This window comes from Lysinibacillus sp. fkY74-1, assembly GCF_053165895.1.
This window is the reverse complement of sequence record NZ_CP170173.1, coordinates 2,016,471-2,074,141: the sequence shown is the minus strand read 5'-3', so window position 1 is coordinate 2,074,141 and position 57,671 is coordinate 2,016,471. Positions and strand designations below refer to the sequence as shown.

At 34.0% G+C, this 57,671-nt stretch carries 45 protein-coding genes and 2 pseudogenes (1 of these 47 only partly in view); 7 read left to right on the top strand and 40 right to left on the bottom strand.

Annotation, left to right across the window (positions count from 1 at the left end; translation table 11 throughout):
* Window positions 1-146: 146 nt before the first annotated feature.
* The 5 genes from ACE1MS_RS10040 to ACE1MS_RS10020 all read right to left on the bottom strand — a co-directional run bounded on the left by ACE1MS_RS10040 (window position 147) and on the right by ACE1MS_RS10020 (window position 8,451).
* Window positions 147-485, bottom strand: coding sequence for a transposase (locus tag ACE1MS_RS10040; protein WP_447402930.1), 339 nt, complete (start codon window positions 483-485; stop codon window positions 147-149).
* Window positions 486-1,058: 573 nt separating this feature from the next.
* Window positions 1,059-1,172, bottom strand: a complete 114-nt coding sequence (locus tag ACE1MS_RS10035; protein WP_447402966.1) for a helix-turn-helix domain-containing protein — start codon at window positions 1,170-1,172, stop codon at window positions 1,059-1,061.
* Between the two features lie 539 nt (window positions 1,173-1,711).
* Window positions 1,712-2,752 (bottom strand): Fic family protein, encoded by a 1,041-nt coding sequence (locus ACE1MS_RS10030; protein WP_447402929.1) that lies wholly within the window; start codon window positions 2,750-2,752, stop codon window positions 1,712-1,714.
* Window positions 2,753-4,552: 1,800 nt separating this feature from the next.
* Window positions 4,553-5,578, bottom strand: a complete 1,026-nt coding sequence (locus tag ACE1MS_RS10025) for an ETX/MTX2 family pore-forming toxin (RefSeq protein ID WP_447402928.1) — start codon at window positions 5,576-5,578, stop codon at window positions 4,553-4,555.
* A gap of 1,163 nt (window positions 5,579-6,741) precedes the next feature.
* Window positions 6,742-8,451 (bottom strand): methyl-accepting chemotaxis protein, encoded by a 1,710-nt coding sequence (locus tag ACE1MS_RS10020; protein WP_447402927.1) that lies wholly within the window; start codon window positions 8,449-8,451, stop codon window positions 6,742-6,744.
* A 1,506-nt stretch (window positions 8,452-9,957) separates the two neighbouring features.
* On the opposite strand from ACE1MS_RS10020, the gene ACE1MS_RS10015 reads away from it, so the two are divergent.
* Both ACE1MS_RS10015 and ACE1MS_RS10010 read left to right on the top strand, forming a co-directional pair.
* Window positions 9,958-10,611: a potassium channel family protein gene (locus ACE1MS_RS10015; protein ID WP_447402926.1), complete on the top strand. Its 654-nt coding sequence runs from the start codon at window positions 9,958-9,960 to the stop codon at window positions 10,609-10,611.
* Between the two features lie 4 nt (window positions 10,612-10,615).
* A complete protein-coding gene (locus tag ACE1MS_RS10010; RefSeq protein ID WP_447402925.1) occupies window positions 10,616-11,938 on the top strand; it encodes a TrkH family potassium uptake protein in 1,323 nt (440 codons plus the stop codon).
* Window positions 11,939-12,219: 281 nt separating this feature from the next.
* On the opposite strand, the gene ACE1MS_RS10005 is transcribed toward ACE1MS_RS10010, so the two are convergent.
* The 8 genes from ACE1MS_RS10005 to ACE1MS_RS09970 form a co-directional block, all read right to left on the bottom strand.
* Window positions 12,220-13,392: a Ger(x)C family spore germination protein gene (locus tag ACE1MS_RS10005; protein ID WP_447402924.1), complete on the bottom strand. Its 1,173-nt coding sequence runs from the start codon at window positions 13,390-13,392 to the stop codon at window positions 12,220-12,222.
* Between the two features lie 945 nt (window positions 13,393-14,337).
* Window positions 14,338-15,651: a sensor histidine kinase gene (locus tag ACE1MS_RS10000; protein ID WP_447402923.1), complete on the bottom strand. Its 1,314-nt coding sequence runs from the start codon at window positions 15,649-15,651 to the stop codon at window positions 14,338-14,340.
* Between the two features lie 15 nt (window positions 15,652-15,666).
* The gene (locus tag ACE1MS_RS09995) at window positions 15,667-16,362 is read right to left on the bottom strand and encodes a response regulator transcription factor (protein ID WP_447402922.1); all 696 of its coding nucleotides are present in this window, start codon (window positions 16,360-16,362) and stop codon (window positions 15,667-15,669) included.
* Between the two features lie 196 nt (window positions 16,363-16,558).
* Window positions 16,559-17,293, bottom strand: coding sequence for a WD40/YVTN/BNR-like repeat-containing protein (locus tag ACE1MS_RS09990; RefSeq protein ID WP_447402921.1), 735 nt, complete (start codon window positions 17,291-17,293; stop codon window positions 16,559-16,561).
* A gap of 380 nt (window positions 17,294-17,673) precedes the next feature.
* Window positions 17,674-18,243 (bottom strand): HD-GYP domain-containing protein, encoded by a 570-nt coding sequence (locus tag ACE1MS_RS09985; protein ID WP_203582554.1) that lies wholly within the window; start codon window positions 18,241-18,243, stop codon window positions 17,674-17,676.
* A gap of 481 nt (window positions 18,244-18,724) precedes the next feature.
* Window positions 18,725-20,764: a TRAP transporter permease gene (locus ACE1MS_RS09980; RefSeq protein ID WP_447402920.1), complete on the bottom strand. Its 2,040-nt coding sequence runs from the start codon at window positions 20,762-20,764 to the stop codon at window positions 18,725-18,727.
* Window positions 20,761-21,276: a DUF1850 domain-containing protein gene (locus tag ACE1MS_RS09975; RefSeq protein WP_031418142.1), complete on the bottom strand. Its 516-nt coding sequence runs from the start codon at window positions 21,274-21,276 to the stop codon at window positions 20,761-20,763. Before ACE1MS_RS09975 ends, ACE1MS_RS09980 begins: the two co-directional genes overlap by 4 nt.
* A gap of 391 nt (window positions 21,277-21,667) precedes the next feature.
* Complete coding sequence (locus ACE1MS_RS09970; RefSeq protein WP_031418141.1) at window positions 21,668-22,660, bottom strand: TAXI family TRAP transporter solute-binding subunit; 993 nt, start codon at window positions 22,658-22,660, stop codon at window positions 21,668-21,670.
* Between the two features lie 228 nt (window positions 22,661-22,888).
* Between ACE1MS_RS09970 and ACE1MS_RS09965 the strand changes: the two are divergent.
* Window positions 22,889-23,127: pseudogene (locus ACE1MS_RS09965) on the top strand (phosphatidylinositol-specific phospholipase C); the annotation flags it as partial.
* Window positions 23,128-23,342: 215 nt separating this feature from the next.
* Here the strand turns inward: ACE1MS_RS09965 and ACE1MS_RS09960 are convergent.
* Window positions 23,343-24,239 carry an ETX/MTX2 family pore-forming toxin gene (locus tag ACE1MS_RS09960; RefSeq protein WP_447402919.1) on the bottom strand — a complete coding sequence of 299 codons (897 nt, stop codon included), beginning with the start codon at window positions 24,237-24,239 and terminating at the stop codon, window positions 23,343-23,345.
* Between the two features lie 2,943 nt (window positions 24,240-27,182).
* Between ACE1MS_RS09960 and ACE1MS_RS09955 the strand changes: the two genes are divergently transcribed.
* Complete coding sequence (locus ACE1MS_RS09955) at window positions 27,183-28,451, top strand: exosporium protein (RefSeq protein WP_447402918.1); 1,269 nt, start codon at window positions 27,183-27,185, stop codon at window positions 28,449-28,451.
* Window positions 28,452-28,781: 330 nt separating this feature from the next.
* Here ACE1MS_RS09955 and ACE1MS_RS09950 read toward each other — a convergent pair.
* Window positions 28,782-29,045, bottom strand: a pseudogene (locus ACE1MS_RS09950) (PadR family transcriptional regulator).
* Window positions 29,046-29,291: 246 nt separating this feature from the next.
* Between ACE1MS_RS09950 and ACE1MS_RS09945 the strand changes: the two are divergent.
* Genes ACE1MS_RS09945 through ACE1MS_RS09935 form a run of 3 tightly spaced genes read left to right on the top strand, consistent with a single transcriptional unit; the run spans window position 29,292 to window position 32,911 of the window.
* Window positions 29,292-30,368, top strand: a complete 1,077-nt coding sequence (locus ACE1MS_RS09945) for a GerAB/ArcD/ProY family transporter (RefSeq protein WP_447402917.1) — start codon at window positions 29,292-29,294, stop codon at window positions 30,366-30,368.
* Entirely contained in the window at window positions 30,355-31,755 is a 1,401-nt protein-coding gene (locus ACE1MS_RS09940; RefSeq protein WP_447402916.1) for a spore germination protein, read from the top strand. Before ACE1MS_RS09945 ends, ACE1MS_RS09940 begins: the two co-directional genes overlap by 14 nt.
* A 28-nt stretch (window positions 31,756-31,783) precedes the next feature.
* Window positions 31,784-32,911, top strand: coding sequence for a Ger(x)C family spore germination protein (locus ACE1MS_RS09935; protein WP_447402915.1), 1,128 nt, complete (start codon window positions 31,784-31,786; stop codon window positions 32,909-32,911).
* Window positions 32,912-33,675: 764 nt separating this feature from the next.
* On the opposite strand, the gene ACE1MS_RS09930 is transcribed toward ACE1MS_RS09935, so the two are convergent.
* From ACE1MS_RS09930 to ACE1MS_RS09810, 25 genes are all read right to left on the bottom strand, one after another.
* Window positions 33,676-35,310: a PcfJ domain-containing protein gene (locus tag ACE1MS_RS09930; protein WP_447402914.1), complete on the bottom strand. Its 1,635-nt coding sequence runs from the start codon at window positions 35,308-35,310 to the stop codon at window positions 33,676-33,678.
* A 2-nt stretch (window positions 35,311-35,312) separates the two neighbouring features.
* On the bottom strand, window positions 35,313-35,729 hold the full coding sequence (locus ACE1MS_RS09925) for a hypothetical protein (RefSeq protein ID WP_447402913.1): 417 nt from the start codon (window positions 35,727-35,729) through the stop codon (window positions 35,313-35,315).
* A gap of 89 nt (window positions 35,730-35,818) precedes the next feature.
* Window positions 35,819-37,951 carry a DNA topoisomerase III gene (topB, locus tag ACE1MS_RS09920; RefSeq protein WP_447402912.1) on the bottom strand — a complete coding sequence of 711 codons (2,133 nt, stop codon included), beginning with the start codon at window positions 37,949-37,951 and terminating at the stop codon, window positions 35,819-35,821.
* Window position 37,952: 1 nt separating this feature from the next.
* The gene (locus ACE1MS_RS09915) at window positions 37,953-38,375 is read right to left on the bottom strand and encodes a hypothetical protein (RefSeq protein WP_447402911.1); all 423 of its coding nucleotides are present in this window, start codon (window positions 38,373-38,375) and stop codon (window positions 37,953-37,955) included.
* Between the two features lie 110 nt (window positions 38,376-38,485).
* Window positions 38,486-38,722 (bottom strand): hypothetical protein, encoded by a 237-nt coding sequence (locus tag ACE1MS_RS09910; protein WP_031417617.1) that lies wholly within the window; start codon window positions 38,720-38,722, stop codon window positions 38,486-38,488.
* A 104-nt stretch (window positions 38,723-38,826) separates the two neighbouring features.
* Window positions 38,827-39,600: a DNA-methyltransferase gene (locus ACE1MS_RS09905; RefSeq protein WP_447402910.1), complete on the bottom strand. Its 774-nt coding sequence runs from the start codon at window positions 39,598-39,600 to the stop codon at window positions 38,827-38,829.
* A 138-nt stretch (window positions 39,601-39,738) separates the two neighbouring features.
* The gene (locus ACE1MS_RS09900; protein WP_447402909.1) at window positions 39,739-41,358 is read right to left on the bottom strand and encodes an LPD25 domain-containing protein; all 1,620 of its coding nucleotides are present in this window, start codon (window positions 41,356-41,358) and stop codon (window positions 39,739-39,741) included.
* Window positions 41,359-41,371: 13 nt separating this feature from the next.
* A complete protein-coding gene (locus ACE1MS_RS09895) occupies window positions 41,372-41,632 on the bottom strand; it encodes a hypothetical protein (RefSeq protein ID WP_447402908.1) in 261 nt (86 codons plus the stop codon).
* Window positions 41,633-41,768: 136 nt separating this feature from the next.
* Window positions 41,769-43,001 carry a MobP2 family relaxase gene (gene mobP2 / locus ACE1MS_RS09890; RefSeq protein ID WP_447402907.1) on the bottom strand — a complete coding sequence of 411 codons (1,233 nt, stop codon included), beginning with the start codon at window positions 42,999-43,001 and terminating at the stop codon, window positions 41,769-41,771.
* Between the two features lie 19 nt (window positions 43,002-43,020).
* Window positions 43,021-43,482: a hypothetical protein gene (locus ACE1MS_RS09885; RefSeq protein WP_447402906.1), complete on the bottom strand. Its 462-nt coding sequence runs from the start codon at window positions 43,480-43,482 to the stop codon at window positions 43,021-43,023.
* Window position 43,483: 1 nt separating this feature from the next.
* Window positions 43,484-43,810 carry a hypothetical protein gene (locus ACE1MS_RS09880; RefSeq protein ID WP_447402905.1) on the bottom strand — a complete coding sequence of 109 codons (327 nt, stop codon included), beginning with the start codon at window positions 43,808-43,810 and terminating at the stop codon, window positions 43,484-43,486.
* Entirely contained in the window at window positions 43,810-44,103 is a 294-nt protein-coding gene (locus ACE1MS_RS09875) for a hypothetical protein (protein ID WP_447402904.1), read from the bottom strand. Before ACE1MS_RS09875 ends, ACE1MS_RS09880 begins: the two co-directional genes overlap by 1 nt.
* A 312-nt stretch (window positions 44,104-44,415) precedes the next feature.
* The gene (locus ACE1MS_RS09870; protein WP_447402903.1) at window positions 44,416-45,339 is read right to left on the bottom strand and encodes a hypothetical protein; all 924 of its coding nucleotides are present in this window, start codon (window positions 45,337-45,339) and stop codon (window positions 44,416-44,418) included.
* A 16-nt stretch (window positions 45,340-45,355) separates the two neighbouring features.
* Complete coding sequence (locus tag ACE1MS_RS09865) at window positions 45,356-46,399, bottom strand: C40 family peptidase (RefSeq protein ID WP_447402902.1); 1,044 nt, start codon at window positions 46,397-46,399, stop codon at window positions 45,356-45,358.
* Window positions 46,396-47,001, bottom strand: coding sequence for a hypothetical protein (locus tag ACE1MS_RS09860; protein WP_447402901.1), 606 nt, complete (start codon window positions 46,999-47,001; stop codon window positions 46,396-46,398). The genes ACE1MS_RS09865 and ACE1MS_RS09860 overlap by 4 nt, the downstream gene beginning before the upstream one ends.
* A 1-nt stretch (window position 47,002) precedes the next feature.
* Window positions 47,003-48,946: a VirB4 family type IV secretion system protein gene (locus tag ACE1MS_RS09855; protein WP_031417600.1), complete on the bottom strand. Its 1,944-nt coding sequence runs from the start codon at window positions 48,944-48,946 to the stop codon at window positions 47,003-47,005.
* Between the two features lie 23 nt (window positions 48,947-48,969).
* Window positions 48,970-49,611 carry a hypothetical protein gene (locus ACE1MS_RS09850; protein WP_447402900.1) on the bottom strand — a complete coding sequence of 214 codons (642 nt, stop codon included), beginning with the start codon at window positions 49,609-49,611 and terminating at the stop codon, window positions 48,970-48,972.
* A complete protein-coding gene (locus ACE1MS_RS09845) occupies window positions 49,604-49,927 on the bottom strand; it encodes a DUF5592 family protein (protein WP_447402899.1) in 324 nt (107 codons plus the stop codon). Before ACE1MS_RS09845 ends, ACE1MS_RS09850 begins: the two co-directional genes overlap by 8 nt.
* Window positions 49,927-52,353, bottom strand: a complete 2,427-nt coding sequence (locus ACE1MS_RS09840) for a pLS20_p028 family conjugation system transmembrane protein (protein WP_447402898.1) — start codon at window positions 52,351-52,353, stop codon at window positions 49,927-49,929. Before ACE1MS_RS09840 ends, ACE1MS_RS09845 begins: the two co-directional genes overlap by 1 nt.
* A gap of 80 nt (window positions 52,354-52,433) precedes the next feature.
* Window positions 52,434-54,488, bottom strand: coding sequence for a hypothetical protein (locus ACE1MS_RS09835; RefSeq protein WP_447402897.1), 2,055 nt, complete (start codon window positions 54,486-54,488; stop codon window positions 52,434-52,436).
* A gap of 71 nt (window positions 54,489-54,559) precedes the next feature.
* Complete coding sequence (locus ACE1MS_RS09830) at window positions 54,560-55,708, bottom strand: S-layer homology domain-containing protein (protein WP_447402896.1); 1,149 nt, start codon at window positions 55,706-55,708, stop codon at window positions 54,560-54,562.
* 162 nt (window positions 55,709-55,870) lie between these two features.
* Complete coding sequence (locus ACE1MS_RS09825; RefSeq protein ID WP_197148966.1) at window positions 55,871-56,551, bottom strand: Fic/DOC family protein; 681 nt, start codon at window positions 56,549-56,551, stop codon at window positions 55,871-55,873.
* The gene (locus ACE1MS_RS09820) at window positions 56,529-56,714 is read right to left on the bottom strand and encodes a hypothetical protein (protein WP_031417592.1); all 186 of its coding nucleotides are present in this window, start codon (window positions 56,712-56,714) and stop codon (window positions 56,529-56,531) included. Before ACE1MS_RS09820 ends, ACE1MS_RS09825 begins: the two co-directional genes overlap by 23 nt.
* Before the next feature lie 78 nt (window positions 56,715-56,792).
* Window positions 56,793-56,999, bottom strand: a complete 207-nt coding sequence (locus tag ACE1MS_RS09815; protein ID WP_031417591.1) for a hypothetical protein — start codon at window positions 56,997-56,999, stop codon at window positions 56,793-56,795.
* Window positions 57,000-57,155: 156 nt separating this feature from the next.
* On the bottom strand, window positions 57,156-57,671 hold the 3' portion of the coding sequence (locus tag ACE1MS_RS09810; RefSeq protein ID WP_447402895.1) for a hypothetical protein. It continues 225 nt past the right edge of the window; 516 of the gene's 741 nt are visible here — the last part of the coding sequence; its start codon lies off the right edge, out of view; the stop codon is at window positions 57,156-57,158.

Here is a 57,671-nt window from a genome sequence, read left to right as displayed (position 1 = left end):
TCGGATAAAGAAGCATTTTGCATAAATTGGTCCTTAATAGGCATTGTGGAATTTTAAGTATTTGTTGAATGATAAAATGTATTGGCTGCTTACTGAATCTGAACTGCACCCTTTTCAAGTACACAGTGGAAATAATAAAAAATGTATTAAGCGGCTTGAGTCCTGAATTCTAACGGACTCAAGCCGCTTAATCGTTTCTGATAACGATAGTAATTATAAAAATGAATAATATCATCAATCGCTAGTTTTAACTCTTCATATAAATTGTACTTATGTAAATAATACTTCTCACACCTCAGTGTGCCCCAAAATGATTCAATTGGTCCGTTATCAATACATCGACCAACACGGGAAATACTTTGTGTCATATTGGCTTTTTCTACAAATCGCTTAAATTCTTTCGATGTATATTGAAAACCTCGGTCACTATGTATTAATGGCTTATTGTAATGATTAAATAGCTGATTTGGTTGTTTTGAAAACAAGGGAATTATTATTCGAATGACCGAACACATATCTCACAATTGAACCATCATATAAATCAATAATTGCTCTTAAATAAGCTTTTTTCCCGTGTCCATACATAAGTTTTGTGACGTCTGCACACCATTTTTCATTGGGTTTTCCTATGTAAATGCTCGATTCAATGCGTTATCCGCCTCATGACGTGCTGGGGATTTTCGATAAAGCTTGCGCTTTCTACGAATAACAGACTACAATCCACTAAATTGCATTAAACGATATATACTTTTCGTTAACCTTTGCTTGATTATTTTCTTTTCGCCGACGATTGATGGTCAACGTTGTAAGACGATAGCCCTAAATACCATCTTCTTGTTGGTAAAAGAGATGAATGTCCTTTTTCAAACATAGTAAAAGAGTCAAAAGTTTTTCCTCTCGATGTAATTCTTGAATCGCTGAATAGCGTTTTTAAAATAAATTTTCTGCACGTAAACGTTTATTTTCACTTTCAGTATGTTGAAACTCTATTACAATTTCCCCTCAACGGTTAATTCGACTTCATCTCTTGTGCGACTACGGCGATCCCATAATCCCTCTTAACCGTTAGTTTCAAATTTCTTCGTCCATTGATACACCTGTTGATACGAAACACCGTAGGTGTGCGCTGACAACTGATAATTTTTCTGGTTCTTCAAACAGTACTTAACAATCTAAATACGATCACGTTCAATTGCCTCATATTTCATTTTCCAGCTAGGTAAAGCTTGGGTATAAATCGAAATAATTCCCGGATAATAAAGTGACCTTCTTGGAACAATTGAAGGATATGTAATTTTAACTAGATTGGATGTTTACTTCGCCCCCAAAAAAGCTCCCCTTAGATAAACAGATTTTTTAATCTGTCTACCTAATTGGGAGCATATCAATTTAGTTAGCAGCTTTTTGTTGTTTATATAAAAAAACAGACAACTGTAATATACAATCCTTAAAGGCTGCTATAATTTCTTCTAGGGATATCCTGCTTCAAGTAATTTGAGTTGTTTGTTCTAATTTATTCATTTGTTTTCCCTCATTTATATTTTGTATCATTTTTATGCTTGGATTACCTTGGGTATAACTGCTAGAAACCTCACAATTTACACATTAGTCAAACAAAGGCATAGATAAATGCCTTGGTATGTTTAATCTCTATATCCCTTTAGCATGACAGTTATTTTTATAGTAATATGCATTCCTCCTACTTTTAAGCTTAGACTTTCATCCAGCGCGCATTTTTCCCTTTTGAAACAAGTTTGATTTCACCCAATAATTGTAAATCATTTAAAGCTTTACTAATTGTACTTTCGCCTATATCAGGATACATACTTCGAATGTATTCTTTTGTGAAAGGTTGTTCGTGATTAAGAACAAAATTCTGAATTCTCTCTATCTTAGTATGTCTACTTATAGTATCCTTTACTCTATTATGTAGATTTTTATAAGCGTCTAAAATAATTGTTAAGAATATTTTTAACCAAAAGCTACTATTATGCTCATTACAGTACCAATTTGCCGATGATTTATAGATTGCTTCATAGTATTCTGCCTCTCTTTGCTTTATATGTTCATCTAAACAAACATATTTTACAAATGTATGGCCGCTTTTTATTAGTAATAATTGCATTAACATTATAGTTACCCTTCCATTACCTTGACTAAATGGAATTATGCAATAAAGATTGAATATAAAATGAGCTATCAGTAGAATAGTGGGCAATTCTTTTTTACAGTTTAATAAATTATATTGGTTGCATAAATGTTCAACAGCCATTTGTATTTTTTCAGGTGGAAGAGGACGATAAACTTTCGTGTACATCCCATTCTCCAGTATTCCGGGGATAGAGAATGGTTTTTGGCGCCATTTTGCACCATCAGAGGTAATAAAATGTATTAATTGAAAATGTAATTCTTGTATAGTATCTGGGCTAATATCAAAAACATTAGATTTTTTATGCACAAGCGTTAGAGTTTCATAATAACATAATATCGCATCTTCTGAGATCGATTGGGGTATTATATCTTCTAAAATAAGTTCTTTTAATCGTTTATTGGAAACTTTTATATCCTCATAAATTGAAACATAGTTTTTTATGTATTGTTTTGGCATAGCATTTTCTAGGTTAGTAAACATATCAGATCTTTGCTCTTGATAAGCAGTTAACTTTCCTTTATATTCACTAATTTCACTTACTAAGTTTATTATTTGATTCTCACCATTATATTTATACTGATCTTCAAAAAAATTTCTCACTTTTCCCCCCTACTTTCCTTTATTACAAACATACATATTATTATTGTCAAATGAAAATCTTCACAAGGTTACTCAAATACAAGTAATACCCTCCCCTATACAGTCTTTTGATTTAAGAATATTTACTTCTCTAGCACAATTATAGCCTAGTAGAATAAGTAAACAAGACATTCACTTATTCGCACTTATATTTTTCAAAAAAGTATTTGTAACGCTACTTCTAAATAAATAGCAAGGTTACAATACCCATTTTTCTTCTTCTTTCAGCGTATGATAACAAAAGAAGGAAATGTTTAGAATCCCCGTAATTACCTAAATTGAATTATTTTTTTGCTTACGGTATAAATAATAAATATTTATTTCTTCCACTTCAATAATCTTAGTTTCTTCAAATATTAAAAAACCATATTATAGCATACAAATTGAGTATAAACTGCACTGTATTATTTGTGCTAAATTTGGAAATCGGGGAAATAAAATTAGAAAATTATGGTAATTAGCTAATTACTGAAGATACAGTTAATCAGAAATCAAACAACCCTCAATCTTCTGAAAGTTTTTGTTGTGGTACTAGAGGGCGTAAACCAAATTTCGGAGGAAAAAATTGAGTTAATTAAATAGCTGCACTTCGGAGGTCTCTCTATATGTTCTATTGCTAGAATAGTTAGTGTGGGATTAGGTACGTACAGAAATACCAAAAATGAACCTTACATTTAGAATAGCAGTATATTTGACCTCTAAAGTAAATATATGAAAAGTTCATTATTAAGTTTTGATAAGGACCCATATATCAGGTAGTGAAAAAAGAAACATTATCCAATCAGTTGTCGTTATTGAAATCGGCGACTGGTTAATAGTGTAGTAAGAACTGTACAGGCTTTAAATACTTTTTCCATATGTACCATAATATTAAAATTTGACTACAAAAATCTGTGCTAATAGAGAGGTTATTCATAAGCGGAAAATCTTATTTGCCTGTTATTTAAATTCCTAATTTTTAATTGTCTCGAAATGGAGATAATTAAAAATTAGGAGGAAAAAAGATACTCTTTACCCTATCAGGTCCATGCTAATTGCTACCGGAAAAGAAATAATAAATACTGTGAAGCTATTTAGTCGTATTTATTTAGATTTACTGACGATGACAGAGCAGGGATGTATTTGATGAGCTCAATACATTTTTAATGTCAACGGACCGTTATAAACGCTTTTGACCAAACTTCACAAAGCGAGTATTTTTATTTCTACTAAATACTGCCTTTTTGGCGAGTTTTAATATTTTTAAAGTCTAGAGATTAAACAAAATACAAATAAGGAAAATAGATAAATAAATTAGAACAAACAACTCAAATTACTTGAAGCAGGATATCACTAGAAGAAATTAAAGCGGCCATTGAAAGTAATTGAGATAACTAATGATGCTAAGACAGATAACTAATCACAGTTGTCTGATTTTTATATAAACACCAAAAGCCTGAAACTAAATTCATCAGCAGCTTCTACACCAAAACACTCAATTAATCAAAAAATGGCCTTAATGAATGTCCAAGTATTTGTCTCTAATATCAATTAATTAGTTTTAGCATCCATTTTCAGACTACGCCTATTAGCCAAATTTATGTAAAAGACTTCTTTGTAGGATTTCGAAATACAACTGTTCTCTCTGTCTTTAACCATGTACATTAGGTTTACCATTTGGGTTTTGCAACATAATTTTATAAACATAAATTTTCTTAATAGGGGTAGTCTAGGCTCTTGAAAATATGATTTATAATTGGTTCAGATGTCAAAAAATAAATTTTAAAAACTTCTTGTTTCCACTAACATGGGGCTTGCTGGATTTGTAACATCTAAAATATCTACTTCTAGTTTACTACCCATTACACCTTCGAATCTACTTGTCCCTTGTGCTTTTACTCTAACTCCACCAGTACTTGGATAGTAAATAAATTCAATTCCATTTAAATCATTTTTCTGAGCATTAGTTAGTTCCTTCCAAAATAGAGCCGTATATTTTCTCCAAGTGTGTTGTTCCCAATATGAACCATTTGGAGCATAATAAACTCCAGTTCCCTTTATTGTAGTCATCGGATTGATTCCTTCACCAGTAAACGAAACATCCCCCCAAAAATTTAATTGTTTAAATGAAACAACTGCTTTATATTTTTTACCCGGTGGCACTTTTATATTTTGTGAAGGTAATGTTATTGTTTTTGCTTCGGACTCTACTTTTGTGCTTGTAGTAGAAGAATTAAATTCTGCATTAATTTTTAAACCTTCTACTAATAGTGGAACTCCAAATAATAAGTCACCAGCCCCCCCTACTTTAAAACCATTTTGTGTCGCTGTCGATATTGTTTCTTGTGTAGACTTACTGTAACTAGGTGTTGTAAGTGTCTGTTCCACAGGGGTTTTTGTATTATCAAGTTCGCCTATTGTTACGTATTCAAGTATGGTAGTATCATAGTTCAAATTATCTACATTACTCCCCGTAATACTAAAGTCAATCTCTGTCTCAACACTATCTGGATTGGGTTTAAAAGTTATTGTAGCCACTCTTGTATAGAGTTGTGTACCTGCAATTTCATTAACATAATAGTATTTCCCAATTTTATCTAATTCAGATTTAACATCTGTAATACCAACTGCGTTTGCTTGTTCAATAATACTAGGGGGCGTATTTTCTGCTAGTACACCTTGTTCTCCAGATGTACTAATTTGATTTGCACTAGCTAAACTTGGGGATGTTAAAGCAAGTGTTGTTCCCATAGATGCAATTGCAGCTATAGTTAAAGTTCTTTGTACTAAATATTTCCTCTTTTTCATACATATCTTCTCCTTTTTGATTTTTTTCTGTCACACTAAAAATGATAGTCTCCTTCACAAAATTAAGCAAAAAATGCATAAAAATAGTTAAATACATACCAAAACGCATATTTAATTAATGCATAAATTAAATAAGAATAAGATAATAAGTACACTATTTAAACTATATTATTCTATTTTATTACATTTAAGAGGTCATAAGAGTTTTTGATTGTCACAAAAAAGTTAATAAAAATATTAAGATTTTAAATAAAAGACTAGGTGCTTATTGAATACCTAGTCACTTGTATCTTGTATTCAATTTAATTCTGTTTAATGCATGATATAATTCATTTAGCCAGTGTTTTCCGACATAAATCACGAAATTATTTTATTTTTTTCTCATAGAAAACAAAAAATATGAATTCTAATAGTAAACGACCTTCATCAGATTGATATGATATTGGGTAAACTAGAAGTAGATATTCATGTTGAAACATCAATTATAGGTACATTGAAATAAAATGCAATACTTTCTCTGTTGGGTATTTTGAATTTAGGGTATTGTATCCTAATATATATTTTTTATAGGAATTAGAGTAAGTTATCCGCAAGAAGTAAAATTAAAGGCAGTTGAAATTAAGTTACAAGGTATTCCTACATATGTTATTAGAAGAGTTAAATATTTGTGATGACACACAAATTTAAAAATATACACGTTTGTATAATAATGGTGAAGCAACCTTCGGGAAAACACTTTACTTTTTTGAATGTTCCAGCTGGTCTTTCAGCTATCGAAGAGCAATGTCGTGTGAAAGTTAAAAAACGTAAACCAACAGGACATCCACATTACGTACTAATAATCTTATGAATCATGAATTTACATCACAAAAACGCTTGGAGAATCTCGTTACAGATATTACCTACTTCCCTTTTGGTGGGAAAACGTAACAGGGAATCGGTATATATTTCGGCTGCGTACTAACAAACAATCAAAGCAAAAGGCATTATCATGAGCATGTCCCGTAAAGGAATGCCCGCTGATAATGCCACAATTGAATCGTTTCATTCGACACACAAAGCAGAAACGTTTATTTCGACTGATTACCTTATTCTCCGCTTATTAATTCTAACTTCTCTCAAAATTTCAGCCAATAGCTAACTTAAAATAATAAATCACCCCCTTATACTTTAAACATATTTATTTTTTCTTGTAAGTCTTCTGCCATTTTAGAAAGTGCCGAAGTAGATGCAGTAATTTCCTGCATAGAGGCTAATTGCTCTTCAGTAGCCGCTGAAATATTTTGTGTCCCTTCTGCAGAGCTTTGGGCAATTTCATTAATTTGTTCCATGGATTTGGTCATTTGATCAGCTCCTGCTACCATCTGTTGTACAGAAAAAGATACTTCTTGAATTTGAACAGAAACCTCGTTAATGGCATGTTGAATTTTTTCAAAAGATTCACCTGCGATATTCACATTGTCAATACCTGTCTTAACTTCATTTGTAGTGAACTCCATGGAATCTACCGCTTTATTTGTTTCCGCTTGAATCCTTGTAATTAAATTAGAGATTTTCTGTGCTGACGCAGATGATTCTTCTGCTAATTTTCGAACTTCTTCCGAAACGACTGCAAAGCCTTTTCCATGTTCGCCTGCTCTTGCTGCTTCAATCGCTGCATTTAACGCAAGCAGGTTGGTTTGTGCAGCAATACTTGTAATGACTTCAACGATTTGTCCAATCTCATTCGAACGCTCACCTAATCCACTAATAACATCACTTAGACCGCCAATAGATGTTTGAATCGAGTTCATTTGTAGAACTGCAGTTTGAATAATATCATTTCCATCTATAGCAAGTTGGTTTGCTTGTGTAGTAGCCTCTGACACGTTAGTAGAACTTTTAGCTATTGTTTGGACATTCTGTACCATATGATTCACAACATTAGAAGTTTCTATAATCGTACTAACCTGGTCATCTGAACCGCTTGCTACCTCTAACGTAACAGAAGCAATATGTTCACTTGCCTCATTCGTTTGTTCCGCACTTGCCGAAAGCTCAACTGAAAATGCAGCCATCTGTTCGGATGATTGTTGCACATGACCAATAAGTTCCCGTAAGTGAGTAATCATATGGCTAAAATTGGACATTAAGACACCTAGTTCATCCTTAGAATCATAGTCTACACTAAAATTTAGTTCCCCAGCTTGTGCTCGTTGAACAGCATATTTTAATTTCTCAATTGGTGAAATTAGATATTTTCGTACACCGATAAAACCGATTACTACAAACAGAATTCCTAATACAATTGATATTATTAGAGAATTTGCGATCCTTTCAGTCGCCTCAGCTTTACTTTCCATTACCAAAGTACTTGCATTTTTTCTATTCAATTCTGTTAGTTCCAAACCTTTTGACATAATTTTTTCAAGAACAGGCTCGGCACTTGATTCAAAGAGATTAATTGCTTCTTCATTCTTATTAGCAAGACTTAGCTGAAAAACTTGCTCCATGCTTTCTTTAAAAATTGGATATAGCTGAACCAATTCACTTATTATTTGTTTCTCATCCGAGTGCATATTGGTTGATTCAAGTAATTTAAGATTCTTTTCATTATCTTTAAACACATAAGTTACTTCATTTTTAATTTGGGTAATAGCTTTTTCATCGTTAAAAAGTAAAGAACGGTAAATATCTGAAACAATCATCTGATTATTAAGTCTATAGTCTGATAAAATAATACTTGGTTCTAGACGATTTTTTAAAATATTCTCTGCATTTTTCTCCAATTTTTTCATAGTAGTATATCCACTTACTTGGATAAGAGCAACCGTTAAAATTGCTATAGACATTAATAAGACTAACTTTTTAAATATGGATAAATTACGAACCACGGGTATTCTCTCCTTTTTGAATCGTTTTTGTGACTTTAATTGAAAGGCTGTAATATCTACCTAATTAGAGGTACGAAAATCTTTAATTGTAATAACAGCCCTTCACAATCTCATGTTACTTTTTATGTACAATTCCCTACCATCTCCTACTTTCTTTATGTAAATTTTTTGATTCATTTACTGTTTATCGGCTTCTCTTTAAAAACTTTAAATGATAAACAGAACTAAAGTTACTTGAAATTAAATAAAAATCTTTTTTATGCAATTTTTTATCCTTCTTTATAAAATTATTAATATAATTATATAATTTTATATTACATCATAAAAACTAGAGGCTAGGCACTTCCCAACTAAAATAATAACCATATAAGGTTGTTTATTGTTTTGTTATTAACAATTTCATGAGAAAAATCGTAGTTGAGAGTAAGTGAAATCCTAGGTATATAGTAATTATTTTCAGCTAAGTAAATAATGAGAAATCATTATATTAAAACAACGTTAAATATTTTGCTTTAAAGATTTGTGCAAAATATATGATTTAAATTTATGAGCAATGGAATCTATTTGAATAATCTCTTAAAGATCGGTTTATGTAGAAATGTAAAATCAATTTAAGGTTATATGACTAATCAACTGATCCCACTAACCTTTCAATTGTATAATTTTTCCTTGTTTAATGTTTATTTTTGTATTTCTGTTGCAAAGGGAAGATTTTTAATCTAACTGTTTTCTAACGGCTTAAAACCATAGCAACTTTATTTCAAACCTACAATTATGCCCATCTTTATCTAGATTAAATAAACTTATGTTTCCCTTTTTATTATGTTGGTAATCAGACCATAATCATATAATATGTCGTTTGTATTATAAAAAGTTACTTTTATTCTCAAAGAATTGTTTTGAAATGAAATAAAAGCATTACCTCCCCTATCTACCACTCGAATAAAAAATTGTTCTTTTATCTCTAATATATAGTTAGTTATCAAAAATTGTAAAAGTATAAGGTAATACTGAAACGTTCAGAAAAATGTAATATTATACGCCTCAAAACCAGACATAACAGTGACTTACAATATACCAATCATTTGCGCACCATTCTTGTGAAATATCAAAATCTAGAATTTCACCACAACTCAGCTTCTTGAACTGCAATATTTCTAACAACTAAAAATAAATCCATGTTATCATGGGTACACATGTTAATATAAAAAAGAACTACTCTTAAAAGGTTTAATTTTCTGAATATTTTTTATTGATGCATTCGATAGATTATTCAGTTAACTAATTTTAACAATTGACCTATTCGACATTTTGCTGTATAAAAATTTCAATGGAGTGAATCCTATATTTGAAAGTAGGATTATTGATCCGAATAAGATACTAACTCGTAAATGTAAAGTTGATACATTCCCTCTTATAACAGAAGGAGGTTTCTCTTTATTTATATTGTAATTTTAGTTTTTTGAACTTTAATAATGACATAACTATTAGAAAAGAAGGTGTAGTATGAAGAAATCATTTGCAGTATTTGGCTTAGGTCGTTTCGGGGGAACAATTGTAAAAGAATTCCACAATATGGGTATTGAGGTAATAGCTATAGATAAGGATGAGGTAAAGGTGAATGAATATTTGAACTATGCAACACAAACTTTTTGTGCAAATGCAATTGATGAAAAAACCCTTATTCAACTTGGAATTCGTAATGTTGACCATGCATTCGTTTCATTTGGTAGAGATATAGAATCAAGTATTTTAATTACGTTGTTATTAAAAGAAATAGGTGTAAAAAAAGTATGGGCAAAGGCCCAAAACGAGTATCATTCAAAGGCTCTTAAAAAAATTGGTGTGGACAAAGTAATCCATCCAGAACGTGATGTAGCAAAAAGAATTGCACGTCATATTGTGTCAGATAAAATGATTGATTTTATTGAACTTTCTAAAGATTATAGCATCGTAGAGATTGTTGTGAAAAAGAAGCTTATTTACAAGAGTTTAGGCGAACTAAATGTACGCGCAAAATTTGGTTGTACCATTGTCGGGATTCAACGTCAAGGTACGTTTATAGTTTCACCAACTGCTGAAGAAGTCATAAATAAAGAAGATGTATTAATAATAATAGGGCACAATAGTGATATTGCAAGATTTGAAGAAGGAGTTTAATATAATGAATTTCAAGTATATTAAATCAAATCCCTTTCAACTACTTGTATTTGTATTTTTATTTTTTATCACTTTGGGAACGATACTTTTAAAAATACCTTATGCAACAACAAATTCTCTAAGTTGGATTGACTCCCTTTTTACTGCAACATCTGCTATGACCGTAACAGGTCTTGTTGTAGTTGATACAGGAACTGCCTTCACTACTTTCGGCCAATACATCATTCTTGTTCTTATACAAGTTGGTGGATTAGGAATTATGTCATTTGCAGTTCTTATTTTTATGATGTTAGGCAAAAAAATCGGGTTTAAAGAGAGATTAATTGTACAAAGTGCTTTAAATCAGAATTCTCTAGGTGGAGTTATAAGACTAACCAAAAGTATATTTATATACGCTTTTACTATTGAAATCATTGCAACACTGATTTTAGCTTTAAAATGGGTTCCAGAGTATGGATGGGGAGAAGGAGTATATTACAGTTTCTTTCATGCAATATCAGCTTTTAATAATGCGGGATTTTCTATTTGGTCAGAAAGTTTAATGGGATATGTAGGTGATCCAATAGTAAATTTTGTTATCACATTTCTTTTCATAGTTGGTGGGATAGGTTTTACAGTTTTATCAGATATATGGTATAAACGCAGCTTTAAAAAGTTAGATTTACATTCAAAGGTAATGATAGTTGGAACTTTAGTTATCAACATATTAGCAATGATTATTATTTTTTCTATAGAATATAGTAATCCAAACACATTAGGACAATTGTCATCGTTAAGTGATAAACTTTGGGGTTCTTATTTTCAAGCAGTGACACCCCGTACAGCAGGATTCAATACACTTGATATAGGAAGTTTAAATGAAGCAACGATTGTTTTTATTTTACTTTTAATGTTTATAGGAGCTGGGAGTACATCGACAGGTGGTGGAATTAAGCTTACAACATTTTTGGTTATTGTCTTATCAATAATAACATTTTTGAGACAAAAAAATCAGATTACTATAGGAAATAGAGCAATTAAAGATAGGGTTATAATTAAATCCCTTGTCATTTTTGCAATAAGTGTATTGTTAATCTTTTTCACGGTATTTATTCTAAATATCACTGAGTCAGAGTCATTTTTAAAAATATTATTTGAAGTAATTTCAGCATTTGGTACAGTAGGTTTGTCAATGGGCATAACTGGTGATTTATCAGATGTCGGTAAGATAATTATTGTTTTTATTATGTTGGTGGGTAAACTAGGGCCATTAACGTGGGCCTTTGCACTTGCAAAACCAAAACAAGAAAAAGTAAGATATCCAAGCGAAGACATACTAACAGGATAAGACTTGACTTCTAATCTTTTGAGGTAAAAGTTATTTTATAAAAAATAATATGATACATTTTCACTGTTTCTCAATTGATTGATGTTCAATCAACATTAAATTTATTATAATTGCAAACTAATTAATAATTGTTTATTTCTCTTGAAAAACGGGTTTGATCAAAACCCGTTTCTTAAATATATAAAATTTTCTTTAACTAATGATGTAGAAAATTGTTTGTAGGAAGCTGAACCCAATTAAATGCTTTGATTAACCGAATTAAATAGTTAAAAACAAAGCATTTATTCTTTAATTGTTTCTTCAAATGTTTTTCTACCAGCATTTATCTTAACGTGAATATTTATTTTATTGATTGATTCTTTTTTTAAAGGTATTTTTCCATCCTTCTCTATCATTCGCCATACCTTTAGGTTGCTGCGATAGAGGTACTCAGATAGACGATATATGTCAGCATCCAATTTTAATCCTTCTTCATAAGTTTCCATCACTTCTTTTTTTATTTGCTCTTTAATTTGTTTTTTTATATCACTGTCCTTAATGGCTCCCTTAAATCCATTTACTGTAGCCTTTACATGGATATCTATATCAAAAACTACTGTTTCTGATTCTTTCTTTTTTATAATCGGTTTAACATCAACGTTTAACTTATCTATATCGACTGTCAAATAATCCCTTTCTCCTCCACTTAATTTAAATGTAATTCTTCCCCGATTAGTTTTATCTTGCATCCATTGACTACCTCTGGATAAGGAATCCTTAATGAATCCTTTAAATTCATCTTTTGAAAGTATACCTATACCTGCAAATGAAGTTTCTTCCGTTTTTCTAGCTTCTGTTTCCCAATTTTTCATAATAGTTACAAAAGGGATGGTGACTTCATGGCTAGGTTCATTTAGACCAATAACTAATTCTCTTAAATTTTTGGGATCAATAAATGATTCCTGTTCAATCGTCTTAAGGGGGCTACTTAACTTTGAAGATGTAATAGAGCTTCTTAGGATGGGAGCTATAAGCATCACATCTTTAATAGAATCTGTAGTGCAGAACACCCAAATTTGATATCTCGTCTCCCTAAACCGAATAAAAGTATCAATGACAGGAATAGCATTTTGTTCAGTTTCCATAGCACGTTCTGAGAAAAGCAGATACCTCAAATGCCCCCAAAATATTTCTTGGTCAGAAGAACGGTATAGTTTATAAATTGCTTCTTCAATTGTTTTCCCCTCGGCATATCCAACTTCTACAGATGTGGCATTACCAGAATTGTTGTCCACATTTGCTAAATCAGCTAAATTAATAATTTGAAGATAAACCTTATATTTATTGTCCTCATAGTCAACGCCAACAGCGTTAACATAATACATACGTTGAGGCTCTGTTGCATCCCAACAACCTGACATACATATAGCGACAATTACAACTAAAATGGAGCATAATATTCGTTTTATAACCATTAATTTCGCCTACTCTAAAAGTTATCAGTTCCAGTATTGTCATTGTTAATTTATTCTAAACAAAAAAGGTTATTTCAGAAAAATACTTCAGAAACATAGTAAATAGTTTCGCTCATTGAATCATATTTTGATTCTTTTGTTCTTACTTCCTCATGGAAGACACAAACAAACTGTAATCGGTTATGACCGCAAATAGAAGGACAAGCATGATTGAAGCTACAGAGCTTCAACAGGAAACCAATTATTTTTTTCAGCCAAACCTTAATATATGAATTATTCTGTCTCCCCTTCAATATTAACTTACGTTATTCCAACAACTCCTTCCGATGATCTATGGCTTGTACATCTTTGCTTCCAATTTCAGAGACTGTTGTGTAACTCTATTTGTTTTTGCACATAAGAAGGCTTCTTAATACTTGGAAAAAGTCCAAAGTTTACTCTCTTCTAACAAGCTCCTCGTCATATGCATGCATTCCTTATTTCAATTTAAATAACAAAGAAGCCTTGAACAGACATTTAGTCTATATCGAATACCCAAGGTTTTCACAATGTATCTCGGTAACTTCCAATTGAAAGGACACTTAACGTAGTTATTCAAAGATATCTTTCATCGGACTCTAATTTAGCTAAATAAATCCATACTGAAAACAATTCTTCAGCTGCAAGTTTTTGTAAAATTTCATACGTATAAATAACAAAAGGAAGAACGAAAAGGGAAGCCCCTATTCGTTACTGCCTTTTCGTTGAATTATAAATGATTGTATGTACAGAATTTTATATACATCCATGATTTGACGTTTACTTTTATTATGGGTATGATGCCCTAAAGTAAGGAGTTATACAAAATAACAAACATTGATTTCAGGTTCTGAAATGAAAAATCGGCTTTGAACTATCCCGCTTCAATTAACATTCTTAATTGGATACAAGCTGTAACAAATCATGTTAAAGCATAAAGATAAAGGTAATGCTGCTTTCGCTCTCGTCACTTTCAGCGTAAATTTTGCCACCTAACCTCTCTATAATCTTTTTTGCTATAGAAAGGCCCAATCCATGACTGCCGTTTTCATACGTACGTGCTGTGTCTTTGCGAAAAAACCTATCGAACAGTTTTGGTAAGTCTTTCTTGGACAAACCTTTACAACTGTTTTTCACAGAAAAGATGATTCGCTTTTTTATCTTTATCAAACTTATTTCAATATGACTATTTTGTTCAGTATATTTGATTGCATTATCCATTAAGATAGTAATTACCTGCTTTATTTTATCCATATCGCTTTTTATCGTCAACTCAGGTTCTATATGTTGAATAAATGTTACACCCTTTTCAAATGCTACAGCTTCCATTGACAAGGTAATATGATTCACAGCTTGGCTTATATCGAATGAAGAATACTGCAGCTCCACTTCTGCCTCATCATTCTTAGCCAAATATAAAAGTTCATTTACAAGCTTAGTCATTCGTGTTGTTTCATTATGAATATATTCCAGCCACTTTTTCTGGCTTTTAATTGTTCTGTCCTTGTTTGTCATCAATGCTTCATAATTAGCTGAAATAATTGCTAAGGGTGTTTTTAATTCATGTGAAGCATCCGCTATAAATTGTTTCTGTTTATCCCAAGAAACAGAAATAGGCTTAATCGCTCTATTTGCAAAATACATACTGATGATGAAAATGACAAAAAGCATAACAATTCCTACTGAAAGAAACGTGATAAGCAGGCTTGTAAGTGTATCGCTTTGATCTGTTATATCCAAAAATACAATTTGATAATTATTAGTTTTATGACCAGTAACACTCACAGTCCATGTTTGACCACCGTCAGTGGAAAATTGCATTTCTCCATTTTCGCCAATTCTCACCATCGTTGTGGGCTGCATTATTTTATACATCCATTTTTTACCGTGAAGATTGATAACTGAGTTATTCTTTTTCTCTTGCCACGCAAGTTCGGCAGCTTTTTCATAGGTTTCATCTGTCATATCGATAAAAGAGTTAACCTTTTGTATTACACCTTGCTCATCAACCTGTATAAAAAATGACATGGAGTAATTCGATGAAACAGCAGCTTCCCCCATTTTCAATAATGAAACATCCACTTTCTGCGGACTAGCAGATAAATCATTCAATTTTTTCACGTTTTCGCTTTGAATGTTGCTATAAGTAATGAAATAAATGACACAAAAAGTCGTTATCATCAATGCTGATATAATTGACATATTCAGTACCAAGAATTTATTTCGTAATTGTTTAAACATAACCATACCACCTGCTTATATATCTATATTTGTGCTTTCCTCGGACTTTAAACAATATCCTACGCCTCGTATGGTTTGTATGGACACACACGATTTTAAACTGGCTAATTTCTTCCTTAAAAAAGATATATATACCTCCACATGGTTGTCCTCGGCGTTGGTATCATATCCCCATATCTTTTCAATAATGCTGTCTTTGGATATAATGCCGTTTCGTCTTCGGATTAACAATTCTAGTAATTGGCATTCCTTTAGGGTTAATTTAAAACTGTTTTTTCTGCAACAAAGGCTAAGCGTATGAGGGTTTAACTCAATATCGCCGTATTTTAAAACGTTATCATATATTATTTCGCTTTTCCTGCGCCCCAAGGCTCTTAATCGTGCCAATAATTCCTCGGTTGGAAAAGGCTTGGGAAGATAATCATCGGCACCACTGTCAAGACCGGCTACTTTGTCTGAAGTATCTCCTTTGGCGGTTAACAGAATAACAGGGGTAGCAAGACCATTCTTACGCAATTCTTTCAGCACGGTTATTCCATTCATTTTAGGCAGCATAATATCGAGAATGATGATATCGTATATGCCGGAGAGTCCACAATCTAAACCGTCTTCACCATTAAAAGCTAAATCAACACTGTAATGATTCTTTTTTAAAACCTGCTCGATTGCTTCCGCCAAATGTATTTCATCTTCCACCATTAAAATTCTCATAAGCATCCTCCCTAACAATATAGTAATAAAATTGTAACAAAAAGAGAACTGGATATAATCTCTAGGGAACAGAGATTAAGGTTGCATGTCCGTAACGATTTTCTACCTAAGAGTTTTTATAATGATTTATATGTCAATAAAGCAACCATAACACTTGTCAAGTGCTATGGTTGCTTTATTGTTAGATAGATGTAATTTAATTTTTATTAGGCGCTTTTTCGCTCCAGGTTTTCCCTTTATCTGTGGAATATAGCGTAACCCCGTTTTCCTGTTTTATCATAATTTGCATCGAGCTTTCAGCATTCTTCAAATCTGCTTCATTAATAGCTTCGAATTGAGCGATGCCATCCTTCATGCTTACGATTTTGACAGCCTGATCCTTAGTAGTCGGTGTATGTTTATCCCAAGTTTTTCCACCATCTGTGGAATAAAGATTAACCCCGTTTTCCTGTTTTATCATAATTTGCATCGTGCTTTCAGCATTCTTCAAATCTGCTTCATTAATAGCTTCGAATTGAGCGATGCCATCCTTCATGCTTACGATTTTGACAGCCTGATCCTTAGTAGTCGGTGTATGTTTATCCCAATTTTTTCCACCATCTGTGGAATAAAGATTAACCCCGTTTTCCTGTTTTATCATAATTTGCATCGAGCTTTCAGCATTCTTCAAATCTGCTTCATTAACAGCTTCGAATTGAGCGATGCCATCCTTCATGCTTACGATTTTGACAGCCTGATCCTTAGTAGTCGGTGTATGTTTATCCCAATTTTTCCCACCATCTGTGGAATAAAGAATAACCCCGTTTTCCTGTTTTACCTGAGCAGTGACTTCTGTTCCACTTTGTGGCAAGTTCGCTGCCAAAGCTGATGGTGTAACTAGCATCAGGGCACCAAGACTTGAAAGAGCCATACCTTTTACAAATTTGTTCATTTTCATGACCTCCTTTTTTTTTGTAAGCCGTTAACTTACAAATTCATTGTAGCCCCGTAACCTTAATTGAACCTTAAACTTGCAAACATGTAGTCATGCCTGAATTATTTCTGGTTTTGGAATCTATTATAGTAAAGAAATGTAACCAAAAGAAAACTGGTTAGTTTATTATAAGTAAGCGCCAATATAACACACCTTCACCGATTTCATTGGACATGATACATATAGATAGAAATTGGTTTTTTTATTTTAATAATTATAAATTTTCAGACATTTGTTATTAACAAAATCGTATAAGAATATAATTAAACTACCATCTGGATAAATATTAAGGCTTCAACCGAAATTAATTAGAAAACTATTTTATAAATTAACTTGCTTTATAAATATATATATATATTCGTGTTTTTGACCCAAGAAGAATATGTTTTTTGAAAGATATCTACTAATTCAGGGTCGAATTGAATTCCCTTCCCTTCGATAATTCGATTATATGCTTCTTTTGGATTCATTGCTTTCCGGTATAATCTCGTAGAAGTCATTGCATCAAATGCATCTGCAATAGAGACAATTCTTGCACTTAAAGGAATCTCGTATCTAATTAAACCATCAGGATACCCATTACCATTCCACATTTCATGGTGTGAACGAATAATAGAAAGGTCGATGTTGATGGAAGGGAATATTTTTAATAAATCTTCGCCTATTTGTGGGTGCGTCTTCATTACATCATATTCTTTTTGAGTTAGAGGAGAGGTTTTTTTATTTAATATTTTATTTGGTATCCCTAATTTACCTATATCATGTAGTAAGCATGAATTAAAAAGTTTATTAAGGGCATCTTGATCATATTGATTTGTTTCTATTGCCAAAATTTTGGCAAATACAGCCACCCTTTTACTATGTCCCTGTGTATATGCATCCTGTAATTTTAAAAGATTATTTATCAATATAATCACCTCTTTTTAGCATCTTATTCAATTTTGTATCACCTCAAAAAACAGTTTGGAAAATATTTTTAATATTTAAAAAACGTGAACCTCTGATGTTTCTCTTTTACAAACTGGACATTAAATGTACAATTAGCAATTGTACATTTAATGTGATTTGATTACTTACTTCTTCAAATTTCAATCTCCACATCTTTTAACCCTGGGATTTTATGTTAAAATCCACTTGCATAATCTACTTTTCTATAACTTGTTTCTCGACAGTTCAAGGATATATAAATCAGTGAATCTGTTACTTTATCTGTTTTTTTCTTATGTGCTGAATTGTGTGAATACACTGCAAAATATTATAGAACCAAAATTTATACGTCCTAATTCAAAGTCCGATAAATTCTACTGTTCTTAAAATTCCCGGACTCCTTTGCTAATTATTGATGATTTTATTATATTTTGTAAGTCCTAGAGCCTTTTTACCTCTTACTTAAACTAAAGAACCTTTTTTACTCTTTTGAGTGTTATCACTGTTGTCTTTATGCTGTGTTACGTATTGGATAACAAACATTGCAATAAAGATGACTAAACCTGCCCAATCCGAAAATTTTTCTGGATAAATAAGAAGTAGACCTGCTGCTATTGAAATAATGCGTTCAAACCATAGCATTTTGCGGTACCAATAACCAATTACTCCAGCACCTATGGCTACCATTCCTGTAATAGCCGTTAATACTACCCATATAATTTCTGGAATAGTTGTATCAATCATTAATAACGCTGGTGAAAATACAATTATATACGGAATTATAAACGCTGCAATCGCAAGCTTCGCTGAGTTTACACCTGTTTTAATCGGATCTCCACCAGAGATTCCAGAAGCCGCAAAAGCAGCAAGTGCAACAGGTGGTGTTATATCTGCTATAATACCAAAGTAGAATACAAAGAAGTGTGCTGATAATAACACTACTACTGGCACTAATTCCTGTGGGGTGTTCGGTGATAATAATGCCACGATTGCAGGTGCAGCAATTGTTGAAGTAATTACATAGTTTGCTGTTGTCGGAGCACCCATCCCGAGAATTAGGGAAGCAATCATAACAAAAATCAACGTTAATATAATGCTACCGCCCGCTAATTCTACCAAACTATTAGCTAAACTTAAGCCTAGACCTGTTTTTACAACTACACCTACAATAATACCTGCACAAGCGGTTGCAGCTACTACACCAAGTGCTGTTCGTGCACCTTCAACTAACGCATCAATAATATCCTTTGGTTTTAAACGTGTTTCCTTATTAAACATTGCAACCCCAATAGAAATAATAATACCGTAAAGTGCTGCATGCATTACCGGTGTACCCGTTAACATTAAAATGATAATCGCGATGATCGGTAATAAAAGGTAAATTTTCTTAAATACTTCTCGACGATTCGGCATTTGATCATCACTTAAGCCTTTTAAGCCTACACGTTTAGCTTCGAAGTGAGTCATAACCCAAATACCTGTAAAATATAGCAGTGCAGGTATTGCTGCCGCCTTCGCAATATCCCAATAAGTAATTCCACGGCCTATAAACTCAACCATTAAAAATGCTGCCGCACCCATAATCGGAGGCATTAGCTGCCCACCTGTAGATGCCGCCGCCTCGACTGCACCCGCAAATTCTTTACGGTATCCTAGCTTTTTCATCATAGGAATTGTATATGATCCAGATGTTACAACATTTGCTACAGAGCTTCCCGAAATCGTACCTTGAAGCGCACTAGAAAATACAGCTACTTTTGCAGGACCTCCAATTAATTTGCCCGCAAGAGATACCGCTAAATCATTAAAGTATTGACCAACGCCTGTTTTGACAAGGAATGCTCCAAAAAGCAAAAAAACAAATATAAATGTGGCAGAAACACTAATCGGTGTTCCAAAAATTCCATCCGTCGTAAAATACATGAGATTTACAATACTTTCAAAATCTTGCCCTCTATGCGCCATAAAATCCGGAAAATACGGTCCAAAATATGCATAAATTAAGAAACATATAGCAATGATTGTAATCGGTAAACCTACTGCACGGCGAGCTGCTTCTAGTACCAACAAAACAGCTACGAGGCCTACAATAAAATCTATTTGCGTAATGGTACCATTGCTATTAACAAGCTCTGTATAATTCATTGTCCAATATGAACCTACTACAATGGATAATACCGCTAATATATAATCAAACCATTCTATTTTATTCTTCGCTGCTTTTTTTCGAGCAGGGAAGAGTAAGAAAATAAGGGTCAAACCAAAACCTAAATGTATGGTACGCTGAATTTGTGCTGGGAATTGGCCGAAAATTGCTGTGTAAAGCTGGAACAATGAAAATGCTAGCAGTCCAAAGAAAATGACATGCTTCATTACGCCTGATATCGTTCGTACATTTGATTCAATATCATATTTCTCGAGTATTGCTTGTTTCTCTTCAGCTGATATTTGTTCGAATTCTTCTTTTTTTACTTCGTCGTTTGATTTATGCTGAGTAGTCATTTTATCCTTACCCCTTTCCATTGTCCATAAAGCGATAAACGCTTCACCTCAAATAAATAGGATTTTCCCCTTTGTAAATCTTTTTTCAAATCGTATTCAAAATTGTCGTAATCTAATACAAGGTCTAAATCCAAATCGCCTATATAGATCGTAAAATTTTCAATGACTTCATTGTCAAACTGCAAAAAATATTTCCCACTTCGTTTTGTTAATGTTTGATTTTTTTCTGCATAGCTTGGCATGCCGATTGCTAAACTTTCATACTCCATCCCTAACATTTGAATACTCGTTCCGTCTACATATTTATAATGTTCGAGTACATCCGTTTTATGAATGGAGTGAGTGTATCTAATTTCAAATGTATCCTTAGTTGCCAGTGGTATATATTGCACTACCGGATCATTAATACGTGTTTCTGTAAATGCTAATACCTTCTGAAGAGGAAGTAAAATAACTGTACTAAAGCACATACATAAAAAAGTTAAAACAATTATTAATGTTTTCTTTCTCACTACATCTGTCTCCCTACATCAATTACGCCTTGGATCTAATTGTCGGAATCAGCTTTGTGCTTTGACGTGCATGTTGGTTTTGTCTGTGCAAAAGCGAATTGACAGAAAAATAGTTTTATCTGCACAAAGCAAAGAGACAGCGGCAACACAGCACGAATTTGGGCATTCAGTCAATGTCACAGGACATGGCGTTCTTAGACTGAGTTCCTCTATTTCATGGGGTGATAGAATACCCACCAAAAGAAGTTTAAGTTATTCTCAATTACTTACGACCGAAACTTATGGGAAGAAAAAAGACTCGAATCTTTATGCAATCCGAGCCTCTTCGTATTTAAGAAAATAACTTTCCACTCGCCATAAGCTATACCAAATCTTTATTCAGAATGTTCCGTCATTTCTTTTCATCAAAGTATTTTTGAGCACCTGGGTGAACGTCAATACTGATACCCTGTAACCCTGTCTCAGCTTTAATAAATGCCCCTTTAGCATGGGAAATTTTATCTGTATTATCATAAATAGCTTTTGTTATTGAATATACGACATCTTCTGAAAGATCTTTTTTCACCGCTAGCATTGCAAGTACCGAAACTGTTTCAGTATCTTTTTCAAGACCATACGTACCAGCTTTTACTGTATCTTTTGCGTAGTAAGGGTATTTAGCAATTAGCTCATCTGCTTTACCAGGATCTACACCGATAATATTTACTTTAGTTGTTGCATTTAATGCCTCAACAGCCCCCGTTGGCGTACCCGCAGTAATAAACGCTGCGTCGATTTGACCAGATTGAAGACCGTCAGTAGATTCACCAAAGTCAAGGTTTTGTGCTTTGATATCATCCATTGTTAGACCATGAATTTCAAGTAATTGTTCAGCATTTGCGTAAGTTCCAGAACCTGGTGCACCAACAGAAACCTTCTTCCCTTTCAAATCAGCATATGATTTAATATCTGATGCTTCTGTCGTTACTAGTTGTACTGTTTCTGGATAAAGTGCACCTAAAGCAGAGATTGAATTGATTTTTTTTCCATCAAACATAAATTTCCCTTCAGTAGCGTAATAAGCAATATCCGATTGCACAAATGCAATTTCACCTTTACCATCTTGCAAAGCAGTCATGTTGGCAGCAGATGCTTGAGATACTTCAGCAGTTGTTTTAATATCTGTTTCTTTACTAATTAAATCAGCGAACGTTCCACCCAATGCATAGTAGGTACCTTGTGTTCCACCTGTCAATAAGTTCAGAAATTTAGGCTTTTCAGATGATGCCGATTCGTCATTTTTCGAGTCTTTTGAACTTGTTTCGCTATCAGATCCACATGCAGCTAAAATCAATAGTGCAAAGGCACTTAATAGCAGTAATAGCCTGAATTGTTTTTTCTTCATAGAACCTTCCCCCTTTGGTCAATAATAAAAATCTATTTAAAATTATCAAATATAATATAATAATGTCAATATATTTATTGTAAATTCAGATTTTTCGTAATTATGAAATCTCTTCTTAAATAACCATTACTTCCTAATTTTATTAATAATTTTTTCTAAATTTATCTATATTAAGATACTAAATGTTTTTTCTAAGAAAATATTTTTAGCTGTTCTACGAATTATATCCTATATGATAAATGGAATTCAGTGAAAGCTCATCTTCTACAGGCAAATAATAACTCGAAAAATAGAAAAATCTATTTGAACCATTTAGTGGGACAGGAGGCGGATTAGCATTTTTGACTAATTTCTATCCTTGGTTTGTTGCAAGTGGGAAAGAAAATCGAAATACAAATAACAACCAAAAGCTGATTCAAAAATATGCCACAAATGAATGGACGGATTTCCCTCGTGATATGAATGGCTAATTTACAAATTTTTGTATCGATCTTTACTCAGGCCACAAACGGAAATACACCTGCATTAACAGAGAAGCTAAGGTAGAGAAAATAGAATTAAGAAAAAAAGAGAAATCGATGCAAGTACGATTTCTCTTTTTTAGAATATCAGCAAATTATGTCCCAGCCTCTTTTCTTGAGATATACAGGCATTAGGCATCATCTTTATTTGTAATTTTCTATTATTCTACTACTTTAGTCTTTTCAGAAATAGTTTCAATTTTCACAGGAATAGTTATTGTTTCTATTATAACTGGTTCTTGAGTATTTGTGATGTCAGTTGTTCTAATATATAATGAAGTCCCAAATTCAGTTCTAAATTGTCCTACACCTGTACCTCTAATGCCAAATCTATCATTTCCCACTGCAGAATCTCTGATTACCTGTTCAAAACCCTGTGTATCAGTGGCAAATCTAAGAGCGGAATATAAAAGTTGTGGAGACATTGGTTGATTATTAAAATAATATACAGCATCTCCAAATAAATCTGCATTTATTCTATTTCTTCCTGAAACAGTTTGTTTTTCAAATCTATACTCAACTAAATATTTTCTCCCAGCTGGTACAGGAATTAATACTGAAGGAACTGAAAATCTTCTTGTTTCTGATTTTTCTAAAGTGTTAGCAGTTGACATATTATAATCAACACTAAAACTGTGACCCCCACTTACCATAGGAATAGAAAATTCTACATTATAATTATATCCAAATGTCCAACCTGTTGTGTTCGTTGTACTAGTTGTTTCCGTAAATTCGTGTTCGTAACCACTAGTTGGCAATTCTATCTCATGGTCAAAATTATTTTCTAGCGTATTTCTAGACACCGTCAGAGTTTCAGAGTTTTCAATCAAAGTACCTTCTACATCACCACCATTTAATTCAGCATGAAAAATATTATGGTACCTATATTCCGTACCAGGGGCAGCCGCACTTATTAGCATTCTTTTTACTCGCTCATCCAGATCTTGATATACATTATTCTTACCATGTTCAGAGGCTTTAACCTCTGTAGGTACTGCTCCAAATATCAATCCCACAATCATAAAAGTTGTTAAAGTTGCTAGTGTTAATTTCTTCATAAAATATTCCCTCATTTCTATTTTATATTTTTTCCTATATTAGGTTAGAGAAAATTAGCGTAAATTCAATGATATTAGAATTAAGTTCATAATATTCAAACATAAAAATTCTATTTGTACAACAGAAGGCAATGATAAACAACTAATACTAATTGCGAAACCGATTTGTGGAAGCAATTAGAAACATAAATTAGGAAATATATACATCAAAAATGCTGCCTAATAGGTTAGCTGGTGGTAGTAGTAAAGAAAGCATGTTGTCTTCATACCTTTTAGAAAAATAACCGTGCCCGAACTAGCATCCACAATACTCTTGATATTGGTTAATAAAGGCTTCCGCTGTTTATTATTAAATGCATTAAAAAAGTTTTCAAAAGTTACTCGCCTTTAATGGTTCATACGATACTTAATGGAAGGTTATTAGGTTAATATAACTTGGTGATTTTCTTTTAATTATTCTTTTTGTTTTGTTTCTCCAAATACTGCATAAGTAGATGGAATGTAATTTCCAACGAGTACTGTAGCTATAGTCATAGATAAAATATCTTCATTTGTTTTTCCCATAAACTCTCCTCACTAACTTCCTTTCTATAGTCTTGAAAATAGAGAAAGCATCCTTTATTTTCAGAGGTATAATCCTAATAATATTAATTGACACAATATTTAGCAAATCAACAAGAAAACCTCCCCTTTAATGTTTATTTGGTTTTATTTATAAATATACATATAGATATTTATCTAAAAAACACCGTAAAAAAGAAATAAATCAACTTAAAACCCCTCACAAAAAGTTAATTTTTATTTAAAAAATACACAATTTTAAAACAAAACCATTTTTAGGGTTTAATACTATCTCCTTTAAGTAGATAATCAAAAAACTACAGTCGCAGTAGATAACCGTATTTTAGTTAGAGTCAAGGAAATGGATGCAGAAATTGCGACAAAGGAAAGATTCGAAAGTTTCACAAGTGAAAGCATGGGTGGAAAAATTTAAAGAAGTCGGAACCATTGAAGCTTTTAAACGGTTTCCTTCTGTCGATTCAGGGGCAAAGCGTATGAAGAATTTCTTTTAACTCTTCTTTGCCTTCCATTTCAAGACGATTTCCCCTACGTGTAAAGCAACTCTAAATGTAAAAATTTCGGTATTGAATTTATATAAATCTGGAGGATTTTCTTTTATAATTTATGTAATGACAATTACTCCTTTTTTAATCCATGTCTTATATATTAGTCCTTTTATTTTACATTTAATAATAGTTAGCTAAGCTTCTGATCTAAATAGATTTCTTTATTCATCTAATTGATTAGTTCATCAAATACAATTTAATAATTCTATTCTCTAATAAAGCTTCGTATGCAGTTTTTTTCATTCTTTCCAAACATTTATTTTCCTTTGCCTTTGTTGATGAAATCCAGATAGATCTTCGTTTTTGGCAATTTCAGGTTCTATACCATCTCTTAAAGTTTTTAACATAAGTTGGATTAATTTCGAGCCTTCTTTCCCTACTTTAAGTTAATTGCTCTGCTTTGAACTATAAAAAATGATTAATGGCAATATCTATAATTTCTTGGCTTTCATTAATCTTAGTTCTAAGTAACTCATCTGTTAGAGGGTTGAATAATTTCGTCCACTGATAATACCACATCTCTTCAATTAACATGTCTTAATCAACATTCAGTTGCATTTGATCTCAAATCATATACCCATCCCCCTGACCATTTCCCCTACTAGTTCGCATAAAATCCTGTTGTAATACTGCTTTTTCTCTCATTGTCCAAATTAATATTACTGGAATACCAATATCATTTAATCTTTTCTGTACCCTTATCCCTTGTTGTAAGTAAATGTACTTCATCTATACTATACAGTGTTTTCTTGCAACTCTTTCAAAGAACATATTGATTTCTTGTATGGCCAAACTTTTTGAAATATTTTGTTTCTACATCCAATTAAAGAAGAATCCAAGCATAATGTCTTTGATGAACCTTCATAGGGGCCAATTAAATTTAATCAATGGGATGGGACATTCATGATAGTACTTGTGGATATAGGTTCAGACCAGTTTCAATTGCTGACGTTTATCATATTCCTAAAGAACCCATAAGAGTAAAACTCTTTGATGTAGAGTTTTTGTACCCTGTTCCCTTAAGAAATTTTTAAAATCCAAATCCTGTTCTTTATTACTTAAATTCCCAGAATAGTTTTGGTATCTTGCTAACGCACTATATGACAACACATTTTTATAAAATGACGGAAAAAACGCTAACACTTTTTGTAACCCCTTTATATTGATTATGCTAGAGGATTATATAATTGCTTCACTAATTATAAGTGTGCAAATGATTAGTGAAGCAAAGGGATAAAGCAAACGTGTAATATTATCTCAATTTAAATTTTATGGACAAGTGTCTTTAACAAATTATAGTGCACAAAATGCCTTGCAAATTGTATTTAACTCTATTTTTAGCATTGTACCTATAAATTAATTATGTGTTTCGAAGATTAACTAACACAAAATATGTAATTTACGTCAATGTCTAACTTTTACATCTGAATTTAAATAGCAATTAGTGGGGCTTTATGAAAATAGAAAATCTCGTGCAGATATTGCACGAGATTAGGATTTAACGCCTTTTCAAGATAATGGTTCATTCGTTGTCAAAGATGATGGCACTGAAGAAAACGAACTAGCTTAATTACTGAAGGAAAACCAACGTTATTTGATTGAGAATGATATTTTAAAGCAAGCAATCCTAATCAACGGACAAAATAGATGTTATTGACCTACCTCCGTTGTCGGTTCTTCGAATAGTATGTTAAAGAAATGAACTGGAGGTGAGTCAATGGGTTTTAAACATTACCATAATTATAGTAATTGTAAAATTTGCAGTAATAACGATTTTATTAAGTGCGAAACGAAAATAAAGGGCAATAGTTGCCTAATGAGATTTAAGTGTAACGAATTTGTATGTAATGTATGTCCGACGGGTGCAACGGGTGCAACGGGTGCAACGGGTGCAACGGGTGCAACGGGTGCAACGGGTGCGACAGGCGCAACGAGTGGAGCAACGGGTGCAACGGGTGCAACAGGCGCAACTGGTGCAACAGGTGCAACAGGTGCAGCAGGCGCAACTGGTGCAACAGGTGCATCAGGTGCAACAGGTGCATCAGGCGCAACAGGTGCATCAGGCGCAACTGGTGCATCAGGCACAACAGGTGCAACAGGTGCAACAGGCGCAACTGGTGCAACAGGTGCAACAGGCGCAACTGGTGCATCAGGTGCAACAGGTGCAACAGGTGCAACAGGCGCAACTGGTGCATCAGGTGCAACAGGTGCAACAGGCACAACAGGTGCATCAGGTGCAACAGGCGCAACTGGTGCAACAGGCACAACAGGTGCATCAGGTGCAACAGGTGCAACAGGTGCAACAGGCGCAACAGGCACAACAGGTGCAACAGGTGCAACAGGTGCAACGGGTGCAACAGGTGCAACAGGTGCAACAGGTGCAACAGGCGCAACAGGCGCATCAGGTGCAACAGGTGCAACAGGTGCAACAGGTGCAACAGGTGCAACAGGTGCAACAGGTGCAACAGGTGCAACAGGCGCAACAGGCGCATCAGGTGCAACAGGTGCAACAGGCACAACAGGTGCATCAGGTGCAACAGGCGCAACAGGTGCAACAGGTGCAACAGGTGCAACAGGTGCAACAGGTGCAACAGGTGCAACAGGTGCAACAGGTGCAACAGGTGCAACAGGTGCAACAGGTGCAACAGGTGCAACAGGTGCAACAGGTGCAACAGGGCCGAGTGTAATGGAAGTGTATCTTGCTTCAGATCAATCAATAGGTAATAATGATTTCCTAGGTATAGGGAATGCATCAGCAAGTTTTGTAAGGAATACGATAGTAGTTCCCAATAATGCAGTTATAACGAGACTAACTTTTAACATTCGAGATCATGTTTTAAATGCAGGAGAAACGGTAACAGCACAAATATATATAAGTACTAATTGTGGATTTAATGCCCCTGTAGCTACAGGGATTATTGCTACAATCATAGGGCCAAGTACAGCTGCTTCGCCAAATTGTTGTGCAACAGTAACAGCTAATTTCCCCGTGAATCAATGTAATATTTTAAGTATTAGGGTAACGACTTCTGGTGGCGCTTTAGCAAATGGTGCAACTGCAACAATCCTATTTAATTTACCTTAATCATAGAAAGTTACTTACTGAACATTTAGAGGGTGTGGAATGTTTCTTCATGAAACGGGATGGCTATAAACATAGCACAACTGATGGACCGTAATTCAGAATGAAAGCCGTCATGTTGATTTTGAGCTTAAACGAATTATCTGATACTAAATAATAATTCGCTACGTACACAAATTCCAATATCAACTTGGTTACTAGCTACACCTGGAAGGACATGAAATAAAGCAACGACATACTCTTCGTGAAGTAGACTAGATGTTTAGACCCTGCGAAAGACGTAAGTAATAAAGTTTTTAATTAGGTTGCTTTATTCCTTCCATACACCCTTTCTTAACTAATCTTTAACTTCTTTAAAAGTTCATATGCTTTCTTCCGTGCTTTTTCTAGAGTATCTTTACCTTTTCAGAAATTGTATAATAACTCCTTCTACATAGCGTTCGTCTTTTATTTGGATGGACGTCACTTCCACCGTATGAAATCAAAGATACAAGCGCTAGTGCTAGGACAGGACTTTTTGTATAGCCGTTTTCACTTAATACTTCTAACACCCATGCCAAAAATAGGGTGTTCTTTAGCATGTTGTAGAATGTGAATTTGGGTAAACCCTAAAAATAATTTTCTTAATTAATCATTATAATCGAAAGTCAGTATGCAAATTCTTAAAACTTATCATTGATATTTAGTTTTTTCAATACATCTAAACCACATAATTTCAAATTAGTTAACATGTACAAATGAACGACGTTTGTGTGAGTCAATATTAATAAACTAAAACAAGGCTACTTAGACTAAATGACATCAAATATGGGAAGTATTGTTAAGGAGGAGGTTTAAGATAAAATGAACAAAGTTTTACAGCCAATCCATGTATATTGTTTGTTATTCTTATCAGTTAGTTTTTTAGCACACTTTATTTTAATTCCCTCAATTTTTACAGTGGTGGAACGTGAAGCTTGGATAAGTGCCTTGCTCAGTTTAATCCCCATATTCCTTTTAGCATTATTTATTTCTAGAATAACTTCTTCATTAAATAATAGTTCGCTTCTTGAATTAAAAACTGTCCAAAATAATAAAACACTGTACGTATTCATCATTTATATATATATATTTTATTTAATGTCATCAACGTTTGTCTCACTCAAATTTACGATTATTTGGGCAGAAGAAAGTTTTAACTCTGATTATCCCTATTTTATTACAGTTATTTTATTTATATTATTATGCTTTTATGGTTCTCTAAAAGGGCTCAAGACCATAGCTATCCAGTCCTTGATTATTTGTTCACTATACATTTTTTTGTTTGTTCTTCTCAATTTAGGAAACTCAATCAACAATGAATACGAACTATTATTACCAGTAAATACAAGTAATACTCCGTCCATTTATTGGGGAATATTATACATATGTATTGGTATTTTAGAAATGGGCTTTATTTTAATGGTTTTAAATGGTTATGTAAAAGAGCGACTGAAAAGGAAAGGTATATTTGTATTCTCTATTCTGTTTGTCTTATTAATTTTAATCGCTATTGTGACGGCTGTATCTGAATTCGGCATTTATCTAACGCAAAAAATGCTCTTTCCTATAAACGAGCAATGGAGAGTCTTATCATTTGGTAAGTACTTTACAAGATTAGATTCTTTATCTGTTCTCCAATTATTATCAATGGCTTTTATTCGTATATGTTTATTTATGTATATTGTGTCGTCCTTCTTTCAAAATCGAAAATTCATATTAATTGTTGGTTATTTATGCTTAACAATAGGATTATTAATTCCTTGGCCAGTTTCTGATTTTTTGTCATTTACTAAAAGCACTTATCTCCTTTCTATTTTTTTATTTTTATTCTTTTTTATGATTGTTTTCTATGTAGTAGAAAAAAAGCAAAAGGGAGTTCATCATCTTGACCGAAAATAAGGATTTTCTCTATAAAGAATTAGGCCACCAATCAGATATAACGATAAGTAGTAAATTCTATTTGTTTAATAACGAAAAACATGAAGTTATATTTGCCTATTGCCATAATTTAGTTGATAGTTTACTTTTTTTGAATTCATTATTACCAAATATTAGATTTCTGGCTGAACAAGGACATTTACATGATGTAGAAATTATAAATCGCTATTTAGAAGTACAGGATATCAAAGAGTATCGAACGAAGACCGATGAAATAAATAGCAATATTTTCTCAGGTTTTTTATATTTTTTCCATGTTCCCTCAAATAGCTTATATTCAACCAATTTAGCTAAACTTCCTGAAAGATCCATTGAAGAATCAAATATGGAAGTCTCACTAAGGGGACCCAGAGATGGGTTTGTTGAAAATATAGATACCAATTTTTCTTTAGTAAGAATGAGATTAAAAAGTAAAAATTTGTTAAGTGACGATTTTACAATTGGCGACACCAGTAAAACCAAAGTTTTATTGCTCTACATTGAAAACTATATTGACCAAAATACGTTAAAGAATGTACAAAGCAAACTAAATAAAATAAAAGTAGATAATATTGCAAGTAGTTATCATATTGAAGAATTACTTTATGATAAGCTGACACTCTTTCCCCTCCTTAATTATTCAGGAAGGCCCGATTTTGTAGTAAGTTCCCTCAATAAAGGCCGTTTTGTCATATTGGTAGATGGAAGTCCAAGCTGTTTAATTGGACCCGTAAATTTATTACTTATGTTGAAAGCACCTGAAGATGATCAAACGAATTTTTTATTTGTGAGTTTTTCACGCATTTTAAGGATTACTTCTTTATTAACAAGTATATTTTTACCTGGACTTTGGATTGCATTAACTGTCCATCAACTAAACCAGATACCCTTTCCTTTACTAGTCTCAATATCTGCATCTAAAATTGGACTACCTGTTTCCTCTTCGTTCGAAATTCTTATTATGCTCATTTTTTTTGACCTCTTTCGAGAAGCGGGCATACGCTTGCCTAAAGCTGTTGGTCAAACTATTGCAGTTTTAGGAGGCTTAATAGTTGGGGATGCTGCCATAAGAGCAGGATTTACATCACCATCAACATTAGTAATTGGGGCACTTACCGTTATATCTAGCTATACATTAATTAATCAAAATATATTAGGCAATGTATTTTTAATAAGAGTTGCTGTATTAATAATTGCCTCCTTTTTTGGAATGTATGGCTTTGTTTTAAGTGTCTTATTTTTCTTAACATATATCTCGTCATTAGAAAGCTTCGGGCAGCCTTACCTTTCTACATTTTATAAAGTAAGTATTACCGAACTTATAAAAAGTTTTCTTAAAATGCCCTTTAGAATTAAAACAAAAGACTGACTTTTTTTCAGCAGAAGGGAGAATATAAATGACCTATTACTATACTTCCACATTCAAAATAACATTCATTTTGCCTTTATTATTTGTTCTAGGCGGCTGTTTAGGTACGAAGGAAATTCAAAGTGAGGTTTATATTACCGCTCTTGGTATAGATTATTCTAATGATATGTATCATTTATATTTTCAAGCTTTCGGATTTACCAATGTTGCGGGCTCAGATCCTGGCATTGCATCTGAGCCTGCTCCAATTGTTGTTGGACATGGAGAAGGTGAAACCATTCAGGGAGCAATCGATGATATAGAAAAGAATTCTGTTAACCCTTTGTATTATGGACATATACAAACTTTCTTTATTTCCAAAAATATATTGGATGGTCATTTGGATGAATTTTTTGATTTTTTTAGTAGGGATTATTATCTACGTTATAATACTTTAGCTTATGGCTATGAAGAAGATGATATTAAAGAGATAATGAATGTACATGGTCTCTTTTACAAACCGCCAATATTAACATTTCCTTATGATCCAAATGAACAATTATTCTTTAATTCATTCATCTCAACCAGTACTGTACAAGACATGATTAAAAGATATTATGAACCAGTTGGATCCATTATGGTTCCTACAATAAAAATTAGTGAAGATTATTGGATGGAGGATAATAAATCTAAAAATATTTTAAAAATAAATGGTGCTTATTTTCTTTCACGTCAAAAATTCAATGGTTGGATAAAGGAAGAAGAACTTTCAGGGCTAGATTGGTTTAATAAGGATTTTAATAACATGAAATTATCAATAAAAGATAAGGCTGTTTCGATGTTTATAGATAATATAGATTATCATATAGAAATTGTGGATGATACAATTCCAAAATATATTATAAATTTAGAAATAAAAGCCTCAATCAGAGGAAACCCCAAAAATATTGGCAATAAAACAATTGAAAAAGAAATAAAAAATATGATATTAGCGCAGTTTCAAAATACCTTTACTAAAGGGTTGGAAATAAACTCCGATATCTTCAATTTTTCAGAAAAAGCTTATCGTTTCAAGTCCCAATCATGGAATGTAGATAACTTAAATGTCATTACAGAAAATTCAATTCAAAATTTTAATATTAAGGTACTGATAAGAGATGAAGGAGCTAAAAAATAACCTACCGATTGGTGCCCCCATTTGTATCATGCATACCTGATTATTTACATCCAATCCCCTTACTTTAATTTTCGCGCATGGTTATACACCCGTGCATACAGTTGCGTTTGATAGGGACTGTCATGTCCTAATAGTATCCGAATATTTTCCTATGGCATCCCTTTAATTGCTAAATGTGCTGCAATGTATGCCGTAATATATGGGCTGTAACATGCTGGTCCCGTCCTTGTTGTATTTATGAAGACAAAGAGCAACATATCACTACGCTCTTGTATATATGCCAGAAGATGTTCTTCGTAAGCTCTCGTAAATAATACAATACGAACTTTCTTTCGTTTCCCATTAGGAATATGAATCAAACGTTAACCCAAAATAAAAGGTTTCGCCAATTTAGTTAATCCTAAATATCATCCGTAAATTTTTAGTCTTATATGATCACAAAATTAATGTATTAATCACCTCCTAAAACAATAAAAGACTCAACATGCTGTCAATCAAATTAATACTTATCAAGTATTTTTTCTATCGCGTAAATAGCTAAAATAAATAACTCCACCATTCCAAATAGCCAATAATGAAAACATCGGGTGAGGCACTCCATCTAAAGACTATAAACATAAAAAAACCAGGTAGCTACCTATACTTCCAATAAGTGCAGCAATTAGATAACCTAAAATTAAAAAACATGAAGTATTTTTTGTTTTACCTTAGCTCTTAACACGTTTAGTCTCCTATCTTAACGTTCAATTGCATCTGACAAATTTCTAAACTGTTTGTATCATACTTTCTTTAAATTCTTTAATTATTTCAGTATTAATATCGTAAGTATTCACTTTTATTTTTCGTTTATAACAATACTCAAGAATTGCAAAACAATCATATTCTGAAGGGCATTGGTTATAATTTGCTTTGGCTTGTACCAATACTAGTGAGGAATTATTTTTAGCTATTTCTAAACAATGGGTTACTTTTTGCTTTTTTATGTCTGTTATAGTCACAATGTATAATTCTTTTAGTATTGCTTCTTCACTGTATGAAGAAACGCAATTATTTAATTGGCTACCAATTTCATGTAAATGATGATTACTTTTGGCAAGCTCAAAACTATAATTTCCTATCGTTGTTTCAAATTTATTTTTTTCTTTCGGAGTATATGAAATCATTATTAATTTTTGCTTGAGATTCCTATAATCATGCATCAAATTATTGTGTAATTTTTCAAAACCGATACAATCCTTATATCCTTGTAAATCACATACCTTATAATCAGTGTTGTTCTCTTTTAACAATTTATACATTTTCACACTATCCTGTATCTCCTGGAATAGAATAAAAAAACGGAAGTCAAAGTATTTTTTCTCTTGATCTTCTTTAGTGTCTAATCCCCATGATTCTACAAGCAACTTGGTAAAATTAAAATCAGGCTCTAAAATTCTTTTAGCTTCTAAAAGTCTACTTAAATATTTTTTATCAAAATAACTTTCCATAAGAGAACCATTATCTGTTATATTATTCAGTTCGTATTTTTGATGAAATGCTTGCAGAATCTTATGTCGAGTATCAATATTGTCAAAAAGTGTAGTAACTAGCTTATATACATAAATTAAATTGGGCTCTATTCTTAATAAGTTTCTTTCTTTACGAGTAGATTTTTTTCCAGTTAGCCAGTATAAGATCTCTTTTTCTCGCAACGGAAGCTTTTCGAGTTCTTTTCTAGATCTTAGACTTTTACCGAATTCGTACTTAAAATCCCAACAATTCACAAATTTTTCAGGTAATAAAGCTATTTGTGGGTATTTTATATACATACCGATTTCACGAATTTTAGGTAATTGTGAATGGTCTTTCACCCAGTAATTAGTTGACTGATGCATAAGCAACTCTTTAAATTCAGTAAAGACACTATCGTTCTCTAGATAAATTAAGTGTTCATTTATAAATGACCAAGACTTCGGAATCTTTCCAAGTGATATATTTGCTATCCGATTATTATTAGGATTATTGGATTTTTTTACGATATAAGTGTTTTTTGTTTTTTTGTTATAAGTAATATTGTACCTATAAAGTATCGCCATTTTTCTAAATGATTTTTTTTTGAAATTATACTTGAAAACATAATGATAAAAAGCACAACTAAATATTAATTTATCTTCTTTATCAAAGATTTTAGAATAGATTTTTTTTACATAAACATAATCTTTATGCAGCACATTAATTATTTTTTTTTGACAATTTGGGCAACAAACTTTATATCGTCCTTCGCTTAAGTAACTAGCTTTACTAAAAGCATCACAATCAAAGCAATAAATCATGTCAGTCCAATCGTTAGCAGGTTCATCCCAAGTTTTCCACCTAAAGCTTTTATCAAAAAGGCTCCGATAAATAATCTTAGTTACCATATTTAAACCTCCTTACACGATAGCTCAATATACTGTGCAGTAATAAAATCCTCTATATATTTAGGCTTAATAACAAACCAAACTTCAAGGATTTGTCTTGGAATTTCAAATTCATTACCTGTTAAGTCTTCAATAACCTGCTTAAAATATAATATCTCTGAATAAGATTTCATAAATTTTTCAAGATCTGAAGAAAACAACTGTTTTAAATACTCTTGAGGTTCAGGGGCTTCAAGACTATAAGTATCAAAAAGGGAATAAAATTCTTTATAAAAAACAGCTACTTTTTCCGCAAATAAAATCGAAAGTTCTTCATCCAATAAAAGCTTAATATTATAGAGTTCCTTAATAACTTTTTTTATCTGTAAAAAAGAACTCTCTATCAATGACAACCACTCTCTGAAATTGACATCATTCATATTTTTTCTCCTTTGCACTTTTTATAGTTTGCGTGAAGTTGAAATAAAAAGGTTGTCTACTAATTATTTCAGTAGACAACCTTTCACTCTTATTTTGCAAATGAAACAAAGTCAATAAAGCCTTTTTCATTTAATTTAACAACAGCATTATAGGTATTTTTATCAGCTTTTTTTATACCCCTGACTGTAGTTTCTTTCCCATCCAATAATTCCTTAATATTTGTTTTCGTCAATTTTTTCTTACGGAAATTATCAGATAAGGTAAACTTACACCCAGGGTATTTTGAACATCCAAAGAAACCTTTTTTCTCTATAATTCCATTACCGCATTTCGGACATTCCCCGACAAATTGAGCATTTTGTTGTTCTTCAGCTGCTAACGGAATTTTTCCTAACTCAATTTTTTGAGGGGCATCTTCAATAATACCAACTATAAAATTTTTAATATTTTGCAGAAATTCATCTTGGGAACCTTGACCTTCGCCAATTTTTTTTAGTTTACTTTCCCACTTGGCAGTCATTATAGGACTTGAAAGTAAGGTACCTTTAATCGATTCACACAAAATTTCCCCTTTATTAGTTACCGATACAATATTTTTCTTCACTTCAATGTAGCCATTTTCCTTGATTTTATCTATGATTCCAGAACGAGTAGCATCAGTACCCAATCCCTCTACCTCATTTAAGATCTCTTTATCCGTTTCATTATCAACTGTTTTTCCAGCTGTTTTCATAATTCCAATTAAATCCCCCTCCGTATAGGGCTTAGGAGGCGTTGTATGCCCTTCTTTGCTTTGAAGGACGCTTAATACTCTTTCATCTTTTGAGACGCTAGGAAGCACCTTATTGCTGTCATTTTTCATATGTTCTTCATCATCTGAATGTACAAATAAAGATTTCCAGCCTTTTTCAATTTCTACCTTTCCAACAGTTTCAAATTTTATATCATTTACAGCTGTGACAATTTTCGTTTCCTCATACAAATAGTCACTATGGAACATAGCGAGTGTATTACGCAAAACCTCGTCATAAATATGTTTTTCCTCAACCGATAGGCTGTTTAGTGTATTCGCACTAGGTATTGTCTTAGTCGGTATGATGGCATAGTGCTCTTGGACTTTTTCTCCATCTACATATCGTTTATCAGCAATTTTATTAGCGGTAAATTCAACATTTATTAACTGCATATATTTATCAACATTGTTAGCCAAATAAACAAATTCATTTTCCGTAATGAAATTTATACTTGTACGAGGATAAGTGACAAGTTTTTTCTCATACAAAGACTGCATTATTTCTAACACTTTTGAAGGGCTGTACTTCCATTTTTTATTGGCCAACTTCTGTAATGTTGATAAAGAGTGCAGTCTTGGTGATTTTGTATGTTTCTCTTTCGTCTCTAATTCTAAAACTTTACCTGTAACTTCTTTATCTAATACCAGGCTTTTTTCTTCTAAAAATGAAGTTAATTCCTTTAGTGTTTCTGTCTTAATCCTGGCCTTACCTGAATATGGACCATTTGTTGATTTAAAATGGCCAACTAATTCAAAAAATGGCTTAGATACAAAGTTTTCAATCTCTTTTTGGTGCTGGTAGATCATATAAACTAATGGGGATTGAACACGGCCTATGCTTAAACTTGCATTAAGACCTTTATTTTGTAAAAGCAAACTATACAAAGGACTAGCGTTCATACCCACAAGCCAATCTGATATTTGACGAGTTTTTGCTTCTTTGTACATTAATAAATCTTTTTCGTTCGATTGTAACGATTGAAAGCCTTTTACAATTGCGTCTACTTCAAGAGAAGTAATCCAGAGCCGTTTAATCGTTTTATTTTTGGCACCGGTCATGTTAAATGTTGAATAGAATATATTACTGCCTTCCCGATCTACGTCACATGCGTTTATCACTACATCAGCGTTATTAATTAGCTTCTTTACAGCATTAAATTGATTTATTTTACCCTGGGAAACTTTATATTCAAATACGTCTGGAAAGATCGGCAAATTTTTAATATCCCATTTTTTCCATTCGTCTTTATATTCACCAGGCATTTTTAATCCCACTAAATGCCCAATACCCCATGTAATAGTAGCACCGTGTGGAAACGTGCTGCAGGGCTTTAATTCAATATGTGTTTTTTCCCTTTTTGCTACCTCAAAAGCCTCTGCATAAGCTTTCGCTTGTGGGGGTTTTTCTGCTAAAATAACTATTTTCATTTTAATGACCACCTTTATCTTCTAATTTATTTGTACTTAAATTATTCAGTTTCAGATTTTTACGAAGAATTAATTTTTTAACTATGAATAGAACAAAATTTAAAGCAAGATAAATTGCAAATATTAATGTTGTACGTTCCTGGTTTCCTAAAAACGATAACCCTAACGATGTACATAAAGATAAACAAAGCAAAAAGCATTCTGATATGGTTTTTGACGTCCGAAATGTAAATTTCAAGCTTAGTGACAATGCGAAGGAAGTCATAATTAAAAAAACCATAAGGCCTTCGACAATTTCACGTTCTTTCCCACCATTATCACTAATAATGGTTGTTAAAACACACATTCCATCGATACTCAAATAAAGCATTGCTAATATCAAGAACCACTCACACAACTTCTTCAGGGCGGTTAAAATTGCCATGTTACTTTCTCGCTCCTTTTTGATAAGAAAAAGGACTCACCATTTTTGGTGAATCCTTAACTTTAGTTAGATTTTAAAAATCTTGCCTGCGTTAATAAAAAGCTTTAACACTAACGTTCATAAAATCCATTACCTTGATTTCTGATTGTTTTTTGCTCTTTCATTGATTTATTTTCTTGCTGCAGATAATCCCTAATATCAAAATCAGAAGGAACATTCACAAGATTTCTTAAAGATATACCGCTATCTACTAGCCATTTGAACTCCTCTTCAATGTTGTAGTTGTTATCTTTCGCTATATATTCATCAACTTCTATTACCGCAATCATTTTTATTTTTTCAGTCATACACATATCTCCCTCTATAAAATGAAATAGTCGTTTAACTGCTAGGACTCACCAATTTTGATGAGTCCTGATCACTCTAAATTTAAATATTTCTTTTCGCTTTTTTAGAACAAAATTTCAACTGGTTTTAAACCTAACTTTTGTCTATTTTCGTTTACTCGTTCTCTCCCCCCTTCACAGTATTCTGAATCCAACTCAAAACCAATCCAGGAACGTTTTATATTGTCACACGCTATAGCTGTAGTAAATGCTCCCATGCAGTTATCTAACACTGTGTCACCTGGATTCGTGTAAGTTAGGATAAGATACTCAAATAGTGATAATGGTTTTTGTGTCGGGTGCCAAGTTTTACTGTCACGTGGGAAATCAACAACAGACTTAGGAAAATTCTTCTTTTTCACAACATATGGTTTATTGGTAAGGGTTTCATTACTTTTCCCTAGAACCTGCATCTTAGATGAATTTCTTATAACTACTTTAGGCTTAACAAATTCAACACCTTGTGGGTTGTATGTCGGCAGCTTTTTATAAAAGATACATACATTTTCGTGATTTTTAAGTGGCATCTTATTAGCATTTTGGAATCCTGTTGTGTGCTTCCCTTTCTTCCAAATCCATTCATATCTGAACATTTTGAGATTGGACATAATTAATTTACTAGTGAATGGCTGGCTTGCTGTTAATACAATTGCTCCGTTGTCTTTAATTATTCTTTCATACTGTCCCCACAGTAGATCAAAGGGGATGATTGTGTCCCACTTACAATTTGTAGTTCCGTAGGGAAGATCACAAAGAATCATATCAACTGATTTATCAGGTATATACTGCATACCCTCTAGGCAGTCCATATTGTAAATAGTATTTTTGTTAATGTTCATATCTTTTTTCCTCCCGACATATTATAATAAAATCAGGAGAACGAGCGTTCTCTTACATAATTTTCAAGAGGCTTGAAGGTGCAAGCCTCTTTTTAATTTTTTCAATAAAAATAACGCTAGTCGATTGACTGCGCTTCCTTAACGTACATATTCGAGATTTTTTCTCTTTAATTTTGTATTTATAGCTTGTTGCTTTTCATGTGTATACAAAGCAAGCTCCCTTAAAATTTCGTGATGTTGCATTTCAGTAAGTTTATTTTCTGCAATTAGTTGTTCATACGGACTCTTGTACTCTCCATCACCTATATCTAATCGATCTGGATTAATTAAATCGACTGTATCTCCGTTTGGAATCAATACATGGTACCTTGTTTTGAGATAACTATAGGCTTTTTCTTGATCAGAAAATACTTCCTTTTCAAGCTTGGCCATACGATCATTTCCTTCAGCAAATCCCATTAATTCATTAGACATTAGTTCACTTTCAGACCATTGGATTAGAATCTTTGGATTAGTCACTTCTTGTTGATTAATGAGGGCAAAATTATCTTTAAACGCATTATTAAACACCTGGATAAAGTCTGCATTTACTTGCTCAAAGGTAAGTAAATTATCACTGACATTTCTAAGTTGATCCAATTCCTGCTTAAATGCTGAATGTTGCAATTGCTCGACTTTATTAGTTATTATGTCATGAATGATTTCTTTTAAGTCCTCAGTCTCAATTGTACGCAAGCTGGCATTCGATAAAGCCCCGTACTCAATCAATAGCAGCTGCGTTGGCTGCATTAGTTCGTTCTCTTTTGAACGTTGAATTTCTGAAAAATGATTATCGATTGTTTCAATAAATTCACTCGCTGCTGTCCTCACTCCATTCAGTAACATTTCTTTATCTTTAATTTCTTTACCTTGCTGTGTCCATCCAGCCAAATAAGAAAGGCTAAAGTTTGCTGTGTCAATTCCGTATCGACTGGCCACGACATAGGACACCATTTCTGCTTGAAATTCACGTTCTGCTTTAGTAAAGCTATCTCGAACATCAGGTGTATGCAGTCTAGCGTGTGCTAATTCATGAAGTAACGTTGTGACATTCTCATAGGCAGTATTTCTTGGGTTAAGGGCAATTATTTTTTCGTTTGGATAAGCAACACCTTTCGCCACTCCTAATTCACGCGGAGGTATTGGTAATATTTCAAATCCGACATTTTCAGAGACTTTATGTAACGCTACTAACATTTCATCTTCATTATCTATGACTCCATCCTGATAGTACTGGCCAAATATTTCAGAGACAGGCATCCCTTTCTCTCTTGCATCTGTTTGGGTGTATTCAAACACGTGGCCAATTTTGAAAAACAACTTTTTTTGAGTTTCTAATATTCCATTTTTAATTTGCATTTTTTCTTTTGAATTAGCGTATTGCATTTGAATCCACTCACCATCACGATTAAAATACGTAACAGGTGTAGGAACAAAAAGTTGAATCCCCTTTTCACCTCGTTTAACAGATACGCCTTTGTCCTGCCAAAACTTAAATGAACCTACTGCTTGTGCACCCATGAACTGACTTTGAATCAAAGTCATGTTACGCAAGGAATAGTTATAAAAAATTGACATAAAAGCTAGATGTTCTTTTAGAGCTTCCTCAGATACAAAATAAGCGCTAAGTTGATTGGTCATTTTCTCTGATAATTCTTCTATTTCTTTTTGCTTTTCTTCTGCTGTTTTTGCTGTATATTTCTTACGTGCAGTCACCATAATATCTACTCCTTTATAAATCTTCTGGTACTAAATGGGCGTCAGTTAATTCCTGTCGTTCTGCTTCAGGAAAATATTCAAGCAACGAGGTATCCATAATAATTTCATGTCTATCTTGATTGAATGGCACAATGAATGTCCCTTCTTGAATTGCTCCAAAGATAAATTGTCGATTTTCCTCAGTTAGCTTCACCGTTTCGTCTATACTATTTATTCGAAGCGTAACATGTTGTTCTTTTAACTCTTTGATAAATGCATATACAATGTTGTTCATTTTTCCCCATCCTTTTTATCCAAGTTATTTTCAATGCACGACATACACTTTGCCCCTTGATAGGGTTCTTTTACTACATCAAGAACTTTATTGCATAGTTCACACTTAACTTGATAGATCATTTAACAACCTCCCTTTAACGATCATAGCCATCTAACATGCGGTCAAATTCATCCAAGTTTCGTTCTTTTTTAAAGTCGTGGTACGTTTTTCGTAATCGAAAATTCAAGTTGTTTAATGCATAATTTAACCGTTTAGAAACCTGTAAATTTTGACGATACATAGGAGCTTGATACTTCCTTTGAGATTTAGATAGTTCATACAAACGATGATCAGCTTCTTTTTGATAGGCGCGCATTTCTGTTAAAACCGCATTTCCCATACGTTTTTTCAAATCATCTAGTTTGGTCTGCTTATAGTTTTGATACTTGCTGCCCTCACCGTACTTTTCCCTCATAACTTCAACTTCTTCATCCAGAAGTATATGAAGATCTCTCATTTCATTTTTATAGTAACGATCTAAATAAATATCAACGATTTGATCAATATACGGTCTTGCCTCATCGATAGACTGATAGCCGTACCTCCATTGAGAACGATCTGAAGGTAATTGTTGGAGTGCTTTTCGAAATAAATTTTTTGTTTGGCGGTGTGTAGATAAATCGATTCCTTTTTCTTTTTTTAAATTCACACTACCCCGAATCAAATCCGTAACAAGATTACGTTCTTTTGTGCGATCCATAATAAGGTTGGCCACTTTTGACTTCATTTTATCCAGTGACCCTTGTTTACGTTTGGCCCGAACTTGCTCTTCCCATTTACCTGTTTCCAAATTCTTTGTCCACTTTTTAACTCTTGTAGGTATTGGCTCTACTGTCGCTATATGAACATGAAGATTGTCCGTGTTGTAATGGATAGCTGCAGACCATACCGCACTATCCATCATATTTTCTGCTTTTAACATTTCGTTTACTGCAGCGCGCACAGTATTTTTCATTTGGACTTCATTAACTTGTCCACTTTCATCCATTAGTCCATACTTTTGTAGCCAGGTGTTATCGAAACTAATTACGTCTTGCCAAAGTGGTGAACCATTTTCTTGTGCCTGTTGAAACAAATCTTTTAATGAGTTTTTTTGTTCCGCATTGATAATATCCTCAGTAGAAGAAAACAATGCACCTTGCTTATTTTCATCTCCCATATAGTCCATGTACTGATAAAAAACAGAGAAAGAATCATTTTCATCAAAAATAATCTTCTCGTTTACTTTGGCAGCATCACGATCTATATAACTAATAAAATCCTGGTACTCATCGCTTGATGGCATCACAAATCGACTTTTTAAAATAACACCAGGAGAACTATTCATATTAATCTCCTTCTATCCATTAAGAATCTTGATTATCTGACAAAGTTCTTTTTGTCTCTCGATCTATTTTCTTTTGACGATTATGAGCAATACGATCCTTAATTACTTCCTCAGCTTCTTCAAAAGGCACTGTTTTATATTTATCTGTAGAACCTAATTGTTTTGCATCTGTCATAATAAAATAGTGATTCCAAAATTCAAGCATCATTTGAGTATTACGATCAATAACATTACCTGTTACACGTACTCTCTTTAAGTCTTCTGTAAGTGGCTCCAATACGTTTTGTAAATGTTTTTGCATCATTACTTCTACTTCTGTTAAAAGTGCTTGATTTTGAGAAGTTTCATGAGCAAAAAGAGTCTCAATTAGGTACTCTATAACACCACCAAGTGTTAAATTTTTATCAGTTGCTATCTGTTCCAGTTTTAATATTGTAGAATCCGTTAACCAGAAGTTTTTCTTCTTTTTCGTACCTGTCACTTCACTTCACTCCCTTTCCTATTAATTCTGTCAGCTGTTGATTTATTTCTTCTGCATCGCTATCTAATAGTAAGTACAGCATGGATTCAATTCGCGATACACTTTCATATAGTTCACTTTGTTGTATTAAATATTGTTCCATTTGTATTTGAGAAGCCATTACAACTTTTTCAAAGCGATCTCGTTCTTCTATGAACACATCGTAGTAGGCAACTCGTTCAAGCAATGATTTTAAATAAATCTGACGTGACACCTTTTCTTTTTTAGCAGCTTCTTCTATTTTACTTATTGCTAAATCATCTACATCTCGAACTAATATATCCCCCATTATTCGTTCACCTCTTGCTCAATAACTTTTTGCACTTCTCGATTTAATACACCCTCGATTGAAGTAAGTTTCTTCAGCAACTCTTCATTCGATTTTGCAAATGTCGTAAACACCTTTATATGCATCCCCAACATTTCTTCAAAGCGATTTTTTTCTTCTTGAAATAAATTTGGAGTCGTTATTCGTTCCAAATGAAGATTGATAAAAGCATTTTGTGTCATCTTCTTTTTTTGGGCCATGTTTGCGATTTTTTTCTTGATTGCTGGATCGACACGTGCTTTTATTTCAGCCATTGTATGAACCTCCTTTACTTCAAAATCACCAGGGCACAGAGCGTTTCGCCTCTATAAAGAGGCGAAACTGAAAATAGCCTGCAAACCGCAGGCTATTGAGAGAAAGAGCATAAGGGAAATCTGCTATCACATGGCGTGATAGACTAGGCAGAGCCTAGTATTTCGGTGTCCCCATAAAAAAGTTGGATTCTTCCTGTTTTCTTCCCTTTATCTCCTTTTTTCTAAATAAAATTTGTTACGTTCTTCCTGTTTTCTTCCTATGCTTTTTCACTAAAATCTAGCTATTTACCACTCATAATAACCAGGTTACTTCTAGACTGATTCATCTTCAGCAGCATCTTTTTTCTTTTCACCGGAGCGAATCATTTCAATTTTTTCTTGCAACTTCTTTTTCTTATTTTGCATTTCAAGTAACCTATATTTATATTCTTCTTTTTTCTCATTGACGTTTTCAATAGCTGTTTTTTTCTTTACAAGTTGGAGACGTACCTCTTGTTTTTCATCCTCAGTCTTATACACTAGTTCACTTTCAAGTTGCTTCATTTCATTCTGTATTGATGCAATAATGTCATCTTGTAATGGGATCTGTTCCTTTTCCAACGTATTAATCTTTTTAACAATCTGTTCAATTTCAAGTGCAATAAACTCTTCTTCATAAACGACTTGTGCCATTTCTTTCAGGGTTTTATCTGCACTTATTTTTCGATAATCACCAACGATAATTTTCTCTTTGGGCTGTGGCAAATCTAAAGTAGACGAAGGATCAACTGCTCCTTTTTCAGCGAATAACTTGTCTCTTGCCTCACTTTCGAGTATCTTCTGATCACGAATTTCCTTTACAAACAAACCAATAACAGTATAGTTTTGAGGCACTTCTGAAATATGAAGAACGAATTGATTATCTTTTTGATAAATAATTTTCACAGGGTAGGACTCCAATGTTTTAGACGCTTTGGCCGCAAAGGCAAATGTAGGTCTAACGTTATCTGAACCTGTGTGCCGTGTTTCCAGAAACACTTCCATGAACCCTTTTTCAGGATTATAATGCCACTTTTTTAAAATTAATGTGGTTTGTTCTAAACCCAATATGTCTTTATTAAATGGTGTTTGTTTAATAGGATTATCATCATACATCCACAATTTTGATGTAAAAATAATCAAGAAACTAATGATGACAAACGCCATCAAACTTACATAAAACTTATTTTCTCTGCCTTTATTTATTTTTAGTTTCACAAGTTAACGCCCTCCTTTATTCAGAGAAATTGGCCACTCTTCCATAGCCCACAATGACAGAACCCCAATAACCAGTTAACGCGTCATCATAACGTACTCCATCATTTTGTGAGTTAAACATTTTTCCGGCTCCTACATACATCCCAACGTGTGTAACTGGTGCATAATTAGCACTTTTAAAGAAAATTAAGTCGCCTGGTTGCAATTGGTCCCGTGTAATCGGTTGAGCAAATTGGTATTGTGTATAGGCTGTACGTGGCAGCTTGATACCAACTTTCGCGTAAGCCCATTGCATTAATCCGGAACAATCAAAGCCCATATTTGGATTGTAGCCACCCCAAACATAGGACCAACCTTCGTACTTTAACATCTCATTTAAAATCGTTTTAAAAGCTTCATTCCCAACAATTTGTGAACCCATAGGAGAACAATTCATCGTTAAGCCACCCAATTCACTAGCAAATTTAGTGACCGTTGGAACCCAATGTGCATTCAATCCGTTCGGATCATTTGCTGCCCCGATTGGTGCATAAACGCTCCCTAATGATTCAATTGTTGAGAGTCCGTCATCGATAATTCGACGCTTTAAATTTGCCATTGTATATGACAAACCTTCTTCTAATGTGGAAAAATGCATTAGTTTAGACCAACCTGTGGCCGGGTCCATGATGCCTCCTGGATTGTTTTTATTTACAACCGCATTCGATGTGCCTCGACCAGTTTCGTGAAAAGCAATGGCTGCAGCCAAGACAGGATCGATGCCATTTAGCCGTGCAAGTTCGATAAATAAATTACCTTTTCCAGTAAAAGCTCCTGCATTAGAAAAGGCAGCATTCCAACTAGCTTCATCGATTTCTCCTGTCACGGAACAAGAGGATAAACCATTTCCTCCTATCGGTGTACGGTTGCTACCTGAGCCTCCAACGGCACCAATTATGATGATGATTGCCAGTGAAATAACACCCACAATGGCAAAGAATGAAAGCCCTAACGAGCCTCCAATCCATAGCAAAACCTTCTTACCTACCTGCTTTCCAATAAAATTTATTAGTTGCTTCATACACGACTCAACTCTTTTACAACCCACTCTCCAGACTCAGAAAGTGTTAAAGTTAACTTGTACATATTAGACTGTTCTCTAACTTTCTTGCCTGCCGACAGCACATCCCATGTTGCATAGATCATAAATCGTATATCTCGGTCTCCGGAAGCCTCTGTAGAGGATACTTCCTGTGCCTGTACCTTTCTTGTTAGTTGATCTTTGGGAGCCAGTACTTCATTTTGCACGACAAATAAAAATGGAGCTGTAGAAATTTCCTTCCACATCTCCATGTCTGTATCATTTTCTAGCCAAGATTGCATGACATTTTCTGCTATCTTCTTCGCTGTTTGCACCTTTTCTTCACCGAATTTTGTCTCGTATTCTGCGTTATAATCGATTTCGGTATTTCCCCCAGGTACTTGTTGATCTTTATAGGTTTCGTCCTCTGAATTTGTTTTTTCTTCCTCTATAGGATCTGTGTAGCTATATTCTTTTTCTCCATCAAATCCAGTATCATTTTTATCTTTTCCATCAAAGAAGAACATTTTTATCATGAATGCTACCATGACCAAACCAATGAATACGACCAATATTAATTTCGACTTTGTTGAACGTTCCACATTACATACCTCCTCTAAAGATAGCTAATTCTTCCTCGGATGCTTCTACGGAAAACATGAGGTTGCCAACACCACTAATCGATAATAAGCAATCTCCTTGTTGCAATTGAGGTATTTGAGCCAACTCACTTTCGCTAATTTGTCCTTCAAAAATAGTCCTCATAGCATCTAATGTATTTGAATCTTGCTGCATAATAAATTTGTATTGTGTTAGTTCAAATAAGGTACGAATCTTGGACACAACTTCTGAATCCGCATGCTCTGGCACGACATCGCGAATGGACTGAGTTGCAAATACCAATCCACCGAGATATTTACGAGCTTCCCGTTCGAATTCTATTAAGTAATCAACGGCCAGCACATTTTCTGCATTGACTATGCGGTGAGACTCGTCTATAAAGATTACAAATCGTAAGGCATCATCTTCATTAAAATTAGGATCTTCATAGATAGCCTTTAATTGGGGAGCTCCAATTTGAATGAGGTTATCCCAAATCAGTGAAAGTGCGCTGAACATTTGTGCATTAAATATATTCTTTGATAATCTTGTGAGATTTCTAATAGAGAACATAATGATTTGTTCGTCCGTAAATGCTGGTAACGTGGTATGGCCGTTAAATAAATGGCCATATGTGTTCACCAAGTTATCGATGACCAATTCAATTTTTTCTAATCGATTAGCCCGTGCAATAGATAATTCTGGTCGAATGATACGTCTTTCAGCATTTTCGTATAACTCATCACGAACATGTACTAAGAAATCACTGAAAATTGGGTACTCTTCATTTTTCAATTGTGTCACGCCTGTTGTTTCAATAAGACCTTCAAACCCGAGAGAATGATAAAATTCTCGCGTTATTTTCTTAAATTCTTCCATTTCTTCTGTCGAAGGGTTGACCGTTAAAAATTGATAAAATGTAGCTAATTTTGAAAGATGTTGCATAAAACTTAACTTTTCGCTTTTTTGATCCGAGCCATCTCTTACGCGATAAATGTGTAAAGGATTGATAATCCCTTGCGAACCGTCAAGACTAATTAATTGGCCGTTTAATGTTTTGACTGTCGTTTCAAACTCGCCTGTTACATCAAATCCTCGAATAAAGTTTCCTCGACAGGCATTGTCTGTAAAGAGCTTTTTTAGCAACGTTGACTTACCAGCTCCCATTGTCCCTACTGCAACAGCATTATAGTATCGACGTTTTTTATCCCGATGGAACAAATCGTAAATGACATTACCACCACTAAATGTTGTGCCTAAATAACTTCCTGTTGGATCGTTAAGCTCTGAAAAATGAAAAGGCAAACCTGCAGCTAATGAAAGCGCTGGTATGCCTTTACTTTCTCTTTTATTTGGAAACGTTTGTTGTTCTTCGTAAGGCACAAAAAGGGACTGCCATTCCCAACTACTTTCATTAAGAAACACCGTTCCCTTAAACCCATACGATATTAAATCCGTCTCAACTGTTTGTACTTTTTGCTCCAGTTCATGCATTGTTTTGGCATGTACAAATAAGCGAATATCGACAAGCTTTACGACCTCACCCATCTGCGAAATCCCCTGGTAAAGACTTTCTAACTCTTGATAACTATTTTGAGCATCCATTTTTTCAGACTGTTGCTTACCACTTGAATAACGTACTGTCTGCTCTACCATGCTTTTGTTAATGGCACTAACGGTTTCATCTTTAGGCATTGTTGCAATATCCATTGTTGAAATGACATCACGCATGGAAAATATTTTTTCTAACCATAGTTTTGATACAGCCGTTGGATAGTCCCATATATGAATACAGGCCTCATAACCGTCTCCCTTTTGGATATATTTATCTTTAAATAAAATGCCACCCTGGGGCTGAATGGCAGCTAAAAAAGTGGGGTTATGCTCTTTTTCTCGCTTCGATTTATCCGGCTGCTTAAACTTCATAACCGAGTCTAACAACTTCATCGTTCATCATCCCCCTCCTATACTTATAATTTTGAGTTTTGATTGGACATCAAAAATAAAATGTCTTGTTTCTTTTCATTTGATAAAGTTTGCAAAGGGAATGATTGTCTCATCCCTCTCACTACTTGTTTTTTTTCATCCTCTAAAGTCTGAGAAGATTCAGCATATACGAACAAGAAAAATTCACGATTTGTACGTTCACGCGCTATAAATTCTAACTCAAATAACTTCCGGTTGATAAAGCGTATCCGTAATGGATCTGTCGTTCTTTCCTTCTTTCTCTCCCAATAAAGCCTTTGCTTTTCTGTATTGGCTGGAAAGTTTAACCCGACTACTTTATGCTGAGACGCAGAACTACGATAAAAGCGAGTTTTTTCTAAAAGTTTTATGGTTATATCGGTATCCGTTAGTGAGTGCAAATCATTTGGTGAAATTTGAAAGATATCCATTAAGTAGCCTTTTTTCATCACAATGTACTCTTCAGTGATATCTAGAAATGGCATAATCATGGGGGTCTTACGTAAAACATGTGATTTTCTTTCAACCTTTTTCCTTGTCGTTTTATTCTTTTGAAAATAAGGAAACTTTTTTAAGAAGCTCTTTTTAGATGCTTTTTCCTCCGTATAAGTAGGGACAATAATAGGTTTGATTTTCTCTTTATTCACGATGATCCCCCTCTCCATATAAATAATCATTCATAATTTTTTTGACATCTACTGCATGATAGGTGTATTTATTTCGCTTGAAATATAAATACAATGACATGTAGTTTTTGAGTCGCGGATTATTACTGGAAGGCAACACCATCCAAAACAATGTACCACCAGCAATCAATATATAAGGAATGAACAACATACCGTGTACTAAATCTTTTAATACGGTGAAAAAAAGAAAGAAGCTAACCAATAAAATGATTAACTCCTTTACTTCTAAGCCGACAAATTTAGGCTTTGCTTTGATTTCTTTTGGAATATCATACATTATTCTTGGTCACTCCCTTGTTTTTTTCCTTTTCCTACTTTTCCTATATTATTGGACATACGACGAATATTTTGACCGAGTGTAAATCCACTATTACCAGCACGAGTCACACGTTCCTTAAATTGTTGTACAGAAGGATTTCCGCCAAGAATTGTATTTGTATGCACGGTCTGTTTATGGCCATAAGTTTTAGGATTAATAGTAGAAGACTTTTGATTAGGTTGCATTGTAATACCTTGACCTCCTCCAGTCGAAGCTACTGGCCCTTGCTGCACATTTCCTGAATTCGATGGTTGTGTCACTATTGGTGTACTTGGCTGTGGTGCAACCCCTACAGATGGCATTGCTTCACTTACTTGATGTACGTTCGCCCCTGTTGGAACATTTCCTGCACCCGATTGCGTTGTCACTCCTGATGTACTTGGCTGTGGTGCAACTCCTACGGATGGGATTGCTTCACTTGCTTGACGCATGTTCGGCCCTGCTGGGACATTTCCTGCACCCGATTGCGTTGTCACTCCTGATGTACTTGGCCGTGGTGTAACCCCTACAGATGGGATTACTCCACTAGATGGAATTTGCTCATGTTCTTGTCGCTGAATTGAACCCTGGTGCATGTCGCCATCATAACCGGTTGCATCTTGTATTGAAGAATCAACACTAGGACTTCCTGATATAGGTTGACTTTCTTGACGTGGCATAACACCTTGTTGCGAAACATCACTTGTATTTGTTGATGGTTTAGCTGTTGTTGCTACTGACTTTGGTTGGATTGATGGACTTCCTTTTTCCTTTCCACCTTGACTTGGTATTTGACCAGGTTGAACATTTCCTATACTTCCTGGCATATCCACCTGGTTACTGTTATCACTAGACGGGATTGGCTCATAATCTTGGGAAGTTGCAGCTATCTGATCATATGCACTCATTCCATCACTTTCACCTGATGACGGGATAGGTTCTGATGTACCTCCCATAGTAGAATTTGAATGCTGCTCATCTGATTTCGGCATGGCTTTTACATCGCCACTACCTGGTATCGCTGGCACAGAAGTACGTTTTCCTGCCTCAGATGGTGTTTCTGTACGCATTCCTTCAACAGCTCTCTTCGCCATATTTGCTCCACCAGCTACAGTAGCAGCACCTTTTCCTGCCACATTTTTAAGAGCCTGTGCGCCAGCTGTCAATGCTTTACCTCCGGCATATGCACCCATCATTGCTTGCCATCCATTGCGTAAACCCGCATCGATACCAAGCATACGTTGAACAATGTCCGGAGCATCAATCAATGCCCAAGCCCCTGCAATCATGAGTAAAATCACACCAAACATACCAATCTCCACCTTTAATCCATTTGCCCAATTCACGAACAAAACGAACAGTTGTAGGAGCCCGGTCATAACAAAGATCACCGCAAAGGTATTGACCATTTCCACCAGTACCTTTTTTGTACGTTGCCCACCAGTAAGATCACTTGCTGCAATGAACATACCAAAAATTTGATGGAAAGCGAGGTCAAAAATGGAACGACCAATTTTAAGAACAGTAATACCTAAAGCAATAGATGTTACCAGTAAGGACACAATCAGTGACAGCCAATTGACATGATAACGATAATAAGTTTCCCGACCTATTTTAGTCATAGGAACTGCATTTTTTTCTAAGTCCTCTACTTGATAACCGTCCCCAACACCTGTAGACACAGATTTTGTTTTCAAAACCTCTTTTGTTTCGTCACTTAATTGCTTTACCCAATCTTCTTTAAATATCCATCCATCATCTTCATGAAAGTCTAATTTCTGCAAGAAAGGGATATGCAAGGCTGAAGAATCAGAAAAACGATTCGCGTAAGTATAATCTGTAGTTCCTATCGAGCTATCTGCTTTACTAGCTGGCCGTGGAGGTGAACTTTCGTCCCCACGTGTACTACTCGAAAATTGAAAATCATGTTCCGCGTAGTATAGGACGTCAGCCACATTACTTTTAATCATATTACTAGAGAGTGTTTCATTTTCTGGATTCATTTGCTCAATCCCGACACCAACTATCTTTTGCGTATTCGACATTAAATCTGGAATGATGACGATAAAGCATAAAGCCATCACAATATTGAGGAGAACTTCATTACGTTTCTCAATTTTATTGAACATAAATTGAAAGCCCAGGACTACTAGAGCAATAAAAAAGACGATCCATATCAGCGGTCGCGCCTTATCCATGAATTCTCCCATTGCGCCCGTAGAATAAAAGTCGTTCAGTGTGATAATTTTAGTCGCTATACCTTCTAACAATTGATTTAGCCAGCTTAAAGTGTAGACAATGCCACTTCCAAGTGCCCTAAACACATCTTGCCAAAGAAAGCCATCACTCACATGCAAGATGGATTCAAGTATCTTATGTTTCTCAATAATTTCATTATCGTCCATATCGAATCCTCCCTTCTTATTTTCTACATATAAAAAGGACTCACCATTTTTGGTGAATCCTTATCGATAAACAGTTGTCTTTATTTTGCGCCTCTAATTTCCCTCACTTTATTAGGGAAAGTCCGATCCACAAAACGGAAGTTATGAATTTTATTATTAGAATGTTGTCGCTCTGCAGCTGCAAGTGCTTTTACTTGGTCATGCGTCAACTCCACAGTCTCATATTCTGTCACAGGGAACCTTGACTCTGGCTGCTCGATAATCCATGCATCATCATACCCTGAACCGAATAAGAAATGTTCAAAGCTAAAGGATTGATCAAAAGTAAAGCTCAAATCACTTAGACCCATATCCACTAACTCTAATTGATTTTTGTATGTTTCTTTTGGTAGCAATTCAGAATTCGGTGTAACTGGTAAAGAATAACGTTGTAAGTGAGGAAAATCCTCTTCAGATTTCGTAAAGACCCAATCATCCTCAAAAGGCACACCATTTGTATATTGAACAAACTCGGCTTCCCCTTTAGTTGTACCTTCTTGTACTGCTTGCGAGAAACTTGGTAGGGCTTGATCATTCTTAATAGCTTGCTTCACTTTCTCTGCATAATTATAGCCTGACATAAAGCCTGTTCCGGAGGCTGTGAAAAACATATCAGAAACAAATTCACTTTCAAATTGACGCTGTTCTGCTTTCATTCCCTTATCCGTTAGTACTTTCTGTTGCAGCTGTACGCCATCCGCAAATTCAGCTTGTAAGCTCTCATCTAACTCGGCTGCTTTATAGGTACCTGAGCTTTGCGTTTTCTTCAGTGGGTAAAAATCACCGTCTTTATGTTTGCCTGAAGGTAGTTCCACGCTATACATAAATTTACCTGGTGTCATTGGCAACGTAGTTTGTGTTTTTAACTTTACGTCATCCTGCCACACGTTCCCTTCAGCTCGACTATATTGTTCATAATAGGCTTTTGATTCTTTTAACGGACCATACTTATCTTCTCTGCCAACGACCCATTTTTTCACTAAAACATCATCTAATTTGTCCGATTTTTCGGCTTTCCCTTGCTGGTGATCAACAGGAATAGAACCATTCAACTCAAATTTTTGAACGGCCCGCCAATCCGGACGATCATCCCAATCACACCTTTGTTCTTCTCCTGCCCCTGTACAAACCCAACCAATTTTTTTATTGGTGTACTCATATTCAAAGGCATACTGCATGTCCTTATTTTGTACTTGTTTCGCATTGATATAAAATTCTATAGGTCCTTCTTGTTCAACATGTTTAGTGTCGAGGTCTACTGTATGCTTAATGTTTCGAACCGCAACATGCTTATCATATTCTCCTTTAAAGCTACTGTAGACAGCTACTTCGCTTAACCCATTTTTATCTTTTCTTTCTAATTCCCAATAAGCTCTCCCTAGACCTGTTCCTTGTTTATCTCCAGGCTCTACCCACTCCACATCAAAAGTTGCTGTGACAAAGAAATCATTATTTCGATAAAAATAAGCTTTTTCCCCGTTCTGGCAATGTTGACCAGTATAAGTAGAGTCTTTATAGTAAATTGAATAGCGACCTGTTGTACCATTCACTCGTTTGTTATATTCACCAATGTCACCTTTAAGGAAACGAGCAGGAACCGGAGTTGTATCGTCATAATAGAATAAAGCACCAGCTGCTTCAGCTAAATCATACATGTCTTGTCCAAACTGTTGCACAATCTCTTTTTTTACCTCAGATGGTTGATGAGGAACATGGCTGTCTTCTGTACTCCAAGCTTCTCCTTGTCTCCAGCCAGAAACCGTGTGAACATCCCATATAGGGTCGCCATAGTAGTCATAACCAGCAATGTAATCTGTATCCGTTCTTACACACTCATATAAAATACCTCCCCACCCTGTTCGTTGAGGATGACTGGAGCCTCCTGATTTCACCATTTGATAAATCTCTTCAGGATCGGTAGGTTCTACGCCAAATCCTTCGCCCACAGTATCGGGAAATTTCACTGTAAGAGTAATAGTATCCTTAATGGGGGCAGTGGTAGCAGCAGCTACTTCAAGTGGCTTACTACCTTCAAAGTTAAAATTTGAAAATAATAACATACCTAAACAAAAAACTGAAATCACCCGTTTTAACACGATAACTTCACCCTTTCTCCATACAAAAAAGACCTCTAGAATAATAAAGGTCTTTTTAAATAATTATTTTTTTAATTTGTGTGATTACGAACACCTGAAATATAAAGCTTTCCATTTTGATAATTGAAGTACACAGTAAAAGTTCCACCATTATGAACTTCTCCTGTTTCAATCACTTGATTAATAACCTTAACAAATTCCTCATAGGTTGTACCTGCTTGTTCGGCACTTAAACGAAGTTTATCTTCAAATGTTGCTGGAACACCTTCTCTATATTTCTCTGATAAACTAGCATAACTTTCTTCATATGCTTTCTTTTCAATATCATAACTTGACGTAAATCCATGTCCATTTTCTTTGATGATTTCTTGAACAATCTCTGCATTCTTCTTTTCATGTTCCCCTGCTACATAACCAGCTGGACGAGGAATTTTTGTTTTAATATCCTGATAACTCCAATCACTGTACTTGACTGGACTTTTACTTGTTGGTTTAGGATCTGGTTTTGGTTCTGGCGTTGGTGTTGGTGTTGGAATTGGTTTTGCCACGAAATCAGCATCTATATTCATAGCACGGTGCATGAATAGTACATAATGAACACGTGTCAAAGAACCGTTTAATTTAAACGTGTAGTCCTCATAACCTGTCGTTACGCCATTCGAATATAGTGCTTTCACGTATTCCTCATACTTCGATCCTTTTACATCTCCAAACAAATAATCTGCCTTCACTTCAAGATTGAAAGCGACAGCAATAATCTTCGCCATTTCACCGCGAGTTAGGGCTTTATTTGGATTCACATTGCCCTGGCTATCCATTTCTAAAAGTCCTGCTTCTACTAAGCTCTTGATGTCATCATAAAAAGGACTGTCCGTACGTAAATCCTTTGGCTGCTTAAATTCCTTTGTTTTTTCAAGCGTTAAACCATTGATTTTAAGCGCACGGCTAACTAAAGCCGCAGCGTGTTGACGACTAATTGTTGTATCCGGACGGAAAGTACCATCTTCATAACCTTGAATGATCCCAGCATCGCGCATTTCATGGATAATTTTATAGTAAGGAGAATTTACTTTTACATCTTTGAAAGGATTATTGGCCAATACTACAGTTCCTTTTGTTTCTGCAGCCTCAGCATAATGATTTGGAATAGGTGCCACCATCACCGGAATAGCAATAGCAATAGCAGCTGCTATTGTCGCCATAAATAATTTGTTTCTCATAACATTTTCCTCCTTCAACACATGGTATTTTTTTGCTTAATTTATATTTCAAACGAGTAACTATTAAATAGGAAGTTTTTATAACTATATTATACCATATCTGTTAAAATAAGCAATAAATTTCCATGAAAAAAGACTCACCATTTTTGGCGAATCCCTGATTTAACGATCTAGATCATGTCTTTCATTTTTGCCTTTCATTTGCTGCACTTGTAGTTTAAATCCCTTATCAAACGAGTGGATTATTTCTTTGTTAGGTTCATGATTAGCAATACATTTATAGATTACTTCACTTAATTTCGTGTCATCAAATTTAGATAAAATAGTAGCTCTTGTATACTCTTCTTTCTCAATTTCGCCCCAATTTAACTCAAAACCATTTTTCATTGCCAGAAGTCGAATAAACTCGGTTTGAGTTCGTCCATTGCCTTCTCTAAACGGGTGTAAAACATTAATTTCTGCCATGAAATAAGCAGCACGTTTGCAAAACTCGGCCATAGAGAGACCTTCTAAAAAATTCTCATTCTTTAATTCCTTGAATAACGTTTTTCCTTGATCATCAATATACAATGAATTAGCAAATTGAAAATGATCTTTCGATATATTTTCATCCCGTATATCTCCGGCAAAGTCATAAATATCTTGAAAAATGTATCTATGGATAGATTTCAAATGAGAAAAATCAAAAGTCCCATACAGTGGCTCTTCTCTCAACTCTTTCAAACGTTTTCCAACATAGAGTGCTTCTAGTTGATCCAATTTTTGTTGGTCATGAATATTGAATTTATTAATTAAAACGATTGAATTAGGGTAACAATATTTAGATTGATTGAACTTTTCCATTGTCCAATATCTCCATTGCCATTTCATGCATCTGAGGAGTTGTAATCTCTCCTTTAGCCTCCATTAGAATTAATTGTTCAAACTCTGGCGTTAATTCTAAGCCTTCGAACGCTAGAACAGCTTTTACTTCTTCCATATTTTCTTCATGCGTTTTTTTTCTCATAGTTTTAGCTCCTTAAAATTGTGGCTTCGATCACAAGAGGACACTCCCTGCATCCCTTCAAAATGTTTTAATATATTTTCACTTTTTCTGCAAACCTTTTTCCACCACTTCTTTAAACCACTTATCAATAGTTTCTTTTTTCCACCCTTTGGTACTACCAATACGAACATCATGTGGAGGAAATTGATTTCTATTGATTAAAACAGCGATTTTACGTTGATCGCCCCAACCAACTTTTTCAGTCATTTTCCCTATATCAGTTTGACTCAAATATACCTCAGTCATAATGCTCTCCTCAAATATTCTATTGAAATTCTCTGTTAATATAACTATAACACATTTTGTTGTTAATTACAACAAAACGAAGAACTTTACAAACACTCAAAACTTAAATCTCAAAAGGACTCGCCATTTTTGGCGAATCCTCTAGTAATGAACAAATTAGTAGCGAATCGATATATCCATACTTCTTTTCTGTAAAAAGTATAGGTTCAAAAGGGCAAATCCTTGTGTTATTAGTAACACACCTATGCCAGCAAAGCCAACGTTTAAAAACGTGTCCCATAGTTCCCCTACGATAAAACGCAACATTAATGAGATCCCCATTACCATGCCAAGCAACATATACACAGCCATCGCAAAACCTCTACGTTTACGGTATAATTCGTCACGTTTCTTTAGCTCAAATATCATGTTTTTATGTATTTGGCTAAATAAGTCATCCGGATTACCACCATGTTCATATTTAATTTTTAAATTTTGATGAAACTGATCTAAGGTTGGAAAATCATATTTTTCAAACTGATTTGTATTTAACTTGGCCTCTTTTTCTAGTTGCTGAATACTGACTTCAATAGCATTTTGTATGTCTGGATGAACTGTGGCTTTCGTTTCCTTGAGTGCATGAAGCACATTTTCACCTGTTTGAAGAAAGAAAATCATGTTTGTGACATACTT

Excerpts from the sequence above, each read along its gene's own strand:
- ACE1MS_RS10025 (WP_447402928.1), bottom strand. The coding sequence starts at position 5,578 with ATGAAAAAGAGGAAATATTTAGTACAAAGAACTTTAACTATAGCTGCA.
- ACE1MS_RS10015 (WP_447402926.1), top strand. The coding sequence starts at position 9,958 with ATGAAGAAATCATTTGCAGTATTTGGCTTAGGTCGTTTCGGGGGAACA.
- ACE1MS_RS10010 (WP_447402925.1), top strand. The coding sequence starts at position 10,616 with ATGAATTTCAAGTATATTAAATCAAATCCCTTTCAACTACTTGTATTT.
- ACE1MS_RS10005 (WP_447402924.1), bottom strand. The coding sequence starts at position 13,392 with ATGGTTATAAAACGAATATTATGCTCCATTTTAGTTGTAATTGTCGCT.
- ACE1MS_RS10000 (WP_447402923.1), bottom strand. The coding sequence starts at position 15,651 with ATGTTTAAACAATTACGAAATAAATTCTTGGTACTGAATATGTCAATT.
- ACE1MS_RS09995 (WP_447402922.1), bottom strand. The coding sequence starts at position 16,362 with ATGAGAATTTTAATGGTGGAAGATGAAATACATTTGGCGGAAGCAATC.
- ACE1MS_RS09990 (WP_447402921.1), bottom strand. The coding sequence starts at position 17,293 with ATGAACAAATTTGTAAAAGGTATGGCTCTTTCAAGTCTTGGTGCCCTG.
- ACE1MS_RS09980 (WP_447402920.1), bottom strand. The coding sequence starts at position 20,764 with ATGACTACTCAGCATAAATCAAACGACGAAGTAAAAAAAGAAGAATTC.
- ACE1MS_RS09970 (WP_031418141.1), bottom strand. The coding sequence starts at position 22,660 with ATGAAGAAAAAACAATTCAGGCTATTACTGCTATTAAGTGCCTTTGCA.
- ACE1MS_RS09960 (WP_447402919.1), bottom strand. The coding sequence starts at position 24,239 with ATGAAGAAATTAACACTAGCAACTTTAACAACTTTTATGATTGTGGGA.
- ACE1MS_RS09955 (WP_447402918.1), top strand. The coding sequence starts at position 27,183 with ATGAGATTTAAGTGTAACGAATTTGTATGTAATGTATGTCCGACGGGT.
- ACE1MS_RS09945 (WP_447402917.1), top strand. The coding sequence starts at position 29,292 with ATGAACAAAGTTTTACAGCCAATCCATGTATATTGTTTGTTATTCTTA.
- ACE1MS_RS09935 (WP_447402915.1), top strand. The coding sequence starts at position 31,784 with ATGACCTATTACTATACTTCCACATTCAAAATAACATTCATTTTGCCT.
- ACE1MS_RS09930 (WP_447402914.1), bottom strand. The coding sequence starts at position 35,310 with ATGGTAACTAAGATTATTTATCGGAGCCTTTTTGATAAAAGCTTTAGG.
- ACE1MS_RS09925 (WP_447402913.1), bottom strand. The coding sequence starts at position 35,729 with ATGAATGATGTCAATTTCAGAGAGTGGTTGTCATTGATAGAGAGTTCT.
- topB (WP_447402912.1), bottom strand. The coding sequence starts at position 37,951 with ATGAAAATAGTTATTTTAGCAGAAAAACCCCCACAAGCGAAAGCTTAT.
- ACE1MS_RS09915 (WP_447402911.1), bottom strand. The coding sequence starts at position 38,375 with ATGGCAATTTTAACCGCCCTGAAGAAGTTGTGTGAGTGGTTCTTGATA.
- ACE1MS_RS09910 (WP_031417617.1), bottom strand. The coding sequence starts at position 38,722 with ATGACTGAAAAAATAAAAATGATTGCGGTAATAGAAGTTGATGAATAT.
- ACE1MS_RS09905 (WP_447402910.1), bottom strand. The coding sequence starts at position 39,600 with ATGAACATTAACAAAAATACTATTTACAATATGGACTGCCTAGAGGGT.
- ACE1MS_RS09900 (WP_447402909.1), bottom strand. The coding sequence starts at position 41,358 with ATGGTGACTGCACGTAAGAAATATACAGCAAAAACAGCAGAAGAAAAG.
- ACE1MS_RS09895 (WP_447402908.1), bottom strand. The coding sequence starts at position 41,632 with ATGAACAACATTGTATATGCATTTATCAAAGAGTTAAAAGAACAACAT.
- mobP2 (WP_447402907.1), bottom strand. The coding sequence starts at position 43,001 with ATGAATAGTTCTCCTGGTGTTATTTTAAAAAGTCGATTTGTGATGCCA.
- ACE1MS_RS09880 (WP_447402905.1), bottom strand. The coding sequence starts at position 43,810 with ATGGGGGATATATTAGTTCGAGATGTAGATGATTTAGCAATAAGTAAA.
- ACE1MS_RS09875 (WP_447402904.1), bottom strand. The coding sequence starts at position 44,103 with ATGGCTGAAATAAAAGCACGTGTCGATCCAGCAATCAAGAAAAAAATC.
- ACE1MS_RS09865 (WP_447402902.1), bottom strand. The coding sequence starts at position 46,399 with ATGAAGCAACTAATAAATTTTATTGGAAAGCAGGTAGGTAAGAAGGTT.
- ACE1MS_RS09855 (WP_031417600.1), bottom strand. The coding sequence starts at position 48,946 with ATGAAGTTGTTAGACTCGGTTATGAAGTTTAAGCAGCCGGATAAATCG.
- ACE1MS_RS09845 (WP_447402899.1), bottom strand. The coding sequence starts at position 49,927 with ATGTATGATATTCCAAAAGAAATCAAAGCAAAGCCTAAATTTGTCGGC.
- ACE1MS_RS09840 (WP_447402898.1), bottom strand. The coding sequence starts at position 52,353 with ATGGACGATAATGAAATTATTGAGAAACATAAGATACTTGAATCCATC.
- ACE1MS_RS09830 (WP_447402896.1), bottom strand. The coding sequence starts at position 55,708 with ATGAGAAACAAATTATTTATGGCGACAATAGCAGCTGCTATTGCTATT.
- ACE1MS_RS09825 (WP_197148966.1), bottom strand. The coding sequence starts at position 56,551 with ATGGAAAAGTTCAATCAATCTAAATATTGTTACCCTAATTCAATCGTT.
- ACE1MS_RS09820 (WP_031417592.1), bottom strand. The coding sequence starts at position 56,714 with ATGAGAAAAAAAACGCATGAAGAAAATATGGAAGAAGTAAAAGCTGTT.
- ACE1MS_RS09815 (WP_031417591.1), bottom strand. The coding sequence starts at position 56,999 with ATGACTGAGGTATATTTGAGTCAAACTGATATAGGGAAAATGACTGAA.